This is a genomic window from Bacillus sp. DX3.1, from assembly GCF_030292155.1.
Classification (GTDB): domain Bacteria; phylum Bacillota; class Bacilli; order Bacillales; family Bacillaceae_G; genus Bacillus_A.
Window position 1 is genome coordinate 115,344 of sequence record NZ_CP128159.1, and the last position, 57,671, is coordinate 173,014.

Below are 57,671 nucleotides of genomic sequence, written 5' to 3' on the forward strand. Positions count from 1 at the left end.
TCTGTTAAAAATTTTCACAAGATTATGGATCGAATAGAGTTTATCCAAAATTTAATTCTACCTTTAGATAACGGAAGAGAAGTGCATCAGAATCGATTGCTACAGATGGCACGTGAAGGCTCACGTTATTCTAATCAACATTTATCTAGGTTTCATGAACGCAAACGACATGCGACTCTTATGGCCTTTCTCATTCATATTTATGCTTTTTTAACAGATCAAGGAATAGAGATGCTTGAGAAGCTAATGGGTAGAATGTTTAATCGTGGAGAAAAGATACATAAGGAACATTTTCAAAAGGATGGAAAAGCGATTAACGAAAAAGTTCGTTTGTACGCAAAAATTGGAAAGGCTTTAATTGAAGCAAAAGAATTAGAACAAGACCCTTTTGAATCTTTACAATCTATCATTTCATGGGAACAATTTGTACAATCAGTAGAACAGGCAGAAGAATTAGCTAGACCAGCAGAATTTGATTATTTAGAACTACTAGATAATCACTATGGACATTTTCGGAAGTTTGCACCCAGATTATTAAGAACTTATGTATTTAAAACCTCTAAGGCGAGCAATACTTTATTTCAGGCTCTAGAGATGTTGAAAGAAATCAATCTAACAGGAAAACGAAAAATCCCTGAAACAGCCCCGATGGATTTTCTTAAATCTAAATGGTTCAAGCATGTGATTAAAGAAAATGGTATTGATCGTCATTACTATGAGTTCGGTGTCTTTTCAGAATTATGTAATCATCTTCGCTCTGGGGATATGTGGGTTGTAGGAAGTAGACGGCTCTGGTGCAAACCTCGAATGCTGTCAAAATACACACAAAAATATGAGATTAATTACGAACATTCAATCTTTACAAAGTATAAAAATATGGATTTTTATACTAATTCCCGAACAACTCATTTACATAAAAATATAACATTCATGTTGGATTATCTACGTAATCGTTTTTGCACCAGAACCATATATTCTATACTCAGTATGGTTCTGTTGCAAAGTTCTCTAAACCACGTTACATTTTAGAAAAAATGAGTAGGAGCACGACAAGATGAGATATTTTAAAGGAAAACAGTTTAAGAAAGATATCATTTTAGTAGCCGTTGGCTACTATTGTCGTTTTTCTCTAAGCTATCGTGATGTGTCTGAAATTCTGAAGGAACGTGGTATTTCAGTTCATCCCACAACGATTATGCGCTGGGTACATGAATATGGCAATCTGATGTATCAAATTTGGAAAAAGAAAAACAAAACGGTACAGTTATCTTGGCGTTTGGATGAAACCTATATTAAAGTCAAAGGAAAATGGTGTTATTTATATCGTGCCATTGACAAAGAGGGGCAAACGCTTGATATTCAACTGCGTAAAAAGAGAGATACACAAGCGGCATATGCTTTTATGAAAAGACTGGTTCGAACTTATGGAGAACCAACGGTTCTGACTACAGATAAGGCTCCTTCTTTAATTTGCGCATTTAAAAAATTACAGAGGATAGACTTTTACAAAAATACCTTTCATCGTACAACAAAATATCTCAATAATCTCATTGAGCAAGATCATCGACACGTGAAGCGCCGTTTCGCTCGTTCCTTAGGATTTCAAAGTCTTCGTCATGCCTCACGTACGATAAAAGGGATAGAAACGCTTCATGCCATATACAAACAAAGACGAAGTCTTCAATCAGACTCCGTCTTTTCGGCGTATAACGAATTACAGAATTTATTAACGGTTTCATAAAATTTGACCACAATCTTCCCATATCTCTATGTGTAAAAAAACTTTGCAACAGAACCCTCAGTATAATATCTATAGGAACAATTTTCTTTATTACTTGGTCGCAATTTACTTACACACCAACGAAAGAAGCTTGGTCATTAGTAGAACAAAAAGATAAAGAAAATCTTATTTATGGAAAGAAAGAGGCTAAAATCGGTATTATTTTTTACCAGGGAGCGAAAGTAGAAAAAGAATCATATAGTTATATTGGATATGAACTTGAAAAAGAAGGTTATTTTGTTGTAATTCCAGAACTACCATTAAACTTGGCAATACTTGGGACAAATGACGTTAAAACCATTATTAAAAGATATCCTAAAATTGAAAAATGGTATGTTGCTGGACATTCAATGGGTGGTTCCATGATTTCTAGTTATGCTTTTAACCATGAAAAAAAGGTAGACGGTATCATTTTCTTAGCTTCTTATCCTGCAGATGATTTCTCTACTAAATTGATTCCAATGTTATCAATTTATGGTGAAATAGACGGTTTAGCAACTGTAGAAAAAATAAAAAATCGAGAGAAGTTAATGTCAAAGAATGCAACCATGCACATGATAAAAAGTGGTAATCATGCTAACTTTGGTATGTATGGTAAGCAAAAAGGGGATAATGCTAGTTTAATTACGTCAAAAGCTCAACGTGAGGAAACGGTTAAAGTAATTGAAGAATGGTTACTAAAACAACAATAAATTATATCAATTAATTAAATGTTTTTCCTTATGTATAAATTAAATGATATATATATAAAAGAATCCAAGTGGATTCTTTTAATTAATGTCTTCCCGTACTTATCATTGTATCAATAAAATCCTTAATAAATTCTTTTTGATTGATTTTCAACCCAATCCGCACCCCTGTAGTTTTTGCACCTGGACGAAAATCAGCAACAGTTTGTCCTCTAAAAGATTTTACATCTACTTCTACTTTACGGTACATGTATTGAAAAAATTCGGGATTGGCCAATGCACTCATTGCAACAACATCGTGTAAAGGTGCTCCTTTAATGCTTGGATTTAATTTTTTATAAGCACTGTAATAATAATCATAGATTGGTTTAATTAACGATTTAAATGGGATATTTGTCTGTTCCACAATGTAATTTACTTGGCTTGGAAGCAAAATAGCTGAATTCGTTATATTTAAAGGAATCATTGTTAAATTTTTTGATTGATTAATTACAAATTGAGTTGAGACTGGATCTCCATATGCATTTGCCTCTGCTGCGGGTGTGACATTTCCAGGTTGTAGAAATACCCCAGACATAATATATACTTCTTTTATACTCTGCATCATTTCTTTCCAAAGGTTTAAAGCAATTGCGAGAGAGGTAGATCTACCTACATCAACAATTGTTAGTTCTCCCTTGTACTTTTCAACAATTGATGGGATTAGACTAAAGTCATGAATGGGAATAGATGCTACACTTTCTGGTGGCTGAATAGGCCCAAGCCCTTCCTCACCATGTATTTCTGGATAATAAGCAGTAAACCCATTAAAGAATGGTAAAGTAGCGCCGCTTATAACAGGAATATCTTTTCGTCCAGCTAATTGCAAAAGATAAACAGCATTTCTAGTGGTTTGTTCTTTGGTAACATTTCCATAACTCGTAACAATTCCAACAATTTCAATCTTAGGATTTAACAGACCATATATGATAGCTAAGGAATCATCAATACCTGGATCTCCAAATAATAGTACTTTCTTCAAAATATCTCTCCCTTCTTAGATAACCAAATCTCACAAAAAAACTTATAACATGTATATGCAAGATGTTCTCTTTAAATCTAAAATTTCTTGAAAAAATATTATAATTACATCAATTTTCTATAGTCTAAAACATTTTTAATTGCCCATTGTTGAAAAAAAGAACACCAAAAGAAAGAATTGAATTAAATCTATTGATTTGCAACGAAGTATGTCCCACATGGGTTAAATCAATTAGCTAAAAGCTTTTCCATAATAAAGAAGACATAATTTTAGGCACTAAAGATAAAAATTTAATAATGAATAACTGTACCCAATAGATTTTATAAAAGAAAAGGTGATGGAATGGAACTGTTTAACGAAGGCAAAACTTATCATGCTGGAGATATTGTCTATGTTTTTTACCGAAACCCCCACACCCAGGATGTAGCAAATATACAAGCAGCAGCCGTTGTAAATAACCCTGAAAATCCAAATGAATTAGCTTTATTTCTTTATGAAACTTATTATCCATTATCAAATGAAATGGCTGTTTATTCTACAGAAGAAGAGGCAAATCAAGCTTACAATTACTATTATGGAGATGATTTAGAGGGGATATTAGAATGAATAATCCATTTATACCTAAGCTAGTATACTTTGAACCAAATGCATTAGATTATCCGTTAGGAAGAGAACTTCAAGAAAAATTCAAAAAAATGGATGTAGAAATTCGGTATACCACCTCACATAACCAAGTGAGAGATCTCCCAGGAGAAAATGATTTTCAAAAGTATAGGGTAGCAAAATCTACTCTTGTCGTTGGTGTGAGAAAGACACTAAAATTTGATACCTCAAAGCCTTCAGCTGAGTATGCTATTCCCTTTGCAACAGGGTGTATGGGCCATTGTCATTATTGCTATTTACAAACAACGATGGGAAGTAAACCATATATCCGTACTTATGTAAATGTGGCCGAAATTCTTGAGGCTGCTGACAAATATATCGAGGAACGAGCACCTAAACTGACAAGATTTGAAGCATCCTGTACATCTGATATTGTAGGGATTGATCACTTAACTCATACTCTTAAGCACGCAATAGAGCATTTTGGAGAATCTGAGTATGGAAAATTGAGGTTTGTTACTAAGTTTCATCATGTAGATCATTTACTTGATGCAAAACATAACGGGAAAACAAGATTTCGGTTTAGTGTAAACGCTGACTATGTTATTAAAAATTTTGAGCCCGGCACCTCTCCCCTAGCAAAACGGATTGAGGCCGCTGGAAAAGTAGCAAGAGCCGGATATCCACTTGGGTTCATTGTGGCCCCTATTTATCTGCATGAAGGTTGGCAGGATGGGTACTATCATATGTTTGAACGTCTTGATGCTGAATTACCACTTGATGCACGTGATGATATCACATTTGAATTTATTCAACATCGATTTACAAAGCCTGCCAAACGAGTAATTGAAAAAAATTATCCCATGACAAAATTAGAATTAGATGAAGAGAAAAGAAGATATAAATGGGGGAAATATGGCATTGGAAAATACATTTATCAAAAAGAAGAAGAAGAAGATATAAAAAATTATCTTTATTCTTATATGGAGAAATTCTTTCCCAATGCAAAATTAGAATATTTCACATAGGAGAATACCAATCACTTTACGGCTACGGCAACAATTGATTGTTTTTGAATCCACTCACAAACGTAAAGCAAGAGAGGGGGAATATATATTGTCCTCTTCTCTTATTTCCACCGATCTATACCCTAGGTGCTTACTGTATTTTAAGTGTTAAATAAATTAAGGAAGGGATATCTAGGGTCTGAAGGAGTTATCATGGAAAAATTCGAGATTTCCTTGATACTAAAACATAATATGTCTCTTATCATTTCTTGCCAAAAATATTATTTAATCCACTAAGTAAAAGTGCCAGGCAAGGGAATGAATAAAAGGTAATTTGATGTACACAGACAAATAAACCTATTGCAGATGCAATCATTAAAAATCCAGCCTCTTTAAATGAACTTTTGGCTTTTATGAATCCAAAAAATCCTAAAATAGAAAATAATATTCCCATACATCCAATGGTAAGAGCTTTTTCAGCACCTTCCATCCGTCCCATTTCGTCAGCTAGTCTTCCTAGAAACAAAATGACTAATGAACATAGAAATCCTAGCAATGCACCAATCAGTCCAATTACATCCTCACCTGTTCGTTTCAATATAGCTACCTATCCTATTTTTCAATTTATGTATATTTTATATCTGTAATATAATTGATGTTTATGTATAGCACCTTATCCTGCTTATCAATAACTCTTAACTCATTTCGAGATGTATCATAATAATGAATATTCCCTGTTTCAAAATGAATTTTATTATGTTTAGAGTAGGAGATGGTTACTTCTAGATTTTCAGACATTGCCCCACACACAACATCATTTATTTCTTCTAATTGTTGCTCATCTAAAATAGGCATTGGTATTTCATTTTGTTTATCATATATTTCATTTAATCCTTCAAATTGTTCTTTTATTGCTGAAAATGGTGCCCATCTCATCATACCTCGATCAATCATGACTTGTATTCCTCCTTATGCCTTATGACCACCTATTTTCCCGTTTCTTTCCCTTTGAGTAGCCCCTTTAATGTAGCTAACACCTCTCATAATTGAATTTTTACCGAACTTATGCCGGATACCATCCATTGTTTTTGCTAATTTCCTTTGAGCATCTTTTCTTGAAGTATCATCAAACAATGACATTTGAATTGCATCATCTCTGGTCAAATTCTTTAAAGTTATATGTATTTGTCTCACTGGATGACCACTATGAAATTTCTTTAATAACTCTAAGCAGGCTTCATAAACATCTTCAGTTAAACATGTGGATTGATCCAGCGTAATGGCTCGCTTAAATCCTCCACCAATATATTTGCTATAGCCTATTGCAAGCTCAACCGTTCTACAACATTTATCCATAGAACGTAGACGAAAACAAGTTTCCTCAATCTGTTCTAAAATGAGTAATTTTAATTTATTTAGACTAAAGCAATCTTCTAATAAGATTTGCCCTTTTGTTATGGAGGTACTTTTAGGAATGTATTTATTAGCAATACGGCTTTCATCAATGCCATAGGCAAAACGATATAGCTCTTCACCTTTGACTTTGCCAAAACGCTTTATTAAGTGCTCTTTGGGAGTTTTGGCAACATCCTTTAAGGAAAACAGTCCCATCCCATGTAAAGCTTCCTGAGTGGCTGATCCGATTCCCCATACCTTTTGAAGTGGTTTGATATTCCATAATTTCTTTGAAACATCTTTGTATGTCCACACTGCAATCCTAGAGTTTGAATGTTTACTTTCCACATCTAAAGCAACTTTTGAGAGGAATAGGTTAGGTGCTATTCCGATTGATGCGGTTATGCCAGTTGTATTATATATCTCTTTTTGAATCCTTTTAGCAATTACAATTGGATCACGTCCGAAAAGATGAGCTGTTTGTTGCATGTCTAGAAAGCACTCATCTATTGAGTAAACATGCAGATCCTCTAAAGCTACATACTTCGTATAAATTTCTGTGATTTGATTTGAAATTTCAACAAACCTTTTCATTGTTGCATTTACAATAATGATATTTGGGTCTCTTGGTATTTCGTATAATCTAGTTGCTGTAGAAATCCCTAATTTCTTCAGTTCAGGAGTGGCAGCCAATACAATAGATCCATTTCGATTTACATCTCCAACAACAGCTAATTTCACTTTTAATGGATCTAGTCCTCGCATAACACAAGCACAACTAGCAAAAAATGAACAAAGGTCGATACAGAATATCATTCGATTCATACATTTTGAGTAATCGAACATCACTTTACCCTCCAAAAACAGAACGTTTGTTCTTATTATAAGCCTTTTGCTTCGCATTATACAATCCTTTAGAAAATGTTTTTTTATTATCTTTATGGTACGTGAAATTATATATAATTCTTCAAAATTCGACCACTGAACCATATACTATCTCTTAATTTATTAAACTCGTTTTCATTACTTCAGAAATTAAGAAAAGCTTAAACCCTTTTGTATCAATGGATTCAAGCTTTTTATTTTGTAGGAATACCGTTTGCAACAAGTTGCCATTAGGCTAGTGTATCAGCAACTTGTAGCTATTACTATGAATGCTAGATTCCACAAAATTATTACATATTTTTTTGTCTTTACTTCTTATTCAATACTATGCTCAATTATTAATAAAATTCCTGTTTTCAGTGACTTTTAAAAAATGGGATTATTGGACAGGCTATAAGTAAAAAACATAAGGAAGTGAATTTGATGAATTGGTATTCTAAACCTAGATCAGCTTTAGGGCGTTTTTTAGATAAGCACAAGATTACACAAGAAGAACTATCTTCAAAAAGTGGTGTAACTCGTTCTACTGTCAGTCGATTGTGTAGTTTGGACAGCGTATCACCGACAACTAAGAATTCAAATCGTATTATAAAAGCTTTAAGAAAATTAACCGGAAAAAGCATAGATTCTACTGATTTTTGGGCTTAAATTAACTAAAAACATCTTCCATCACAAATGTTCTCATAAACAAATTTTGCTTTATAGCGTATTGCTCTAACTTTGATTGTCGATAGTCTGATAATGTGAAAAAGATAATTACTGGAACAATAGCATTCTGTCTTTTATAGATATTTGTTATATGGCCATATAACTGTATTTTATGTTCGTTTGCCTTCATATGTTGCATACGATCTATTTCAATAAAATGAGGGACATTATCCTCAAAATACGTTGCGTCAGGAATGATCTGATACCGTTGACCATTGATTGAAAACTCGATAGGTCTTTCTGTTTTCCATTCTGGAAATCCAAGCCACATCCAGCTTTCGTTTCGCATTAATATGTGCTGTAATTGATTACTTTTCTTTACTTCCTTTGTAATGCCTAATAAATCCCGTCCCTTTTTATTTAAATAATATACGTGTTCACGAGCCATTTTTGTAATGTGACAATATGAATGTAGATCCTTTAATACACGATTTGCATTTCGGATACTCCCTAGACAATGGATGGCTTGTAATTGCCTCCTAGTTGCAAAATCTAACTTACTCAAAGTGGATAAAATCTCGATTTGTCTCGCTTTCTGTTTGAGTGTTTGATGCCTCATTTTGCTTCACCACCTTATATTGCTTCAGCAACTCCCACATGTCCATGTCCTTTAAATAAGGTACCTGAATTTCTTCTGTACGATCTGTCTTAAATAATGCTCTTCCTGGAAGGGAAGGCAGATCCTCAAGACCTGGTTCATCCAAAGCAACTTGTGACGCAACCGCTGTTGGTAATCGAAAACCTAGCTTTGCATCAGCATTTTGTTTGATTTGCCTTGGCAATGTATCAGAGGTTGGATATTGCGTACAAAATATGAGCCGAAATCCTAAACCACCCCCGATTCTTGCGATTTCAGATAACATCTCCTGGCACATAAATAATAAATCCCGTTGTTTTTTAGGTAAACCTTGCGTTGGACAAAGATTTGCTCCTTCATCTACTATGATGAAGCAACGTTCTCTAATTGATGTGTCTATGATATTAGTAAAGTAGGAATTTTTCATTACCTCAATTTGTCTAACCATTTTCTCACGTACTTTAGCCAACATTTCTAACGCCTGTTCTGGATTTTCAGCTACTTCTACTACTTGAGACAGATCCTTGTAAGGACTAAATTCTAATCCTTCCTTCAGGTCAATAATAAAAAACTTCACATATTGAGGTTGTTGCAAAGTCAAACTAGTCATCACATTTTTTAAGAATACTGTCTTTCCAAAACGAGTCATTCCACTTACGCACATATGTGGCGTTTTCTCGAAATCATGATATACGTATTTATCTAACGCTTTCCCCATCATAACTCTCCATGTATGCTCTTTTAATAGATCCTTAGACCAATTCCACATTTCAGGTATTTGTTGGTTAAATACTCGAATATGAAGCTCTCTTTGATGAAACGATATTTTAACAGGTTTATATAGGCCTTCTTCTAATACTTCAGCTAACTTTTGGATAAGTTGACTAGGTACACCGAGCGGTAACTTGTAAACATAATTCATACTTATGTCATCTTCTACTTCTTTTATAAAAATGGGGTATTGTAATTCACCTTTATGTTGAACACATATCTTTGCAATTTCAAAAAACGTTGTGATTTTTTTCTTATCACTCATTCCGTTACTGTGATAAAAATAAGCTACAGTTATAAAGGTTGCTGGAATTAATAAAAGTGACAACATTCCCTCCATACCTCCTTAAGGTAGTTGAGCCTGTATGGAAGCTTAGAAAAAAACGTTTAAGATGCGCTATTATAATCACTTTCAACTACCAGATGTAATACTAACGTAGAAACACATCTAGTATATCCATTAGAACGTACCAAACACTCCCAATCAACAAGCATTTGAGACCCGCACGTAGCAACCATCCTGGAAGGTAAAGACCTTTCTTTTTCAGTAATTTAATCCCCAAAACTGAAGCTCCGGTCACACCATAAACAACCCCTAATTCTCCAATGATTGTCATGTTCACCATCCTTTCGGTTTAATAGACAAATTCCCTTTACGATCCCTATAAAGTTGATATTCATCCAGTAACTCATTCCAGGACAAAGCATGTTCATCACCATACAGATCCTCTTCAATTTTTTGACTTAAATAATAGTAACCTCGGTATTGTCGGTCCAGGTATACCTCATGACGTAGCATGTGCTCTTGTATTGCACAAATGTCATCTTCCTTTTTTGTCCCTTTATACATTTGACGGAGCGTGTTTGAAGAATATAGATAAGGGGTGCTATACAGCATTTGATATTGACCCATCCATGTCACCTTCCTTTTTAAATTCCACCTACAATAAATGAATATGGCTTTTATTTTCATTTTCGAATTTGTCCATAAAAAAAGACCAACCAAGTTTTTATTATTTTTTGACAAATCCTTTCATAACGTAAAAATCAACGTTATATTTAAGTATAGGGTCATAGCATCCATACGTTTATAATGAGGGGCGAACAGATAATGGGAAATGTACAAGTAAAAGTGTCTGATAAAGAAGGACTCGTTCAAGAATCTACAGGAGACTTTGTATTAGCTATCAATGTCCAAGAAGAGCAAAGCCAAGCAATCGTGCAAGGGGAGTTTAATGCTGAAAATTACATCAACCTGGTTCAATCCACTGTTAAAGCACTAGTGAACGTGGGGCATTCCAATCATGTCTCAGCAATCATGCTGGACTCAATTATTCAAGAATCTTTTCGCTTAGCGGTAAAAGATATATTGCTTGAAAATGGTTATGATGAATTAGATATAGAAGAAATCGAACAGAGAAGTGAAGGAATACAAGAAGAGGAAGCTGAAGAGATATCTGAAGAACACAAGTGCTTTGATCTAGAATCCTATTTGGAACGATTTGATTTATTAAAAGATGACATTCGTTTAAAAGCATTTCGTAAGCTATGTTTGAGCTGCGACATTTCGATGGGGCGTGTTGAAATTCAAAAACAATTTGAAACAAATAGATTTATTTATTAATCGTATCATTGAGTATGGAGTACAAACGGTTCTGGTGCAAAAACTCTAAAGCTCTTGCAAGTAATCTCCTAAACTTGGACATACTGATAGTATTACTCTAAATAAAGGTGTGTGATCGGTATGGAAAAAGAAAATTTGTTCAAATGGAAGCACTATCAGCCTGAACTAATTTTATTAACAGTAAGGTGGTACCTACGGTACAATTTGAGCTTTCGTAACTTGGTGGAAATGATGGAGGAAAGAGGATTATCCATTGCTCACACAACCATTATGCGCTGGGTTCATCAATATGGACTTCAATTAGAAGAAAAAGTACGACATCATCTTAAATCAACAAATGATTCATGGAGAGTCGATGAAACCTATATTAAAGTGAAAGGGCAATGGGTGTATTTATATCGTGCTGTTGATTCAGAAGGGAATACCATTGATTTTTATCTAAGTAAATCAAGAGATAGACAAGCAGCTAAGCGCTTTTTCAAGAAAGCCTTGGCTTTTTCGTACGTTTCTAAACCTCGCGTGATAACAGTAGATAAGAACCCTGCCTATCCTATAGCAATTCGAGCGTTGAAAGAAGAGAAACATATGCCTGAAGGCATAAAGCTAAGGCAAGTTAGATATCTCAATAATATAGTGGAACAAGATCATCGTTTTATTAAAAAACGTGTGCGTTCTATGTTGGGGTTCAAATCATTTAAAACAGCAAACTCTATATTGAGTGGCGTTGAAGCCATGCATATGATAAAAAAGGGACAGATTGATTTACGGAATCTGGTCTTACCCCCGTCAAGTAGACAGCTGTAAAAAAAGACTATGCAGCCATCGAGATTCGATATTCAATCGGAGCTCGATGGTTAAGCCTTTTTTGGAATCGTTTGTAGTTGTAATGATAGATGTATGTTTCAATAGCTTGAATTAGTTCTTCCTTTGTTTGATAATAATTAAGATAAAACATTTCAGATTTAAAATGAGAGAAGAATGATTCAATGCAAGCATTGTCATGGCAGTTTCCTTTGCGGGAGTGGCTGCCGATGGCGCCTAGCTGTTGAAGCGTATGGTAATAAGCATGAGATGTATATTGGAATCCTTGATCTGAGTGGATGATGGTTCCATACACATCTCTTTTTTGTGCTGCTAAATCTAACGTTTTTAGGACAAGTTGTAAATCATTGCGATGTGAGAGTTTCCAAGCAACGATTTCATTGTTATAAATGTCTTGAACGACCGATAAATAGAGAAATTTATCTTTGAATGGCAAATAAGTGATATCTGTGACAAGTACCTCATTTGGTTTGCGGTTTCGGAATTGTTGTTCTACTACATTCGGAAAAACCTTTGAGGATTTCCCGTTAAAAAAGCGTCGCTTTTTACGGATGATTGATTGAATTTGAAGTTCTCGCATAAGTCTACATACTTTTTTGTGGTTCACTAAAAATCCAGCCTCTAGTAAGGCAATTTTCATGCGAGGATAACCGTATTCCTTGTGTTTTATGTGAATGGCTTGAATCTGTTCACGCAATGTATGATCCTTTGAAAGGCGTAATTGTCTTTGCGTACATGTTGAGCGCCACTTATAGTAGCTAGATCGATTTAACTGCGCAATGACGACCAGCCAGGTTACTTTGTATCGAGAACGTAGTTCTTCAATAATCTCGTACTTAGCCGTTTGAGCAAGAACACCTCCTATAGATTTGGATACTGCTTTTTTAAATAAGCCACCTGCGCCTTGTAGTATTCCAATTCTTCTTCCACACTATCGAATTTCGTACGAGGACGACCTTTCAAGAGGTTTTTTAAGCCGTTATTGCCGCCGTTGTTTCCCCGCAAGTCTGAAATATCGCCTGTTTCTTGATATCTCCAGATCCAATTCATTAACTGTGTTCTACTTTTCAGCTTATATTTCTTAGCTATAGCTGTTTGGCTGCCCTCACCATTTAAATAACTTTTTACAACTTGTATCTTTAATTCATCTGAATAAGTTTGAAATTTATCCCCTTTTTTAACCATAATAAAATCCCCTCCAAGTAAAAGTGTAACATCCATGTTTATTCATGGTCTTTTTACACTGTCTACCTTAAGGGGATAATATCAATCAGTCTGTCCAAAATCAAAAAGAGTTCATCCACCAAGTGTTTGGACTTATAGCATAAAATACGATTCCGCTAGAAATCTACTATTATCCGTGTTCTTCATATATTTGCACCAGAACCGAAAGCTTATCGAAGAAAAAACGAAAGTGCCACGCCCGATATTAACTCAAGACGCAAAGGATATAATCGAGGGGACATTGTTAAGTTCATTACTATCCAAAGAAGAAATACTGATTACATATTATGAAAATGGCCATGTACTCACTAATTATATGATCGTGATTCACATAAATCCTATAAACCAAACAGTGGTATGTACCAATGCATTTTATAATAAGAATGCCTTTAAGTTTATAGACATAATTGACGCAAAATAAATAAGAGGGTCTGCTCAACTATGAGTAGGCCCTCTTTTTCACTTCACATATTGAGTCGCCTTCTTCATAGGAGGGAAGGAGTTGTTACATCTCGTTATTCCAAAAACGAGTTAACAGCAAAAAGCCGATTTTTCCTTAGCATACAGGAAATCGGCTTTTTGTTTTGTTCTCGCGTATTGAGATGGCTATTTCAAAACCTTGACTTGGGGACATGGTTCTGACAAATTCTTACTACACTAATAGTTTAACATTAATTGAATATACAGTAAATTGAGAATATTAATACGGAAAATTCCTAATGTTTAGTATAGATACTTTCCACTATAGCTATAGGGAAATGAGATTTTACTGTTTTGCTAGTAAAGGATGAAGTAGATCATACAAAGTGTTCCACTTTTGAAATCCACTTAGCGATGGGGCTTTTTTTATTTTATACAGATTATGATACGGTGAACGTTTATTTTGTATAATGCTGGTAGGGATGTGTTAAAGGAGGGGTGAAGGAATGAAGTGTTTAAGAATGTTAAGCTTGCTTTTGTGTTTCGCGTGTATCGATGTTAACACTGTTTTTTCTCATTCTGGAAGGACTGACAGTAACGGAGGTCATACGTGCCGGATAAATTGTGCAGAAAACGGTTTTAGCACAGGTCAGTATCACGTACATGATGACCCATATATGAAATCTTTAGATAAGGACATACAACAATCATTAAAAGATATGGAAATACAAAGTGAAAAATTCTATTCTACATACAATTTCCCGACTCCATCGAACAGCACTGAAGTTAAAAAATCTGTACCAGTTATCTCTCAAGATAAAGTGAATCGAGCGAAAACCGCTAACATTGATCTTCAAAAAGTATATAACGATAATATGAATCGTATAAAAGAATTACAAAAACAAAATCGCATTTCACCTGAAGCGTCTCAGTATTATATAGACACCTTTAAAAGAGAAAAAGAAGCGCGAAGAGAAAGATTGTTAGAAATGGAACGTCATGTAACAGAAAGACGTGAGGAACCAGAAGAATTAGCTACTGATTATGAAGAAGAATCATATAATAGCGCTTATGAAGAAACTGGATTTGCTGATGAAAATACAATTGAAGAAAGCGATTCTCAAGAAGAACAATCATTAGCAATTTTGGAAGACAATGAAACTTCAGAAGAAGCCCTCTCGCCTGAGGCTATTGTAAGTATCATTATTTTTAATTTGGCATGGATTATATGTTTAGTTATGTATTTAAATAAAAGACGTATCTCTAAATGATAAAAGGCACTCAAAACGAGTGCCTTCTTAGTTGGTAAATATCTTGTACAACATAGGGAAGCTAACATTTAAATTTTATCATGTAATATTTAAATATTGTATTGAGAAAATAAAGAAAAGACACCCAATGCTTCTAGGAAGTAGTTTTTGTACCAGAACCGATTATCTCATACAGAAAAAATGTAACCTATTTTTAGATATAAAAATAGGTTACATTTTTTCTATTATTACTTGTCTCTCATACCACTTGGACATTTTTTCAACTGCATTAGCCGATAGGCGCTTTGTTTGCTTGTTACAAAATCTAGATAATGTAGGAGCCGAAATTTTAATTTCTTTTGCTAATTCACGTATACTAATGTTGTCAATATTATGCCGTTTTAGTATTTTTTCTCGAACTACTTCTTCATCAAATATGTGAGTCTCTTGACTCCTTTTCACTTGTGGCATATCAATAACACCTTCGTTTTTTTCAACATATTCTAAAGCTGTTTCATCATTGCTTTCTAAAGTTTTTTTCTTTGGCAAATTGTACATAGATTTAATTAATTCTTCTGGTGGAAAAATAGTAATATTCAAATTCATCCAATAATCCTTAAACCAATTCTTCTTATTTAAACGTTTCTCATCTAATTCACTTGTATACTCCCACTTAGAAACTACGTTTTCCCGTTCCAAATCAGTGAGAATATTCTCTAGATGCTCTCGAATTCGACTCGGTTTCCATTTTAGTGGGACTGCCATAACAGCTAATAATCCGTTATCCCCTCCAATAGAATAAGGCCGCTTTAAAGTTGAATATATCTGACGTATTCTCCATTGCCATGTTAAATAGCGAATTAAACGTTTATGGTATTTATGTCGGTAACTGTTATACTCTAGTGCCTTTTTTGATAATAAGGCTGTCGTATTACTTGAGCCATATAAATAACTAGATAAAAAGCTTCCAGGTTTGATACGACAGGATTCGATTCCCATATATTCATTCGTTGTACTGTGTCTCCATAGTACAACAGAATCTAATACAAACAATCTTTTGATTACTTCTCTTCTTACTTTATATTGCTCATCGTGCTCATTTTCATCATTTAAAACCACTACTTCATTTTCATCATTTAAATATATGAAAATACTCGCTAAAGCAGCAATTCGTTGAGCAACCTTAATTTTATCTTCGGGTCTATAGTATTCCCCTTTACTTACTTTCTTTTTTGGGACATTACACATGTCCAATACTTGCTCATAGGAAAATTCGATAAATTCATCTGGTGACTTGGCTTGTGCTAACCATTGTATAGTGATTGAGTCTAATACATCTGCCGTCAAATCATCCATATTACTCATTACATCATTAACTAAAGTATTCCACCGGGATGCTTCATTTGCTTTGGTAAGCTTTAAATCTTCATCTCGATGAGAAGAAAGTTGAGCTACTGCATTACTATCCTTCGTTTCAAGTGGATATGATTTTATCCCCATATTTGAAGTATCTTCAAAATGATTTTTTGAAATTCCATCACGTAATTTGAAATAAACAGCTGAATTATTGACTTCAAAATAATCTTTATCGTCTGTTTCATCTTCATTTTTTTCTAAAATGGATACTGGTTCAACATTTGATTTATCATTAATAATATTTTGAAACTCTTCTTCTAAATATCTTTCAAGTACCGAATGAATTTCGTCCTTATACTGGTTCAACTTAATAGCAACTTGTAGCGAAGTGATTCCTTCATCATTCTTTTTACTAAGCCATGATACTAAAGCTGACAAGGAGGGTGAAACATATTGCGACGTTACAACCTTACTATTATCTTTTTCTACGTCTGCACTAAAAGAAGTCCATTTATCCCAAATTACTTTATTAGTCCCGTACAGTGGCTCAGATATTAATAAAGCATCTGTGAACATTTGTGTTAACTTTTCCATTTGGTCACTCCTTCCTTTCTATACTTTACTTCCCAATACACCACAATTTAATCTACTAAATGTATAGAAATCTCGTTATTTTTCGGGCACATTTATATTTACAAAAGTAATGAAGCACTTTTATCTTTGGTTTTATAAACGAAATAACATTTATTATACATTACTCCCCAATACATCAGCAATTGATCTAAAGAATGAACATATGAAACACTTTTCCCCTATAGTGAACCTATTCAATAAATATGAAACGCTATTTTCCCCTTAACACTTCTTTATATTGTAGACTATACCGCTCTTTACATTAGTAACCCTTGTACCATATACGATTTAAAATGTTTCATATCCATTTGAAACGAATAACTTGAAACATCCTTACCATATCCTTGACCTAAAAAACAAAACATGAAACATTAGCTAATTTTTCTCTTCTCACGTACATACTCGGAAAATTTTTTTAATATGTCCTAAACCTATATATATCAACGGTTTAAAGCAAGTTATACAAATAGAAAAAATAAAGCATTATGAAGCGTTTTTGCCATATCCTTGACCATAAAACACATAAAAAACACCAATATTTCCTTCTGTACCAAGGATTTCATCCTATTTTTTCATTTCTCCGCCACCATGTAAAATATGAAACACTTTTGCCATATCCTTGACCTTTTAAATTTTGAATCACAAAATTTCTTTTGCCATATCCTTGACCTAAATTTCTTACTATATTCTTAGTAACCCTCCATTCATCTATATTTGACGGATTTTATCATAATAAACTACTTATACATAAACATGAAACACTTTTGCCATATCCTTGACCTGAAAATCTCAAAATATCTCATAAACCCCTTATATATCAATGATTTTACTGTTGTTTCACTAATGACTTTATACAATTAATACATGAAACACTTTTTGCCATATCCTTGACACAAAGTTTTTTTGCGAAAATCTTGAAACCCTTGTCATACCTGGTTTTATCGAGTGTTTCATCTTTTAAAAATTCCCCTTAAAGGAGCAACTTTCATCAACTTTCGATTTGATATAATACAAATTGGTATATTTTATAGTATTTTGACATATATTTCTGAATTTATATATAGGAGGTGAAAAAGATGGGAAAGTCATTTATTATTCGTAATCAACGTAGCTTAAATGGACAATCTACCAATGCTGTTTTAGTCACATTAAAATCTTGGCAAAAACTTGTTGAAGCTTTTGAAGGGAAATACTATAGCTATAAAGATACATATCTTGGGGATATTCTCGATCATATGACATATGAGGAACGTATTGTGGATGTAGACGGCTTTGTGACACAAGCGAAACCATCTTTTTCACGCCGAACCATTTCTACTGTTACACAAGTAATGGGGAGAAAACATAAATTGTATGGTATTACAAACGCAGATCTTGAAGTATTCCTATACTTACATAAGAAGTGCTATACAAATGGTGTCATCCCAAATGTAACTGTACATATGCTTTGGGAAGATTATAAGCAATATAAAGAAGAATTAGCATACATACAACATTCTCAATTCTATATAGCTTTAAAGAAATTGAGCCTACATAACATTATCTCTATTGAAGATGAGTTAGATGGTCGATATACGATTAAGTTGACTGATTTTATGAATCCAGAGACAGAAAAGGCAAACTCTTATGTCTACATTAGTCCAGTTGTATTTACAAAGGAATTCTTTGAAATGTCAGTTGCAGCTAAGAAACTATTCCTGGACATTGCGATGCAACAACATTCAGAGACTACACTTAAACGTTCCTTAGATAAACAAGATGAAAGAGGAAACAAAACTCACTTTGGCGGGATGTATCGCTTTTTACATAAGAAATATCCGCATCAAATTCGCACAGTCATGACAGAAATCACAACTGCACTATCATGTACAGGTACTCCCCTTTTCAAAATTTGCAAACTAGAAAAAGGGGTTAAGAACAAAAAAAGATACACAACATTATATGTATCCTTACATAACGACTTCTTATGTGCCAAAGAAGCAGGAGAAGTACAGTATCGTGATCCATTTGTACCAAAAGTTACTTATGCTCGTAAAGCTCGTTTTATCGAGTCGGTCCTACAAGAGATGAACATTGGTGAGTTTGCGCGAGACATGAATAAATTCATTCATATACTGAAATATACATGCCATCGACAAATTCGTAGCGTAGTTCGTGGCTTACGTGACATGGTAGATCGCAATGAAGAATATCCAGCTAAACTTGTTTACACTCTTAAAAAATTATTAAATCAAACATCACAATATCAAATTCTTGATACGGCAGCTAAAGAAGGAATTTATCCTCTTATTACACAACATGTTCCGAAAGAACAAAAAGAACAAGCCGTATTCGATTTTGGATTACACTTCTCGATGTATTCACTTCGAAGTATCAAGAGCTTGTTCAGAAAGACTCACGAACTCCTTAAACAAAAGTTCGCAGTACCAGTTACGGAAGAATCCTATCACCGTAATTATCTAAAGTATCAAGAAGAAACACTATTTAGAAAGTACGCCTATGAACAAAGTACCAATCTACATGCTTATGTTGCTTTAGAAATTGAAATGCGTGAACTTCTCAAAGCAAGAGGTCATAAAGAACGTTCCATTCCTAGTGATGTTCGTGAATGGTTCATTGAAAAGATTGATACATTACCGAAAGAAAAGCTTCGTGTCATTGAAGTACCGGACAGTTTTAATCTGCTTACATTTACGCGCACCTTTGAACGGTTAATACGCTCTGGTATCCAGGTATCCACCGCTGAACAGGTACTAGAAATAATGGAAGCAAATTAACTATATGCAGCTCTCTATTTTTGAAAAAATCAAAAGTAGAGGGCTATTCGTGCTGACGCTATAAATTAAAGACCTTCTAGTGGAATCCACTAATATGACAGTTTACTAGACTCTATTGAAAATAGAGTCTTTTTTTATGCACTATTATACAAATGATTTATTCTAACACTTCTGTTTCCACAGAGCATTCCTTTCCTTCTTCCAAACAGGTGCTCAAAGAGGATCTTTTTTCTACAAAAAATCAGAAAGAAAAATTTATATATAGTGGATATGTATATAGATATGATCCAATGTGAATATAATCATACCAATATTGTTGTAATATAAGGATTCTATGGCCTCATCTACTCAAATTCATCAAGTTTCATGTGAGTAATGTGGAATAACTGAATTATGTGGAGTATATAGCTATTTCTGTGAATACATTGGGGATGAATAATATAAAATTGTGGAAATCTAGTGGATAGATAAGGAATTTAGTCATTGAATAAATATGTTTTAAAACGAATCATTTTGTTTCATTTTTTATGTAGAAATGCGTGTTTTAGTTTCTGATTATTTGTAGGTAATATATCTCCATGATGCCTTATTTTCCATTTCTAAATTCTACTATTTATGATTTTTTACGGTATAGTATCGTAAAAGTTCTTGTTACAGTAGTGCTTTAACCTTATTTTTTGATCCTATATAAGTTTTATCTTTATGTTTTTAATATATATAAGATATATATTTATATTAGATTTTATTAGAGAAATAGTAGTTTAATTCTTGATGATATGGCTGAGTTAGATTTTAAATTTGGAAACATAAATAAAGTAGTTGAAGCTTAGTTTAAAGTATAGATTTTTGGATTCTGGTATAAAGATTGCATTTATTTAAAAAAGGTATATAGATTCCTAATGAAATCTGTTCTTATACAGCCATTCCAAATAGTTGATGAATGAACTTCACTTGATTTTGAACAGACTTGACCCATAAAGAAAAAAGAAGTAGCACAGTTAGAAGAGAAACGAAAAGCAGAAGAAGCAGTAAAAACAAACGGAAATGAAAATAAAGAGGGAGAAAAAACGATACCTCAAGAAAAAGGTACTCAAACAAATCCTTCTTGGAAGCCAATTGGTATAGAGCAAGGGGCAAAACCCGCAATGAAATTTAAGGAAGGAACAGTAGATTGGAATGAGATGAAAAAAGCGATTTCTTATACTGTTGATGTTCCAGAGAGCCAATTGATTTTTGAATTTATTGGGAATAATGGTAATAATAAAGCCTACGGTAATGTACGAAACAAGCAAAGTAATAAAAAATATAAGGTAAACATTGATTGGGTAGAGAATCAGGGCTGGAAACCAGCAGCTGTTCAAGTGGTAAAATAAATAATCGAAATATTACTGTTTCTCATTGTTACGGGGCTAAGAAAAATATGTATCCATATCACATTTGAAATAATCATTTATCTAAAATTTTACTTTTATAAAAGCTAAAAAAGAGTCCTAATTATCCAGGACTCTTTTTGGTATTTTGACAGCACTAATTACCAAATAAACTTGCTGTATCAAGATCTTCATATTCATCGTTTAAAACTTTAGTTTCAGATGTAGAAACTTCTTCTTTTTGTACACCTTCATTATCGGATTGCTCTTCAGAAGTCTCAATTTCCTCATTAGGAGATTTTATCTCATTATGGGTATTTGGGTCTTCTTTTTTGAGAATAAGGTTTGAATCATTCAATATGACCCGTTTAACTTCATTTAAAAAATCTTTATCTTGAAGTAAGATTTCTCTTTGCATTTGCTGTTGAATCTTATAATCTCCGACATCTTGTAAGCCATGTTTATCAATAAAGTAACAGACAAGTTTATATAATGAATCTGCTATGTTTCCTTGAGATTCAAACCATTTAAAGAATTCCTCGTTCTCAATTTTTTTGAGATTCCAAAAGAAAGACTCTCTTTTTTTGTCGGACATATTATCTCACCTTTTTTCGAGTAAGAATTTTCTTGATAACTTGCATCCCTCTAGCATTCATATCTACAGCATATTGTTCTGGAATCCACAGTAAGTACATTCCAACTCGATTACAGTACTCTAGTAACTGATCGTATAGTTCGTCTTTAAAAGTAACACTTCCGCCGCCGTATACGCATAGAATTTCAGCTTCACTTGCTGTATTATTTACATACTTCTCATCAGTATCTTCTAAAATAAGTTCAGCTTGTTCCACTTTTGTAATGTTAAAATACCCAGTGGACTCTTCATGGTATTTATGGTCTACATCTTGAAGGATTTGCGAGAATTGTTGACGTTTAATATTTGTTCCACGTTCCTGATTCAATAGTTTGACAGCTTCTTCTGTAGCATGCCCAACTCCACGTCTTTCTCCACTACAAGCATCAATTACTGGATTTACGCCAACAGTGTATATATACTCAGTTGTTCCATCTCCAATGTCACTATGTAAGATCTTTTTGTTCTTAAAGAACGATCCTTTTATTGTTTCTACCTCAAGTTTGTCTTTATATAGTTTAATAAAATCACTAAACATATCTTCTTCGCCTTCAAGGATTGCATATAAAGGAGGAACACCTTCTTGAGTAATATTTGCACTGTTAAATGTTAAGGTAACTGTTACTTGTTCTTCACCGACATAAACAATTACAACATGATTTGAGCTAGTAAAGCGGTTTTCTAAATGCTTAGCATTTGCAGGTGTCCATTGACTTGCTGGAATTGCTGAAATGAGATCAACTGTAACGTTAATGGATTGAGGTAGTTCTTCAGTTTGCTCCCATTCAAGTTGTACAGATTTATTTGCAAGAAGACCTAGCATATTAATCAGTGGTAAATCATCATTATACTTCTGGCCCACTTTAATATTCATGTTTTTAGGGTTTTTTCCAGTCATCATCGCTCGATTACCAATAAAATACATTCCAGATCTTCTAATTGACTTACTAGCAATATTTACGAACATGCTATCTATTAAATTAATTACATTCTTTTGAGTATTCGTTTCCGTAACATTTGGCATGGAGTAAACACTTTGATATACATTCTTCATTTTTATATATTGTCCATTAATATACCCTTTAAATGAATCGTTACCAATATCTCCTTCAATATTTAAATGAAGATTAGTTGCTTTTAAATCTGTCATTGTAAATCACCTCTATTTTTTATTTTATTTCCTTTTAATATCTATTAGATATATTATAACACAAAAACATGTGGATTTCAATTATAGACATCAAATATATATCTAAAAGATATCTTTTAGATATATATTTGATTGTAAAAAAGAATATGATATTTTAAATATATCTTTTAGATATTCTGAATAAATTAACTTTATATTTAAAATTGATGAGAAGGTATTTTGATTCCTCTTTATATAAAATAAATATCTTTTTGATATTTATTTTATATAGGTATTTCTTCAGAAAATATCCTTATGATAAATAAATTTTCAAATGATGAGTTCAATATTTAAATGTAGTAGCTTATAAAAACTTAATTAACTTTTGTGACTGTACATTATTAAGAGAAGCTTATTAGATATTCCAGATGGGTGTAATAAGCCGTGTGTCAGATTTATCATATGCGCTTCTTGAAATTAATTTTGTAAGCTCTAGAGAACGTTTCCATAGATGGCGGATCAATTCCTGTATTTAGTGTTGCAATTTTAGATTTTAATAAATAATGGTTCACCTTCAATTACTTTTGAGAATCCCAACATAATTTGTTTGTCCAGGCTAAATATACAAAAAAAAGCGGTTGATGGCCGCTTTAAAAGAAATTATAAAGAAAAATATTATATTTAAATTGGAAAGTTATTTAAGGATAAATCAGGATCTCATAAGGTATAAAAGAATCTGATATGCTAATTGTGTACATATTTCTTTTCGTATTTGTACACAAAATTGCAGTATGAACTATATAAAAATAAACTAATTCCGGTTAAATAAACACTGAATGAACGTTTTCTTTTTGTTATCTTGACGGTCTTCAGGTAGTAATTTAATGGTTTTATCTAGTTTGGTTTTGTTACTGAAATGGCGTTTTTCGAACGCTTTGGCAGTGTTATCTCGATGGCTGTTTCTTCGTGAACGCTATCCGTTTATGTAGCGTTTTATCCAGAGTTATCAAGGCTTCCCGTTATTTTTTCTAGTGTCTACTTTGTATTGCTTATATACAAAAAAATTATTTGTGTGGCTTTGTAATTAAGTTTGATAATTTATAACAAAGTTCGATAATTTCTAAAACAAATTGATAATTTATAATAAAGTTTGATAAAAAACAGCGTGCTGATTACACTAAATCTCAAGCTGTTTTTATTTACCATTTTATGTACAATAAAATTAAGAATTTTTATTCAAGTAAAGGGCAGTTGATAATGAAAAGTGATTCATCAGTACATAAAAAATAAAGCGAGATGAAAAATTAAATGATTCAGAATGAGATTGTATTAGTTGTAAGTGTATCTATCGTTAGAGATAACCAAGTTTTGATGATAAAAGAAAATAAACCATCAGCAATTGATAAGTGGAATTTCCCTTCTGGAAGAATTGAAAAGAAGGAAGATATTTTACTTGCAGCTTGTAGAGAAGTAAAAGAAGAGACAGGTTTAGAAGTAAATCTCCAATATACAACAGGGGTATACAATTTTATTAGCGCCTCTAATGATCAAGTTATATTGTTTCATTTTAGAGGTGAAATAATTGGAGGTTCAATTAAACTCGAAGAAGATGAAATTGTAGATTATAAATGGATTCAGCTTTCAGAACTTATAAATATTGAAAATGAAGTACTACGTAACGCTAATGTAAACAAGCAAATAATAAATAATCTACTACATAATAATTTATATTCAATTTCTATTTTTAATAAACAACTTGTGAATTAATTTATTGTTCAATATGGGCTTTTGTGGAAGATGCGACAGTTGAATTAAATGCCATCAAATTATCAAACTTTATTCTAAAAAAATCAAATAACCTTTAATTAAGGACTGTACTTTTATCAAACTTTGTTAAAAATGCAGTCCCTTTTTTATTTATAACATAAGGTTTTGTGCAACACTTTTAATCAAACTTTATTTTAAAGCAACATTAATGCATGAAGAATGCCTACTTTCGATTAAAAAAAAGGGATTCTTCATGCATTTTAATGGACTTAGGTTATTGAGTAAGCAACGGGTTCTTATTCAAGAAAAGCACCCGTTTGTTGAATAAGAAATCCTGTTCTTTGATGCAGATTGTCTTTGAACTACACTATCTCTACTTCACATTATTTTAAAGATGCATGCAAGGTTTACAAAATAACTATAGTCTATTCGTCACAAAAGTTCATTTATTTGTTTCGTAAGCTCTTTAAATTTCTTGTCGGGTTCTGTGTACGCTTCATCATTTGGAATCATAAAGCTAAGCTTTCCTAAAACATCTTGTCTTTCTGTTTCAAGCTTTAAACGTAATTCATCCAGATTATCTTTTTTTGGGGATAATTCATTCAATTGCTTTTGTACGCTATTTCCCGAGCGTTTTGGTAGTGTTATTTCGGTGTCAATTTCTTAGTGAACGCTATCCGTTTCTTGGGCGTTTTTTTCAGTAACATCAATACCTCTCGTTATATCCGATTTTAATTTTCAATTTAATTTAGCCTATATGAATATAAAGTATTATGATTTAAAATCAAATTAATTAATCACTTTTGGAACATATATTTTGGTGAATATCTAACTGCTATATAGGATGATTATATTCTAATGGAGAACAATCTTTATCAGGAACTCGTTAGGTACAAAAGAATGTAATACGCTAAATCTATTAGATTTCTGCGAAAGAATACCCCATTTAAGTTAAGTCATAGGTATCCTAAATATATATTGTGTATAAAATCTTATTGTGAATTATACACAAGTAAATTAATCACGGTTAAATAAACGCTGAATGAACGTTTTTTTGGTGTTATCTTGACGATCTTCATTTAGTAGTCCAATAGCGTTATCTAGTTTGTCTTGTAGTAACTGTATTTGTGCATCTTTCTCTTCTTTCTCTGAACGCTCTTGTAACAATAATTCAATGATATCTTGGTTTTGTTGTACAATTTTTTCTTGTTGCTGAAACATGTGCAAAAATTTATCTTGAATTACTGAAATGTCATTTTCCGAACGTTTTGGTAGTGTTATCTCGGTGTTTATTTCTTCGTGAACGCTATCCGTTTCTTTGGCGTTTTCTTCAGTGATATCAATGCTTCTCGTTGCAGCTTCTTCTAATTTCCAGTTCTGATTTAAGTATTCTTTCATCTGTTTTAAAATATCAATATCTTTTTCATAGTAAATGCGTTGTTTCCGCTCGTTTCGGTCAAATATATAGTCCGTTTTTTCTAGCTCAATTGACCATCTCCGAAGCGTATTTGTGTTAATGTCTAATTGTTTTGCTACTTCTTGTGCAAAATATCCATATTCCAAATTTCACACCTCCGTTATTTGTGTGTTACACTATTTTTCTTTATTAGAATGCTGTTTCCTTTAAAAGTGTTTTTTATATTTTTTGAGAGAAGGTGTTATGTTGTGAACACTATCCGTTTTTATAACGTTTTCCTCAGTATTACCAACGCTTTTGGTTATAGTAGAATAAAAGTCATGCGCGCCATATCTTCGTTATCCATGCGTTATGGATGGTATCCATCTTTTTTGAATTTTTACCTTCTGAGAAGTATGAAATGACTTATATGTACCTATACTATATTTAAAAGCCTATTTCCATATTCAGATTTGCTTTCACTTTTTGGTGTATAAAAATATCTAACTTCTACTGAGATTTTCTCCGGAATTTACTAGTACTTACTAAAACACAATTTGTCTATGAGATATTAGAGGTTTACTTCTAATACAAAAATTCTACTAGATATGTGTAAGAGAATCAAAGGTTTCCTTAGTTGGATTAGTATTTGAAACAAAATTATTAGATCCTGAACAACCTAACGATAATATGTTAAGTAGAATTATTCGTGAACACTATCCGTTTTTCTAGCGTTTTTTATATAAATGTTCACTATTAGCTGAACCGGGATCGTGTATACATCATAAGTACAAAACTACCTTGTAGATATATAGATATAGTTAGGAAGTTTGGAAAATCCGGGAAAAACAATACAGGCCTGAAGAAATTGATTTAACAACTGTCAGTGGAACGAAAGAGAGAACCCTTAGGTGTATAGAAGGGGAATCTATTCATATCTTTAGAAGCTTAGGAACTACATAGAGTCATAAAGAATGTTTTAAGATATGCGGTAAATTATTTTATCGAAGAAGGCAATAATAACATTGACGAAGAAATGACACTGTCTTTCCGTACAAGAAATCTATGAGGGCATGAGAGGAGCTGCAACACGTCTTCATCGGTAACTTATAGAATTAATTCTATAAACACTAGAAAAAAGAACTTGATTGTTTCATCGAAACAAGAAGGGTCCTATTTTATTATAAATAAAAATGGTTCTGGTGCAAAAACTATAAGGCTTATGTAACGAATCTTCGAAACTTGGACATACTAGTACTTTAAAAAAGGACGTGATTAGTATGGAAAAGCAAAACTTATTCAAGTGGAAACACTATCAGCCTGAACTAATCTTATTAACAGTAAGATGGTACCTGCGGTACAATTTAAGCTTTCGTAACCTGGTGGAAATGATGGAAGAACGAGGAGTATCAATCGCTCACACAACCATTATGCGTTGGGTTCATCAATATGGGCCTCAATTAGAAGAGAAAGTACGATATCATCTTAAATCAACAAATGACTCATGGAGAGTTGATGAAACCTATATCAAAGTAAAAGGTCAATGGATGTATTTATATCGTGCTGTAGATTCCGAAGGGAACACCATTGATTTTTATCTTAGTAAATCAAGAGATAAACAAGCAACCAAGTGCTTTTTCAAGAAAGCCTTGGCTTTTTCGTATGTTTCTAAACCTCGTGTGATAACAGTAGATAAGAACCCTGCCTCCCCTGTAGCGATGCAAGAGTTGAAAGAAGAGAGCCATATGCCCGAAGGCATACAACTAAGACAAGTTAGATATCTTAATAATATAGTGGAACAAGATCATCGTTTTATTAAGAAACGTGTGCGTTCTATGTTGGGATTTAAGTCATATAAAACAGCAACTTCTATATTGAGTGGTGTGGAAGCCATGCATATGATAAAAAAGGGACAAATTGATTTACAGAATCAGTCTGTCCAAAATCAGAAAGAGTTCATCCACCGAGTGTTTGGACTTATAGCATAAAATACGATTCCGTTAGGAATCTACTATCATCCATGTTCTTCTTCATATATTTGCACCAGAACCACTTAAATCGTACTTGTTATTTTAATTAACTTATACACTTAAAAATTTCCAAATAAACAAGGAAATATCTTCTTTCAAACGAATTAGACACATAACGGTTAGATGCCGACATGACGGACATCAATGATGATGAATAACGACAAAATGACAACATGACAGACATCGATGATGATGTATAACAACGAAATGACAACATGACAGACATCGATGATGATGTATAACAATGAAATGACAACGTGACGGACATCGATAGCAACGTATGACGATGAGGTGGTGACGATGAAATGGATAGAGAAGAACCTTACAAGAAAACATATTCCCTTGCAGATATAGCTAGGATGCTTGGGCGGCCACGGACAACTCTTCAAGCCTGGCGGGATCAATTTAAACCATATTTACCAACCGTCGCAGGGACGAAGGGGCGAACACTAAGATATGAACAGGAAGCCTTAGAGCTTTTTAAATTAATTGCTGATATGAAAGATGCACAAGAGCCACCAGACGTAATAGAACAGATGTTGAAACAAAATGTAAATTATATTGTAGTAGAAGAGAGTGACGAGGACGACGAAATAACGAAACCAATTATTCAGACAATGTATGAAAGCATGAAAGAGGTTTCTATATATTTTCAAGAGCAAAAGGCTATGAACATAGAACTTTTAAAGCGCATAAACAATTTAGAACAAACTAATCAAATGCTACTGAATAAGATTGATGAACAAAAAAAGGCTCTTGATGGAAAAATAAATAACAGAGATCAACAGTTATTAGAAGTAGTTCGAGAAATACAAGAAACAAAGAAATTAGTTGCATCTACTCAACAAGAAAAATCATGGTTTGCTAAATTATTTAGAAAATAACTTAAATAACAAGTAAATTATTAAAGCATAGGGAATCTTGTATGTTTTTACAAGATTCCCTATTTAATTTATAAATCGGATGAGCCTCCCTAAATGATTACAAAAAATAACAGAAAAAACCCAACAGAATACTATATTTATTAAATCTTGTTTTAAAAAAGTAAAACCACTAAAAACATTAGAATTAAAATTTGACCATTTAAACTTACTCTGACAAGCTTTTCAAGATTTTAGCTTAGTAAATTTCAAAGTTAATTTGCCGGTAAATGAGTGAATTTTCGGAATTATAAAGGTGGAAGTTTCATAGATGAAATGTCTGGACAATGATAAAAAATCATAGAAAATGAGGCGTTTTTTTAAAGCTTCTCATGTCGAGAAGTGATTAATTAATTGAGAATTATAAGAGGACATGACAAATATCCTTGCTGTATATGATTTTTTTGAGCAAGGCTACACACTATTATGATTTTTTTAGATTAATTATTCTCTTCTAAAAAATTATAGAAAACAAATTCACTTTTTGGATTTGTACCATATAATGAGATTTTTTCTTTTGATTCACGACTTCTTCGTTTCCAGTTTTGCTTAGATTTTTGGTTGAACATTTTCATAAAATGTGCAGGATTGCTGTTTTCAGCTTTATTAAACTGGAACCATTGCACACATTCTTCAAAATCCCATCTTGCATATCGATCGATATCAGATGGCATTCTTAAGGCAATTGTGTATGCATCTTTTTCGGTAAGGTGAGTTAGCTCCTGGCTTAATATGTAGTGATAAACTTTTTTCTGATCGTTACTTAGGTAATCATCTAAATCTTGTAATCTGTTATTAAATGCTTTTGAGTCATTTTCAGCATCGGTTTTTAATTGTTCTTCTATATTAAAAATATCCAAAGAATTAGGTGAAACCTGTTTAGTATTTTTCATATCTTCATGATTAACTTCAGCGGTTTTCTTACTAAATTTATTCTTTAATAATTTAGTAAAAGTAGAACATACATCAATTGCTACAGCCCATTTTACCTTGAAGTATTCTATAATTTTTAAATAATTATTATGCATGGTTAAAATGTAAACGGAAGGGGCAATTTTACCGTGTCTTCGTACTTTAATCTGTTGGCATACTCCCAAATCTTGCAACCAATTAAACACGTAGTTAATAATTGGTTTCGAAATACCTGATTTTTTGCTGATATGATCTTGTTTTACTTGGGAATAGCCTTCTTGTACTAGGTATGATAAAACAGTTTCTAAAGCTTCATATTTACGTTTGGTGAGGAAATCCTTTGTAGTAACACCTTCATATTCTAGGACAATATTATCAATATAAGTAGTAACTTTCTTAATTGATTGATTAATAGCCCCAGTATTCTTTGATAAGTGATTGATGTGGGGACTTAGTTCGGCTTTTGCTCGACTGAGCAAAAAGTTTTGCAATAACATAGAAAAATCGGTTCTGTTGCAAAGTTCTCTAAACCACGTTACATTTTAGAAAAAATGAGTAGGAGCACGACAAGATGAGATATTTTAAAGGAAAACAGTTTAAGAAAGATATCATTTTAGTAGCCGTTGGCTACTATTGTCGTTTTTCTCTAAGCTATCGTGATGTGTCTGAAATTCTGAAGGAACGTGGTATTTCAGTTCATCCCACAACGATTATGCGCTGGGTACATGAATATGGCAATCTGATGTATCAAATTTGGAAAAAGAAAAACAAAACGGTACAGTTATCTTGGCGTTTGGATGAAACCTATATTAAAGTCAAAGGAAAATGGTGTTATTTATATCGTGCCATTGACAAAGAGGGGCAAACGCTTGATATTCAACTGCGTAAAAAGAGAGATACACAAGCGGCATATGCTTTTATGAAAAGACTGGTTCGAACTTATGGAGAACCAACGGTTCTGACTACAGATAAGGCTCCTTCTTTAATTTGCGCATTTAAAAAATTACAGAGGATAGACTTTTACAAAAATACCTTTCATCGTACAACAAAATATCTCAATAATCTCATTGAGCAAGATCATCGACACGTGAAGCGCCGTTTCGCTCGTTCCTTAGGATTTCAAAGTCTTCGTCATGCCTCACGTACGATAAAAGGGATAGAAACGCTTCATGCCATATACAAACAAAGACGAAGTCTTCAATCAGACTCCGTCTTTTCGGCGTATAACGAATTACAGAATTTATTAACGGTTTCATAAAATTTGACCACAATCTTCCCATATCTCTATGTGTAAAAAAACTTTGCAACAGAACCTTTCAAAGTCTTCGTCATGCCTCACGTACGATAAACATACTAAGATTAGTAGTGTAGACCAAGGCATTGGTTCGCACTACTATTTTTTATATAGTAGAAGTGAAGAAAAGGCCGTGAGTCCTTTAGGGTTTAGAATCGGTACGATAAACTGGCCTTCTTCTCTTACCTTATTTGAATCAGTTTTTAGTATGTTGGTCCTCGAGATCGTGTATAAGAAATGGGAATCGATAAGTGTAAGTTGAAGACTTCAATTCCACCTAAGGAGGAACTATATGAAACACGTAATTGCATTTGATATCAGTATGGGTAAAAGTTATATGGTAATTTATAATTCACAGAAACAATGTGTATTTGAAAGTGAAATCAAACATTCTAAGCCTGAATTTGAAAAGCTACATGAAAAGATACATGAGCTTACAGATGAAACTGGTGAATCACCTGAAATTGTGTTCGAAGCAACAGGTATCTATTCCAGGCAGCTAGAGCGATTCATGCAAGATAACCAGTATACATATTGTTTATTGAACCCATTAGAAGCCAAACTGCAATGTGATTCCTTGCGGATTCATAAGACAGACCGAAGCGATGCACACCGATTGGCTCTCACTCATTTCACGGTTACCCGAAGGGTATCTACTGGAACTGATAACTTATTCTATCAGTTAAAATCTCTTTCTAGATTGTATAGCGAATTGGATGGTGAATTATCGATGATTCGTGGCCGTATGCATAAAGTGATCCAATTAACATTTCCTGAATTGGAAAAAATGTTTACCAGTAAATCTGATTTATTTTTAAATTTTGTTCAACTATTTCCTCATCCAGATTGTGTTTTAGGTCTTTCTAAAACCATTATAAAAAATCGTATTCGTGCCAACACCAATAAAAAAATATCAACTATCACGGCGGAGAAAAAAGCAATTCAGGTACTTGAAATAGCGAAAACTTCCTATCCAGCCGTTTCTCAGAACGATGTTCTGTGTGATCAACTCAAATTATACGCAAGACGTTATCAAGAGCTTCTTCACCAAAAAGAATGCTGTATTAACAAGATGGTGCATATAGCCGGACAACGTGCAGAATACAATATCATTCTTAGTCTTCCTGGAGTTGGACCGAATACTGCCATACGCTTAATGGCTGAAATAGGAGATATTACTCGTTTCACCAGTAATAAGCAACTCAATGCATTTGCTGGTATTGATATACGTCGTTTTCAATCAGGTAAAACCTTTTTTAAAGATAAAATCAATAAACGTGGAAGTAAACATTTGCGGAAGCTCCTGTTCCTCATCATCCAGAACATGATTAAACAACGACGTTACGGAAAAAATCATATTGTTGAGTATTACGATAAACTAAAAACGCAACCTTATAACAAATGTCATAAAGTTGCGTCCATTGCATGTGTAAATAAGTTATTGAAGCTCCTCTTCTATCTCATTACACATAATATATACTATGATTATCGGTTAACCGCCTGAAATCATAGTTTCATTCATCATATCATATTCTCCCCCCTAGTAAAAAAATGAACACATATTAGGGGTATTTGGTTTGCAATATAATTGACATAAAATCTCTGACATTTAATGAATTAGAACTCTGAAAAACAGTTGACTAATCGTAAGAAAAGGAATCGAAACGGTTCATGCCCTATATAAACAAAGACGAAGTCTTCAATCAGACTCCGTCTTTTCGACGTATAACGAATTACAACAATTACTAACGATTTTATAAAATTCGTCTGTAATCTGTTCCACTGTTAATGTGTTAAGAAACTTTGCAACAGAACCAATTAATTGATGGTGATGCGTTAATTAATATGATGAACACATAAAGCTAACTCTTTGGAGAAGTTAGCTTTTATATTTTTTAGAGAAGTATTATTTCTTACAAAATTAATTCCGCAAGTAATAATTTATGTAAAATTCTTCGTTTCCTTCTGCTATACTAAATATTGTAATATGTACATAATTTTTAAGGGGGAAGCAAGTAATGCCAAGTAAATTTTGGACTATTTTCTTTTTAATTATCTTCTTTCCAATTGGTCTGTTTTTAATGTGGAAGCATGAACATTTTACAAAAGCTGTACGTGTTATCATTTCATTATTTTTCTTGATTATCATTCTATTTACAGCATGTAATAGTGATACAAGTAGTGCTCAGAAAGCTGAATTGAAAAAGAAAGAGCAACAATTAATCAATAAAGAAAAAGATTTAGAGAAACTGGAGAAAAAATTGCTAGAAAAAGAAAAAGAACTAGATAATAAATTAAGAGAATGTCAAAAAGTTGATGAAGACAAGAAAAAACAAGAAGAGCAAAAGAAGCTTGAAGAAGAGCAACATAAACAAGAAGAAACACGCAAGCAAGAAGAGCAAAAGAGACTTGAAGAAGAGAAACGTAAACAAGAAGAAGTAAAAAAACAACAAGAAGAACAAAAGAAACAACAACAAACTCAAAATGAGCAACAAGCTTCAACCACAACTTCAGATTCTCAACCTAAACCAGAAGCGAAACCTGTACAAAGCAACTCTTGTAATATAAAAGGGAATAGAAACAGTAAGGGAGAAAAAATTTATCATATGCCCGGACAACAATTCTATGATAAAACAAATCCCGAAGAAATGTTTTGCTCAGAAGCAGACGCAAAAGCCGCAGGATATAGGGCATCAAAAAGGTAGTAAAAGGTCCGACTCCACAACAGAGTCGGATCTTTATTTCAATTTCACTTCACATATACATAGGCTTCACTTGCTGTTACATAGTATGTTTTTCCCTTACCTTTAGATAAATGTTAATATTCTTGGTTCTGTTGCAAAGTTTTCTAAAGTAAGCTAAACTCTGTAAAAAACAAACAAGGAGCGTAACAAATGGGATATTTTAAAGGAAAACAGTTCGAGAAAGATATTATCTTGGTAGCCGTTGGCTACTATTGTCGTTTTTCTTTAAGCTATCGCGATGTGTCTGAAATTCTCAAAGAACGTGGTATTTCTATTCATCCAACAACTATCATGCGCTGGGTTCATGAATATGGAAATCTTATCTATCAAATTTGGAAGAAGAAAAACAAAAACACATTGTTATCTTGGCGTTTGGATGAAACCTATATCAAAATTAAAGGAAAGTGGTGTTATTTATATCGAGCAATTGATAAAGAGGGACAAACACTTGATATTCAACTTCGTCAAAAACGAGACAAACAAGCAGCATATGCTTTTATGAAAAGACTCGCTCGAACTTTTGGAGAACCAACGGTTCTGACGACAGATAAGGCTCCTTCTTTAGCTTCCGCATTCAAAAAATTAAAGGAGATAGGTCTTTACAAAAATACCTTTCATCGTACAATAAAGTACCTCAATAATATCATCGAGCAAGATCATCGACATGTGAAACGTCGATTTTCCCGTTCCTTAGGCTTTCAAAGTCTTCGCCATGCCTCACGTACTATTAAAGGTATAGAAACTGTTCATGCCATATACAAACAAAAGCGAAGTCTTCAACCAAACTTCGTTTTTTCGACGTATAACGCATTACATGAATTATTAATAGTTTCATAAAACTGGTCCGCAATATTCCCCATCTCTTTATGTCTTCGGAAACTTTGCAACAGAACTAGAAAGAGGAATGTGACATTTTTTAAGATTTATTTTTCCTTCAAAAACAAAAAAGATCCTTTATCACATATTAAAGGATCTTTTTTGTTTACATAATATAATTACCACCGACTTATATGAGAGGTAGTCTTCAGTGGGACTGGATTCCAACTTTGTGGTATGGTTTGCCATGATTTGATCGTTCCATCTTTACTTTTAATAAATGCTTTAAATTCTATATTTCTTTCAGCTGGCAACACAACATTTCCTCTCCAATCATTACTATGAGAATCATAATATAATTGAATTGGATACTGTTTCGTGTCCCAACTTCCTAATTCCGCACGATTCCCAGTAATATAAACAGTATCTCCTATTGTTGTAGGAGCATTTTTTACTACAATCGTTTGCATAACAGGAGTCACACCTAATAAATCCTTAAATTTCTCCATTAATGAATTGTTATACATTACATCTTGATAACGAAGTAACGTAAATCCAGCAAAATTATAATTAAAAGCCATTTCTGCAACTCTGTTATACTCTGCCTCATTTCCTAAACTTAAAGCATTTTCACCATTTAATACAATTCCCTTTTGATTAGCTAATGTTGCAATTTCTTGTACTAATGTTCTAGGCATTGAATATTCTGGATAACTACCTTTGTCTGTCATTTCTAGACAAGTAAATGTTACATCTAACTTTGCGCTTTTGAAAGCATCAAGTAAATGGCTATAATTATTATACCCTGCTGGCTTTTCTGCCCCGTGAGGTATAACCGGATTATTATATTGCCAATGTACTCCTGCAATCTTTGCGCCGATTGGTACTTGAAAACTTGGATCAAAGGCATCGTGTGCCAATTCACCAATTAATTTTGTATGACTTTCTAAAACACCTTGATACCATTCTAAATAATCTTTTCCATATGAAGAGTTATATCCATTCTTTAGAAACAGTTCCCCATCACTTGGTGGTAAAATTTCTGAAACAGAAGTAAGTTTTGTACTCCACTCTTTGTTCACTTCATTTAAGGAATCATATTTATTTAATACCCAGGAACGGAATTTTGATTTTGCAAATTCTGTATAGGCTTGAAACTTTCCACGTGATGGATAACTGCTTCCATCAGCAGATGTGTAGGAAGGATATCTCAGTTCTCCAGCTGGTCCCCCAGATAAGTATATCTTTGCGATTACATCTTTATACGGTTTCATAGCTACTGCGAATGCCGTATATAGTTCACCATATTCCTTTTGAATTACATCTGAAGCAAGTGGATTCAATGTTTCTTTATTAACGGTTCCGGTTTCAGATTTAAAGTAAAGACTATCATCATTTTTTTGATTCCAAACCCATGAAGGAATTGGTGTATTACAATCATCGCCAACATTTCCACCACACTGATGTGTAGAAATAATAGGTATCATTTTCATACCTGCATTTCTTACTGATTGAGCAAAACGCTGTGCGTATGAAAAATCAAATTGCTGATCCCCGTTCTTTTCCATATCTCCCCACCAAAAATCAACAGTAATAGCATAAAAACCATTTTGTTTTGCCCACCTTAAATCATTTTCAAATGTCTCCCAATTTGTTACTTCCGGAATCTTTTTTAATGGTGCCATTAAGTAAGCTTTGTAATCCGGATTCATTCCTTTTCCATTTACGGCTGCAAAACTTGCTTGTGGAATTAATAGAGATACAAATAACATCAAGACAGATAAAATGACAATACCATAATATTGAAACTGTTTTTTCATCTCTTTTCTCCCTTTCCCTTTTTTAAATTTATAAAGCACTTATGTATCCGTTTTCATTATATACGAAAAACGCAATCGTTTGCATGAAAAATATTGCATAATACTAAAATAAACAAGCTAGATTAATTAACTTGTTTATTTTAAAATTCGACTACAGATTATTCACTTTTACATAAAAATATCATTTCTCATTTTACGGTTCTGGTGCAAGAACTCTAAAGCTCTTGCAAGTAATCTCCTAAACTTTTCCATACCGATAGTGCGGTTCTGGTGCAAAAATTATAAGGCTCATGTAACGAATCTTCGAAACTAACAGTAAGATGGTACCTGCGGTACAATTTGAGCTTTCGTAACCTGGTGGAAATGATGGAGGAAAGAGGATTATCAATTGCTCACACAACGATTATGCGTTGGGTTCATCAATATGGACCTCAATTAGAAGAGAAAGTACGACATCATCTTAAATCAACAAATGACTTGTGGAGAGTCGATGAAACTTATATTAAAGTAAAAGGGCAATGGATGTATTTATATCGTGCAGTCGATTCAGAAGGTAATACAATTGATTTTTATCTAAGTAAATCAAGGGATAAACAAGCAGCCAAGCGCTTTTTCAAGAAAGCCTTGGCTTTTTTATACGTTTCTAAACCTCGCGTGATAACAGTAGATAAGAACCCCGCTTATCCTGTAGTAATTCGAGCGTTGAAAGAAGAAAAGCATATGCCTGAAGGCATAGAGCTAAGGCAAGTTAGATATCTCAATAACTGGATGGGAGTCCATATACATATTGTTAAAAGTAGAGTGGTTCAAGTCGGAGAAAGGCACCTGAGGGTGTCTTTTCTTTATGAGGTTCCGCCACATGCTCATCAAGCTACGGTTCTTAAGTACCCCTATATACAAAAACAGAGGGCAGATATGCATCCCCCTCTTGTGTCCAACCATTATTATTCTTGCTCGTCCATAATTTTCTCAAACGCAGCAGATACTTTTTCAAATTCCTCGTCACTCTCAATGTATGAGAATTCACTATCTTCTTCTACTTTTAAAAAGAAAATATCAATGTCTTCCTCTGTTTCCGTTTGAATGTCTTCTACAAAGCCAACAGCAATGTATTCTGCTCCTTCAATATTCATCGTTCCGAGCACTTCAACTTCCTGCTCCTCATTACTCTCATCGTTAAGGGTGAAAATTTCGCCTACTTCAATTTCCGACATATTCATTCTCCTCCTGTTATGCTCTAAAAAGTAGAACGTTCAAATCGCATACTTACTTATATCTTTCCTTAAAAAATCAAATTAATGCGCAAAGAACAAAAATTTTTTGCTGCTTCAGCGTAAGAATCCAACTAAAAGGATATCATATATGAATATGAATGAATACATTTTGGATTCTCGTCACATGCCTATCAAGCTAAGCTTATATAAGTTTAATTTCATGTGAAATTTTTTCTTTTTTCTAAAGATCTAATGTAAGTTCTTTAAAGATTTGCATATCAAATAGACCCTATAGGGTTTCAATTTTTTGGATTACGCTACATGATTGTGAGACATAGAAAAGTTATATACGACGCCTAAGATATCAAAGACTGTTTTCTTCTCATACCTATAAGATTCTCGTCCGTTTTTCTGTAAGAGGCCTCACCATATCAAAAAAAGAAAATCGTACATTATCAAGACTTAAATTCTGAGAACCTTTGATTTAGAGGTTATCATTCAAAAATGAGTCCATTATTTAAAAGAGCCAATTTTGAAGGGAAGCACTGATTGTTTACTTCTTATTCACTTGATAGTATAGTTCGAGAAGTTCTGCTACAGGAATGTTATTTATTTTCATACCTGTTATATCACTCTGCTGTATTTCCACGTTCCTAAGGTTACTATTATTTATTTTACTACCTTTAAGGTCACATCTTTCAAATGTGATTGGATTACCTTCATTTCCAAGACTTGTATCAACGAAACGAACCCCATCTAAAGCCATTTCACTATTAGAAAAGTTTAGATCCGTAAACAATGTATTTCTAAAATTGGTTCTGTTGCAAAGTTTTCTAAAGTAAGCTAAACTCTGTAAAAAACAAACAAGGAGCGTAACAAATGGGATATTTTAAAGGAAAACAGTTCGAGAAAGATATTATCTTGGTAGCCGTTGGCTACTATTGTCGTTTTTCTTTAAGCTATCGCGATGTGTCTGAAATTCTCAAAGAACGTGGTATTTCTATTCATCCAACAACTATCATGCGCTGGGTTCATGAATATGGAAATCTTATCTATCAAATTTGGAAGAAGAAAAACAAAAACACATTGTTATCTTGGCGTTTGGATGAAACCTATATCAAAATTAAAGGAAAGTGGTGTTATTTATATCGAGCAATTGATAAAGAGGGACAAACACTTGATATTCAACTTCGTCAAAAACGAGACAAACAAGCAGCATATACTTTTATGAAAAGACTCGCTCGAACTTTTGGAGAACCAACGGTTCTGACGACAGATAAGGCTCCTTCTTTAGCTTCCGCATTCAAAAAATTAAAGGAGATAGGTTTTTACAAAAATACCTTTCATCGTACAATAAAGTACCTCAATAATATCATCGAGCAAGATCATCGACATGTGAAACGCCGATTTTCCCGTTCCTTAGGCTTTCAAAGCCTTCGCCATGTCTCACGTACTATTAAAGGTATGGAAACTGTTCATGCCATATACAAACAAAAGCGAAGTCTTCAACCAAACTTCGTTTTTTCAACGTATAACGCATTACATGAATTATTAATAGTTTCATAAAACTGGTCAGCAATATTCCCCATCTCTTTATGTCCTCGGAAACTTTGCAACAGAACCCTAAAATTTATATTGTGGAACTTTGAATGGCTAAGATTACAATTATTAATGTGGGGCTACCCATCAAGTTACTATTGCTAAAAGAGCTACCCTCTAAAGTGGAGTGAACCCTGAGAATGAGACGATAAAAAACACCTCTCTAAATCGTAAGTAAGTTATGATTTTAATGGAGGTGTTTTTCGCATGGGGAAAAAGACGCATTATCCCGCCGAAATAAAGTGGAAAGTAGTTGAAATGAAACACCAAGGATTCAAAAATAAAGAAATTATGGATGCCTTAGGAATTAAGCATGTGGCTCAAATTAAAACTTGGATGAAATGGTATCGTGAAGGTGAAACCTATCGGTTTGAACAATCTATTGGAAGACAATCTGCACATGGAAAAGGCTTAAAAAAGTTAACAGAACTTGAACAAAAAGAATTAGAAATACGTTATTTAAAGGCAAAGATTATATTGCTGGAAAAGTGCCAAGAAACCTTAAGGAGGTGGGAGGAAAAGAAGAAATAATGAAAATGATAAAGGAATGGCAATCAATTTTTACAATTGCAGAACTGTGTTCCATATTTAATATTTCGCGCGCTACTTATTATCGTTGGAAAAAGCACGAGAAAACAGTAACTAATCATGAAGAAAAAACCGTAATAGAAATATGTCAACATCATAAATATCGGTATGGATATCGTCGGGTTACAGCTTGTCTACGTAATCAATTTAACATTGTAATGAATCATAAAAAAGTATTACGTATCATGAGAAAATACAACGTATTATCTCGGGTTAGAAAAAAGAAGAAGATATTTGTGCTCGGTCATGAACCAGTGGTAGCTAAAAATAGAATACAACGGAGATTTAAAGCTACCAAGCCTAATGAAAAATGGTTCACTGATATCACGTATTTGATGTTCGGCAATAAGACTCTTTATTTTTCATCTATTATAGATGGGTTTAACAATGAAATTGTAAGTTATAAAATAGGTGAGACACAGGATGTTTCTCTTGTATTAGATACTCTAAAAGAGGCTTTAAGAAAGCGAAATGTGATTGATACGATTTTACATTCGGATCAAGGAAAAGTATATACATCAAAACAATTTCAAACATATGCCAAAGAAAAAGGCATTATCACAAGCATGTCTCGTACAGGAAACTGCCATGATAATGCCCTCATAGAATCCTTTCATTCTCATTTGAAATCCGAAGGATTCTATGCGCAAAATATAAAACAATCGAATAATGCTAGTATAATACAAACTGTGGATGAATACATCCACTACTATAATAATGAACGGATTCAGAGAAAATTAGATAACATGTCACCTATAGATTATAGGAAACATGTGGTCTAGGTGTTTTTTCTTTGTCTCACTAAATGGGGTCAGACCAAAAGCTACTTGATAACACTCCGTTTTAGCCATATTACAGTTTTCATATTGAGTACCTGAAATGTCCTCATTTTCAACTAATTTTTCTATCCCTAATAAGTTTTCTATTATCTTTATATAACAATATCCATCTTCAGTTTTAAAGGTTGCTTGATATCCCGTTTTTCCATAAAAGCAGTGATTGTTTAGCTGTCTACTAGATGTTTCAAGATCCCAGACTCGTACATTCGGAAACTCTTTTTCTATCAAATCTATGACCTTTGAGCCTATGCCTTTACTTTGAGAGTCAGGGTCTACAAAAATACGGTCTATTCTTCCGAAAGATTTACCGGAAATCGTGACAATAATTCCACCTACAATCGTATTGTTGTATATAACCTTGAAGTAATTTAACTCCTTAATCATATAATTAGTCATTTCAATTGAGGAATACCCTGGTGGCTGAATATTATAGTCAATTATATTCTCTTGATCTGGAAGCCATTTTTTTGCTTCTTTATCAAAGGTTCTTTTTTAAATTTCTGTTAACTTTTCAGTATTCGTAATAGATGCTTTATCGTTCCTTATTGTTGACATTTAGACGTCCCTTTTAAACTTAGCATTGAGTGCCTTTAACCCTTATATTACCATATCTGAATTGGTCTAATTTTTTAACTGGGCTATTTCAACAGCTTAAGAAGCTATACTAAACTAGTCCCTAAGAGTAAGTTATATATGCTTATAAATATCTGTGTAAGCAATCTTTAATTGCTCACGTAATTGCTTGTTCTCACCATCCAACTTTTTGAGACGGCGTTGTAGCTACATAATAAACGAACTAGACTAAATATGTAAGTTACTGTTTATATTTCTAATATCTATAAAAAGAAAGGATATTCGTTTTTATATTGAACGAACAATCCTCTCTTCATAATACTCTAATTAATGTACATTTAGACATAATTTAGGCATATTTAATTGGATTTTCTGTACGTTAAGGTAGAACAATTGAGATATGACAACTGGTTATTCAAAAAGCAGAGGTTTACAATATGGAGATTGTGTGCGACATTATATAATTTGTTACTCTTGACTGGGTACGAGATTGTGAGTCCTTAATTCAGTGATGTTAGCTTTTTTGGATTTTGTGAGAAATACTAGAAGGAGGATAGATTTAATTTCTGTATATTAAAATCCTCCTCTATTATTTGTCTCCTAAACAAGACGATTATTATTTCTATTTTGGTTCTGTTGCAAAGTTCTCTAAACCACGTTACATTTTAGAAAAAATGAGTAGGAGCACGACAAGATGAGATATTTTAAAGGAAAACAGTTTAAGAAAGATATCATTTTAGTAGCCGTTGGCTACTATTGTCGTTTTTCTCTAAGCTATCGTGATGTGTCTGAAATTCTGAAGGAACGTGGTATTTCAGTTCATCCCACAACGATTATGCGCTGGGTACATGAATATGGCAATCTGATGTATCAAATTTGGAAAAAGAAAAACAAAACGGTACAGTTATCTTGGCGTTTGGATGAAACCTATATTAAAGTCAAAGGAAAATGGTGTTATTTATATCGTGCCATTGACAAAGAGGGGCAAACGCTTGATATTCAACTGCGTAAAAAGAGAGATACACAAGCGGCATATGCTTTTATGAAAAGACTGGTTCGAACTTATGGAGAACCAACGGTTCTGACTACAGATAAGGCTCCTTCTTTAATTTGCGCATTTAAAAAATTACAGAGGATAGACTTTTACAAAAATACCTTTCATCGTACAACAAAATATCTCAATAATCTCATTGAGCAAGATCATCGACACGTGAAGCGCCGTTTCGCTCGTTCCTTAGGATTTCAAAGTCTTCGTCATGCCTCACGTACGATAAAAGGGATAGAAACGCTTCATGCCATATACAAACAAAGACGAAGTCTTCAATCAGACTCCGTCTTTTCGGCGTATAACGAATTACAGAATTTATTAACGGTTTCATAAAATTTGACCACAATCTTCCCATATCTCTATGTGTAAAAAAACTTTGCAACAGAACCTTTCAGAGCAAATTGAGATATCTGAATCGACTCTTTATCCCATCTTGAAAAGGCTTGAGAATAACGGGCACCTTGAAACGTATTCTAAAGAACATAATAGTAGACTGCGCAAATATTATCATCTTACAGAAAGTGGAGATTCTCAAATTAAAAATTTTCTCCAAGAATGGCATCAAGTAATGGAAGTATATAATTTTATTAAGGGAAGTGAAACAAATGAATAAAGCTTATTTTTTAGACTCTTTAGAACAAAATTTAGGAAGTCTTTTGAGAGAGGAACGATTTAAGTTTATTTCTTATTATGATGAAATTATTGAAGATTACATAGAAGATGGATACAGTGAAAAAGATGCAGTGAAAAAAGTAGGAGACCCGCTGGTAGTTGCGCAGAATATTTTGAAAGAACCGAGGGAAAAGAAGGTAAAAGTCCTTTCAAAAAGTGGCAAAATTTTTATTGGCTTTTTGATTATTTTAGGGTTTCCACTTTGGGGTTCTCTTTTATTAACAGGGATACTACTCATTTTATCAGGATATATAATAATTTGGTGTCTGCCATTTACAACAGGTGCGTTTGCGGTAGTAGGATTAGGTGCTTCTTTAACTAGTATTATAGGAACACCCTTCCTCTTTAAAGAAGGAGCATATCTTGTTGTTACCCAATTCGGTATTGGAATTCTAGTATTAGGATTGAGTATTTTAAGTGGGATAATTACCATTGCTATAGTAAAGCAATTTTTCAAGATTACTATTCGATTTACTCAAAAGATTATAAGCCTATTTAAACGGACGGTGGTATATTTATGACAATAAAAGAGCTGAAAAAGAAAAGCTTTAAATTATCTATTATATTAATAATAAGTGGAATATTTATATCTTTAATTGGTTTTGGAATGTCTGGATGGAATACTAATAAATATAAAACTACCGATCCCAAACTTTGGTATCGTACATTTGAAACAAATTAATTAAATATATTTGTTTCAAATGTAAAAATATCTGATCAATCCTTCATGAAAATGAAGGATTTTTTGTATAATCCAAAAATAGAAAACCTGGAAAAGTCTGCTTATCTATCTTATGTGAGTGTAGGGGTATAACCTATCTGGATTTGGAATCTCTTCTCTAAATGTAGCTTTAAAATAAAGTTTGATTAAAAGGATATGACTATTCTTAATAGGGGTTCAGCCCATCGTCATCAAGTTGAAAAATTTATTATTCCCCAAAACAAAAAAATGAGCTGAATTCTCATAGAGAACTATGGAAGAATAAATTTTTCGTTTTGGGGGCGTTTACTTTTCTTAAGCTGATGGGCATGTATAGTGACCCCTACTTGTTTAAATGCTTTAATAATGATATATAAGTTTCTTCGTTCCCCTCAAGTCGAACCTTTTTTTATCGGATTGTAAAGAGATATGAGGAAAAGAGAGTGAAGTAAATAATCGTATATAGGCACTCTCTTACAATAGTTATGTAAGGTTCATGAAAATATAAAAAGGGAGAAGAATAATAAACATTCTTCTCCCTTTCTACCTACTTGGAGTTTCATTATCATTAGATAGCCGTTGTAATGAATTGAAGGATGTACAATTCACCTTTGTTATTATAACAAAAGAGAGTATAATCGATTGGAAAAACAAAAGAAAGCAGCATAATTTTTGAAACTATACCTACCAAGGTTTATTTGGCATGCTCATTTTTAAGGACAAAAAGTATTTTAAGAGTTTTTTAGTTCATTTGAACGAAAGTTTATTTTGTTTCCATCCTTAAGTTGATGGGCATGCGGTGAGACCCCTGGAAGGGAAGGCAAAGTTTAAAGAAGAGGGTTGTCGGGATCTTTATGCGAATTGTGAAATTTAACACAAACATATTGTGACACTTATTTTCAAGGAGTATACTTATCTTCATCTTCTAAGAAAAGAGGCTTAACATGAAAGTGAAATTTATATGGATAAGTTTACTGACATCTTTCCTACTTATCACAGGATGTAATAACATATCTTCAACTGACAAAAAAGAAAAGGAAGAAAAGACAACTGCAACACATGAAGTGAATTACAATGATCAAAAAAATTGGGAGTTTGAATCAGGCGATTCACAATCACCAATCGACATTGACACAACTAAGACCCAGGAAATGAAAGACAGTGGAGCAATCGAATTTAACTTTAATAATGCTGTACTTGATGAAGTGGACAATGGACACAGTATCCAAGTAGACGTTACTGGAACAGCAAAAATCAATGGTCGTAACTTTGATTTAACACAATTCCATTTTCATGCACCTAGTGAGCATAAACTTGATGGTAAGCATTATCCCATTGAAGTTCATTTTGTAAATAAAGCACAAGACGGTCGTCTAGCTGTTATTGGTGTGTTCTTCAAAGAAGGTGCAGAAAACCAAGGATTCAAAAAAATGATTGATAGCATTAAAAAAGGTGATAAAAACACTTCTGTTGGTGAAATCAATATTGCTGCTATGCTTCCTACCAATAAAAGTTATTATCATTACCTTGGTTCATTGACTACTCCCCCACTTTCAGAAAATGTGGAATGGTATGTCATGAAAAACTCAGTAGAAGTTTCAAAAGCACAAATAGAAGCTTTCCAAAGCTATTACAATAGTAATAATCGTGACATTCAACCATTAAACGAACGTCTAATATTAAAACACGAAGAATAAATAAAATTAAAACATCCCCTCACGATGTACTTTTTGAGAGAGGATGTTTTAATTTACGCTGATAATACGGGTTGGCGGTGGGCTATTTTGGTTCTGGTGCAAAAACTATAAGGCTCATGTAACGAATCTCCGAAACTTGGACATACTGATACTAGTACTTTAAAAAAGGACGTGATTAGTATGGAAAAGCAAAACTTATTCAGGTGGAAACACTATCAGCCTGAACTAATCTTATTAACAGTAAGATGGTACCTGCGGTACAATTTAAGCTTTCGTAACCTGGTGGAAATGATGGAAGAACGAGGAGTATCAATCGCTCACACAACCATTATGCGTTGGGTTCATCAATATGGGCCTCAATTAGAAGAGAAAGTACGATATCATCTTAAATCAACAAATGACTCATGGAGAGTTGATGAAACCTATATCAAAGTAAAAGGTCAATGGATGTATTTATATCGTGCTGTAGATTCCGAAGGGAACACCATTGATTTTTATCTTAGTAAATCAAGAGATAAACAAGCAGCCAAGCGCTTTTTCAAGAAAGCCTTGGCTTTTTCGTATGTTTCTAAACCTCGCGTGATAACAGTAGATAAGAACCCCGCTTATCCTGTAGCAATTCGAGCGTTGAAAGAAGAAAAGCATATGCCTGAAGGCATAGAGCTAAGGCAAGTTAGATATCTCAATAACATAGTGGAACAAGATCATCGTTTTATTAAGAAACGTGTTCATTCTATGTTAGGGTTCAAGTCTTTTGGCACAGCTACATCCATTCTTGCAGGAGTGGAAGCTATGCATATGATTAAAAAAGAACAGATTGATTTACGGGATCAGTCTGTCCAAAACCAGAAAGAATTCATCCATGGATTGTTTGGGCTTACAGCATAAAATAGAATTTCGCTAGAAATATATGAGCTATAGTCTCTTTTATTTTATCTTTGCACCAGAACCCTTTTTCTTCTATGGCTTCAATTATACCTGCTCCGTGCATTGGATAAACAATGTTATCGCCAATTTGAAACATATAATCAACCTAATAAACTTTCATCTGGAAACTTAGAACCGCAATCAATAATCACAATATCGTCTGAATATTGTATTGCATACATGTTTTTTCCTATTTCATTAACCCCACCTAAAGCAAAAATGGATAGTGTATTTTGCACTGTACTCAAAATGAATACCCTCCTTTTTGAAAACATCCAAGCTTATTTGAATCCATATAGAGATTTTCTAATTTAGATTTATGACCAACCATTTATAAAGGGTTGGTCATAATAATCTCAAAGCTCCATATCTTTTAATCCCGGACTATGCTCATTTGACATTTCAGGAAGTTCTGGTATAGGAAAACCTTTTGGTGGCTCCGTTACACTTAACATTCCTTTGTTTCTACTTGGTGATTCACCTTGGAAGATCTCTCCGATTCTTGTTTCATCTAACCTGAAATTAAATTGAGTATTATGAAACCCCATTTCTACATACTTTCTACATTCAGGATACTTATTGATATCGTAGTTTGGTAATGGGAAAAGTTTTCCCCATTCAACGCCTAAAGTTTCTAACGCTTTTGCAAATGCATTTTGATGTGCATTATCACGCACAATTAAAAAGGCAAGTGTTTCACGAAAAGTTTGATTTGAACTCATTTCATAAATCCTTGTCTTTTGAAGTACACCAGTTGATTCAAGAACTAGGTTATCCATTAAATCACTAATTAGATTTCCATGACTATATACCCACGATCCGTTCCATGGATTACCGGCTGCATCTACTGGTAATGAGCTTTGAGCACCAACAATAAAATGGTGAGGATTTGCATGTTTAACCGCCTCATCAAGCGGTGCTTTATCCATACCGGCATTACCTGGTGTAGGCTCACCAGATCCATTTAATAATTGATTAATTGTATTCTGAACGAGCTCTACATGACTAATCTCCTCAAGAAAAACCCCTCGAAGCAAATCACGATATTCCTTCGCTTTTCCTCTAAAATTTGAACTTTGAAAGAAATATTGCATCATCGTACGCATTTCACCAAAATGGCCACCAAGTATTTCTTGTAAGACCTTCGCAGCGGCGGGATCTGGTTGGTCTGGCTTAATAATATTAATCAATTCTTCTTTGTAATAATACATAGAAAATACCTCTCTTTTTTAAGATAAGCAACAATTATAAAATCCCCTAAATTAAGGTAATTTATTCCTGTATATTTTTTTATATTCTATATGCTGTATTTAAAAAAGATAATTAATAAAGAACATACCCTGCTTTTTGTAAAAAGCAGGGTATGTTCTTATGTATCAGATAGAATTCGTATATTTTTTTAGTTCTTAAAGAGGATGTTGTTGATTTTGTGCTACGTTTAGAGCTGTTTGTGTAGTCATTAAATCTACTTGTAACTGTTCTTGTACATTATTCGGATGATAATATCCTTTATCAATCATATATTGACTTACTTGCTTATGTGTATCAATTGCATCCTGTAAATGTTGACGTAATACTTCACGAGTTTGATCAGAAGTAACTTCCGTAATCGCATAAGCATAGTTCCTTACAGCTGTTTTGGATCCAAGTAATAAATCCGTTGCGATAACCTGATCTGTCATAGGTCCCATACCTGTGACATTTTGTATAAATTCATTCATCTATTTCACCTTCTTTTTATTAAGATAGTAAGTTCTTCAAGTCTTGGCAATGTTTCATAGACATGTTTACATCTTGTTGTAATAAACTTTGTAGAGCTGGATCTTGTGCTACGCCAGCCATAACAGCTGATTTAGTCATACATACATTTTTAAATGTTAACATTTCATGTAACTCATTTACTTCATGAACACCTTTTGGATTAGATTCCATTTACTCATCACTCCTTTTCCATATGAATTGAAGCAAGAGAAAAGAAGAGGAGAAGGAGGAATAACACGATCATTTCAAACAAACCTTGTTATGAAAAGCTATTAGAACAGTTCCTCTTCTTGCTCTTTCAACCATATTTTAAGGAGAAAGGGAAAACATATACTTAAATTCCGAAATAAAAAAATACCATAAAAAGGAATAAGTGTTTTTCCATGTTTCGTAGCATATTAAAAACATAGGAGGTGATACAATATGGCAAACAATAAGAGTGGAAATCGTAATGAATTATTGGTTCAAGGTGCTGAAAGTGCACTTGATCAAATGAAATATGAAATCGCACAAGAATTTGGTGTGCAACTTGGCGCAGACGCAACAGCTCGTTCAAATGGATCTGTTGGTGGTGAAATCACAAAACGTCTAGTAGCAATGGCTGAACAACAACTTGGCGGTGGGGTTACTCATTAATTTTATATGTTAAATGGATATAGAGGAGAGACATACTGTCCCTCTTTTCTCATACACTTCTTTTTAAATATATAGTTAATCTTTTTAAGCACATTAAATAAGTTCCGTAGTCTTAGTTTTATTTAGTAAGATTTAAAACAATAAAATGTCAGGATTTCAAAATCTAAAAATGAATTTATATATTTAATCCTTTGAGCTCTCAAGGCCCTAAATACATAATTAAATATAGAAAAATACGAGGATAAAAGGTTAGAGATTCAAATTATAAGCAGGTAGTATATTTGTATACGTAAATAAAAAAGGAGCAGAGTAAATGAAATATGAAGAGGTATTTACGGTTGAAATTTCGGTAGGCAGTGCAAGAGTAGCAAGACATGAGTTAAAGGCTCATGACGTTATTGACGTCGTTGAAAAACTTTCTCAAAAATATTTAAGTAATCATGAGGGGCATTCTCATAATAAATAAAGGAGCATAATGATATGACCTGTCATGATATTAAGAATCAAACGAAAGAAAAAAAAGATTTAAAATGGTGGCAACTCTCACTCATAGGGATAGGCTGTACGATAGGTACTGGTTTTTTTTTAGGATCCAGCATAGGAATTAAAATAGGTGGCTCTTCAATTATTCTTATTCTTATTCTAACTGGATTTACTACATATATTGTATTTGAAGCATTGGCAAAAATGACTGTAAAAGATCCACAAAAAGGGTCTTTTCGCATTTATTCAAGAAAAGCATTTGGAAATTGGGCTGGCTTTAGTCACGGGTGGACATACTGGTGTTCGGAGCTACTTATTATGGGCAGCCAGTTAAGTGCGTTAGGTATCTTTTCACGCTACTGGTTTCCTAAAATACCACTTTGGATATTTGCTGCTATATATGGAATAGCAGCTATATTAATTATTTTTATAGGGATTAAGATATTTGAACGTTTAGAAAAATGGATGGCTATTATAAAAATTACAGCCATAATAGGATTGGTTCTGGTGCAAAAACTATATGGCTCATGTAACGAATCTTCGAAACTTGGACATACTGATACTAGTACTTTAAAAAAGGACGTGATTAGTATGGAAAAGCAAAACTTATTCAAGTGGAAACACTATCAGCCTGAACTAATCTTATTAACAGTAAGATGGTACCTGCGGTACAATTTAAGCTTTCGTAACCTGGTGGAAATGATGGAAGAACGAGGAGTATCAATCGCTCACACAACCATTATGCGTTGGGTTCATCAATATGGGCCTCAATTAGAAGAGAAAGTACGATATCATCTTAAATCAACAAATGACTCATGGAGAGTTGATGAAACCTATATCAAAGTAAAAGGTCAATGGATGTATTTATATCGTGCTGTAGATTCCGAAGGGAACACCATTGATTTTTATCTTAGTAAATCAAGAGATAAACAAGCAGCCAAGCGCTTTTTCAAGAAAGCCTTGGCTTTTTCGTATGTTTCTAAACCTCGCGTGATAACAGTAGATAAGAACCCCGCTTATCCTGTAGCAATTCGAGCGTTGAAAGAAGAAAAGCATATGCCTGAAGGCATAGAGCTAAGGCAAGTTAGATATCTCAATAACATAGTGGAACAAGATCATCGTTTTATTAAGAAACGTGTTCGTTCTATGTTAGGGTTCAAGTCTTTTGGCACAGCTACATCCATTCTTGCAGGAGTGGAAGCTATGCATATGATTAAAAAAGAACAGATTGATTTACGGGATCAGTCTGTCCAAAACCAGAAAGAATTCATCCATCGATTGTTTGGGCTTACAGCATAAAATAGAATTCCGCTAGAAATATATGAGCTATAGTCTCTTTTATTTTATCTTTGCACCAGAACCGTATTATGTATATCTAGAAAAAATAAAAGACAACTCTAATTAAGAGTTGTCTTTTTGTGTAATAAAATTTACAAAATCTGAAGATATACAAACGACTAGAATACGTTATGGTTATTATTATAACAAAAATTAAGATCGTTATGAATAAAAAGAATATCATAATGAGTTTTTGAGCTTTTTGTTAACAAAGTTTCAAAAATAAACTTTTTATAAAGGTTTCTTTTGAATATGATTATTTATTTTGAACATATAATCATGATTATTGTATTTCGAGGGTTTCCTTATAAACCTTAGCTATATATTTTACAAAATCAATGACGGGATAGTGTATTAGTGAACGGTGCTGCGTAAAACGAATCCCTTCTTTTTCCATTTTAAAAATGAGTTGTTCAATTTCCAACTCTTTATGTTGTATCCTATTATAATTTTGGTATACAATGTTTTTCCATTGATAGGAGGAACCGTGAAAATAACTTTCTCCTTTTACCCTGTGACTAAATATTATTTCTATTTTTTCTCTACGTTGTTTTTCTTTCATATGCGCTTCCGTTGACTGCATGTTTATCGCCTCTTCCCTTTGTGCTGTATACTGTTTCCAAAAATACGGTCTAACCCGTGTAAATAACCCCATCATTGCCAATGTACAATGATCTTGTTGGGAATTATCATTTAAGGCTATCTCATCAACTGTATATATTTTTCAAGCGCTTAATCTAACATCTTGGATCTTACATCTAAATAAGTTGTTGGTCTGTATAAAATACCATTAATCTTTTAAGTTTTTGCTACCAATAACAAAATTGGAAAGTAGCGAAAACGCATGAAAGATTAATTGTTTATCAATCTTTATTATAAAACGATTCTTTATGGGCATGCACCTTTTTATACTCACCAAGATTTACAACATGACGAGTATCTTCATCCATGAATGTTATTCTCTATTTACTGAGGATAGTTTTTTTATTTAGGCTAAGCAACATATCGTATGCCTCAGAACCCTTTTTATAAAAAAGGACAATATATGTAACGGTTCCCCTTTTGATATGAAAAAATCATATAGAAATAAAGCGTTCTTAAAGAGTTTTGTTAAAAATTTGTTATGTTTGACTTAAAAAAAGGAAAGTAATATTTATTTGTAGAAAATTTTTAAGGATAAAAATGAATGTAAAAATAGAATGACTATCTATGATAAGAAAAGGGGGCACTTATATATGCTAACAAATGATTTAGATTTCCGATTAGAACCACGTTTAAAAGAACTGTATGAACAACATAAAATAAGAGCGCAGAAGATAGACTGGGGTTATCATGAGTTTTTACCATGGGATAAGGGAATGGACTTTAAAAGAATTCCTTGGGATGAAAGTCAAGTTACGCTTCCTTCTGGTGTAATTACGGCCATTGAAACAGCTTTATTAACAGAAGTGAATTTACCATGGTTTACAACTTATTTATCTGCGACTTTTAAAGGATCCCTTTCTGTTATTACAGACTTTATTCATACTTGGACTTCAGAAGAGGATCAACATTCGAATTTATTGGAGACCTATTTACTACTCACTCGAAGTGTGAACCCTAAACGATTACATGAATTAAGAAAGTCAGTCGTTGAGGGTGGATTTGAGCCTGATTTTCATACACCAATCGAAGCGATGACTTATACGACGCTACAAGAACTTGCAACGATGGTGTTTTACAATAATGTAGCTAAGGTTGCAAGTAAGCATGATCCAGATCTTGCTACATTATTACGCCGTCTTGCAAAAGATGAAACTCTTCATTATGCGTTTTATCGAGACGTCATTCGAACACATTTGGAATTGGAACCTAATTATTGCTATCATATTGCCAATGTGATTATGAATTTTAAAATGCCAGGTGCTGTCATGCCTGATTTTGAAAATAGAATGGCTGTGATTGCAAAAGAAGCTAACTATGGGCCACTGCAATATTTTGATCAAGTACTTGATGTAGTGGTTGATTATTGGGGGTTAAAAGACTTACGACCAATTGCACCTCTAGCTGAAAAAGCAAGAATTGAGATTTTGGGGTACCACACAAGATTGAAAAAAATACGGGATCGATTTGGTCGTTTTCAAGGAAAAACTGATCTACGTTAATTAGTAGAGGTTTCAGAATATACGCGGGGAAATTCCCCTTCCCTTTATTGGAAATCTGACACGCTCCCTATTATTTTGGTGTTGTTTTTACTTAATTTGATTTTTAAAGAAAAAGTGGTTGACGATAAAAATAAATTTATGATATTATGAAATATTTGATAAAAAATCACATATATGTTAAGGTTAAGAAGGTTACCATATATGGAGGTGGATTATATGTTTCAAATTGGCGATAACATTGTTTATCCAATGCACGGAGCAGGTATAATTGAAGCCATAGAAGAAAAAGAATTCTCAGGGAAAAAACAACAGTATTATGTCATAAAAATGTCAATCAGTAATATGCAAGTCATGATTCCTACGGGTAAAATATTGAGTTCGAGTATACGCCCAGTTACTGATATACTTGCATTAAAACACATTATACACATTTTTCAGCATGGAGAATCAGATAGATTACTGCCGTGGAAACAAAGGTATAAAGTGAACACGGACAAAATAAAAACGGGTGAAATACAAGAAGGTGCTGAAGTTGTACGTGATTTAATGCGTATGAAGAAAGAAAAAGCACTTAATACAAGCGAAAAAAAAATGTTGGATAACGCACATGAATTTTTGATTTGTGAACTAGGATTAATTAAAGGGATCACTGAAAATCAAATAAAAAGTTTCTGTTAAGGTTCATTATAGATAATGTATTACATCCCCCGAAAATATCCTGAATTTTTCGGGAATATGATTATTATTAAAAGTAAATCATTTCAAAGACATTCAACTTCTTCAACTCACTTTTAGAGTATGAACCTCTTTTGTTATTACTTCAATCTAATCCATTTTTATTTTTAAATTTCTTTTACGAACGTTCGAAGTTTCATCAAATAACTCGATCAAATAGTCACTTGATTTTTGCAATCCTGATTCACACTGGCACGGACAAGGAGCCGTAAGGATGAAAGAGAGGTAGGGCTTTCATTGTTTTAGGTATATATATCTAAGTCATTATTTTTAGAAGAAAAAACAATTAATCTCACCGCTATCTTTAAGAATTTCTTACATCTACTAAGACAGTGAATAGTAATTGTTTATCTTCTTTACGTAAAATTGATAAACGAATTGGTAACACCATATGGTCAACTACAAAAATGGTTTCCAGACCAGGAAACCATTTTTAATTTCATTTACATAACAATAGTAAATTAAGCAGTAAGAAGGAGTGCACACATGAAAAAAATGTTAACAAAAGAATTAAGTAATGAATTAAAGAAGCGGGAAGGGGTCATTTCTATTACAGTTGAGTCTTATGAAAAAATCGAAGTTGGTGGAATTCGTGTAGATGGACCAGCTGTTATTCTAATTAATCAAGAATAGCTAAAAATAGTTGAATGCACGAAGAAAAGGATCAGCCTTTAAGAGAAGGGAGGATCCTTTTTGTTTGCTGCTGATAATAATAGGATATACATAAATTTCATCTGATGTGATGGGATTAAGAGGAAGGAGAGGGTCGGGATTATTGTGGTCGTAAGTTTAATATTGGTAGTATTTCTTTTTATATTATATAAATTAGTTGATAAAAAAACAAACTAATTACTTGAAACGATATATTGTTTTCTTTTTAAGGGCGAGTTTTATTTTATAGTGAAATGGATAATTTAAAGGAGGAATTTAGATGGATGCAAGGAAAGAACGCATAAAATACGAGAAGATGTCAAAGAACTATGACCGTATTTATTTAGTTTCGTTTCTCCTATTAATTGTACTTGTTTTTAGTAGTGTGATTATCATAGGAGCTACAGGGGGAAAATATGGAGTGTTTTTATTGTTAGCAATTTTACTTAACGTACGTATTACTAAAGAATCTCAAAAAAAGTATAAGCAGTATTCTAATAAAGGGCGTATATAAAATGATAAATATCTTGAAAGGAACAACCTAGATGTACATTCAAAATATCCCTATATCATTACCTATTAACTAGTAAAAATAATCTTATATAAATAATTTTTTAGTAATTTAGGAATAGAAAACGTACCTTATTAAAATGTTATTTTCGTTCCTATAATGAATTATCCTTCTAGCATATTTATAAGATTTATATCATATATTAGGAGAAAGAATGCAAGTTAGAAAGGAGTCTTATAGAATGAGTTATTTGGAGGGAAATGACTTTAGTGAACAAAACATGGTAAGTGTACCTAATCCCTACGTATATCAGACATTACAATCAGTAATTGGTAAACATGTGGTTATTGAAACTGTAAGAGGTAATGTAAGAGGAAAGTTAAAGGATGTGAAACCAGATCATTTGCTCATTGAAGATACGGTACCATATATTGTACGCATTCAACAAATTGTATGGATTATGCCAAAACAATAATCAAATTACATCTAATTTGATTTATAACAGATTAGCGTCATAGACGACCAAGTAAAAACACAGGGTTTTATCTCTGTCTTTCTTCAAATTTTCGTTTTTGAATATATGCTTGAGCATGAATAATTTCTTCCTGAAGCTCTTTTAATTCTTTCATAGATTCTGATTCAATAGCCATGTAAGTAGTAACTAAACTGATCATCATATCCATCTTCTCTACTATATTTTGAATGACCTGTTCAGATTGCTCTTTTTTAGGGTGTTGTATTGCTGTTAATACATCTTCCATATAATTGTTCTTTCTTTGCTGGATATCATAAATAAACTGTTTTGTGTTTGAGTTCATTTGTTTTTCCTCCGTTTTGGATATATTTCCATTCTATCATATTTGAATAGAAAATATTGGATTCCCCTAAATTTACACCTGTCTCGTACATCTCCTCAAATATACAAACTAATTCCTTAACGTACAGGGAACTAATCGAAATGTGTCAATTTTATGTCTAAACGTACAATTTTCTTTTTTGGGTATGGTGACCCCCTGCCCATCAACTTAAGGATGGAAACAAAATAAACTTTCGTTCAAATGAACTAAAAAACTCTTAAAATACTTTTTGTCCTTAAAAATGAGCATGCCAAATAAACCTTGGTAGGTATAGTTTCAAAAATTATGCTGCTTTCTTTTGTTTTTCCAATCGATTATACTCATAGACAACACCCAGAATATCAAAGACTGTTTTCTTCTCATATCGATGAGATTTCCGCCCGTTTTTCTGTAGTAGGGTAAACAGGCGAACTAGGATCTTTGTTATTCTTTGGGTGTTTTCTCGTATAGCTTGATACAAAATGTATAAATGATCTTGGATCATTCCAATCGCTTTATATTCACTCAATTCTTTTTGTTTTTTTTGTAGAATTAGTTGCCGCATTTTAAACATTGTAGAGGAACAAAGAAAAATGGCAATCAATTTTCCATAAACATGGCATTCTAATCGTTCTTGTTTGATATCGTGCCAATGGTGGATTTGAAATAATAATTTCCAAGTTTTAAAGATAATCTCAATTTGCCAACGGAGCGTATAATAATCATGTACTTGTTCCATCGGAACAATTTCCCAAGGTGTATTGGGGGTACCGCCAGCATTTCGGAAAAAAACCACGCTAAGAGTAAACCGGCTCATTAATATTTAAAGGAAGTAATGTTTGTAAATTGGTTGAATACAATTCTTCAAACTTATATTTTCCTAAGAAATTGATATGTTCCCAACCTAAATGCCATATATACGGCATTAAATCTTCTTGGAATTCACCCTTTTTCTTCAGTTCTTCTACTGCTTTTTCCATGTAAACTGTATTCCATACGTTTATATTATGTTAAGTGCACTGGCTCGTTGTAATTGATCTTGAAGGGCCCGTTCTCTAAATTCGCCATTTTTACCGAAAAATATAGCTCTAGCTAATGCATTTGTGGCCTCAGCCTTATCCAATTGTTGGTTAATAGACACACGTGGTTTAAATTGTCCTTTTTCTTGACATAGACCAGTCATGTGCCACATTCCTTTTTAAATATTTTTTTTAAAAGAAGGTTTCCATTCTGACAAATCCTGATAAACAAACGTTATATTGTCACATATTTTATCTACAACTTCATACATATGTTCTATATCATTAGCCGTAAATAATATACTTCCTTTGCGTTGAGTACTGTCTACAATAGTTGGTATGGTGTCGCCCTCTTTTACTAATAGATCAATTAATACGACCTCGGATATGTTAGCTAACCCTTTATACTTGATTTCTTTTAAGCAACCTGGTTTTGGAATCAAGCTTAAAGACATAGCTTGACATTTTGAAGGTACACTTCTAAATTCATCTATAGTCTTAGTAGCTAACGCATCATAATAGTATCCAAATTGAGATATGCCGGTTGTTAGGTCCACCATTTTCCAAATATTACCACCACCTATCCTAACTTGAGACTCTATGATTATTGGCTTATTTTGTTTGTCTATCTTTACTTCTGTATGAGTAATGCCGTCTTCCAGTTGCATGTCATCCAAAAATAGCATTACTTTCTCAATAATTAATTTTTTTTGAGATTCATCTATAGGTGCCGGCATAATAGTATAGTTTATTATAAACGTATCTTCTTTAAATATTTCAGCTGATATAGCTAGTATAGAATGTTTTTTGTTATAAGAAACGGTTTCGACCGTATAAACTACGTCACCTTCAACGTACTCTTCCACTAAAACAGGTAGTTGAATACCATTATCTTTAATAAATACCTCTACGTCATCTCCCGTGTCTAGCTTAGACACTCCTTTACCACCTGCGCCAATCGGGGGCTTTATTATAATACTATCTTTTTTGTTCAAAAATTCATCAATGTCTTTTATATTATTGCAAACTATCGAATCTATCGAAAAGTCTTTGCCTGCTAGAATTTCACGCATCATGTCTTTATTGCGGGTTATCATATTAGCATTGTAAGAAGGTCCTTTAACATTAAAAATCTTTGCAATTATGCAAGCCGTATCTAAGGCTGCTTCGTTGAAAGATACAACCACATCAAATGGTTTCTCTTTGTACAATTCTTCAGCATAGTATACACACAAGGGTATGTTTGTTGTGTCTATTTCTTTTTTATAGAAACACTTTTCTAAGATAGTTCCATCAAAATATATGTGTTTAGTGTAAGACCCTATA

The 57,671-nt window shown here is 33.1% G+C and carries 56 protein-coding genes and 13 pseudogenes (2 of these 69 cut by a window edge); 38 read left to right on the plus strand and 31 right to left on the minus strand.

Annotated features, from left to right (window positions below; genetic code table 11):
- The 3 genes and pseudogenes from QRE67_RS26645 to QRE67_RS26655 all read left to right on the plus strand — a co-directional run.
- Window positions 1-790: pseudogene (locus QRE67_RS26645) on the plus strand (DUF4158 domain-containing protein) (its annotated part extends 663 nt beyond the left edge of the window); the annotation flags it as partial.
- 264 nt (window positions 791-1,054) lie between these two features.
- Window positions 1,055-1,741 (plus strand): IS6 family transposase, encoded by a 687-nt coding sequence (locus tag QRE67_RS26650; protein ID WP_286123491.1) that lies wholly within the window; start codon window positions 1,055-1,057, stop codon window positions 1,739-1,741.
- Between the two features lie 20 nt (window positions 1,742-1,761).
- A complete protein-coding gene (locus tag QRE67_RS26655; RefSeq protein ID WP_286125572.1) occupies window positions 1,762-2,472 on the plus strand; it encodes an alpha/beta hydrolase in 711 nt (236 codons plus the stop codon).
- Window positions 2,473-2,554: 82 nt separating this feature from the next.
- On the opposite strand, the gene QRE67_RS26660 is transcribed toward QRE67_RS26655, so the two are convergent.
- Entirely contained in the window at window positions 2,555-3,490 is a 936-nt protein-coding gene (locus QRE67_RS26660; protein ID WP_286125433.1) for a nucleoside hydrolase, read from the minus strand.
- 342 nt (window positions 3,491-3,832) lie between these two features.
- Between QRE67_RS26660 and QRE67_RS26665 the strand changes: the two genes are divergently transcribed.
- Window positions 3,833-4,096, plus strand: coding sequence for a transcriptional regulator SplA domain-containing protein (locus QRE67_RS26665; RefSeq protein WP_286125434.1), 264 nt, complete (start codon window positions 3,833-3,835; stop codon window positions 4,094-4,096).
- The gene (gene splB / locus QRE67_RS26670; RefSeq protein ID WP_286125435.1) at window positions 4,093-5,121 is read left to right on the plus strand and encodes a spore photoproduct lyase; all 1,029 of its coding nucleotides are present in this window, start codon (window positions 4,093-4,095) and stop codon (window positions 5,119-5,121) included. Before QRE67_RS26665 ends, splB begins: the two co-directional genes overlap by 4 nt.
- 241 nt (window positions 5,122-5,362) lie before the next feature.
- On the opposite strand, the gene QRE67_RS26675 is transcribed toward splB, so the two are convergent.
- From QRE67_RS26675 to QRE67_RS26685, 3 genes are read right to left on the minus strand one after another with little or no spacing between them, the layout of a single operon-like run.
- Window positions 5,363-5,698: a hypothetical protein gene (locus QRE67_RS26675; RefSeq protein ID WP_286125436.1), complete on the minus strand. Its 336-nt coding sequence runs from the start codon at window positions 5,696-5,698 to the stop codon at window positions 5,363-5,365.
- A gap of 26 nt (window positions 5,699-5,724) precedes the next feature.
- Entirely contained in the window at window positions 5,725-6,054 is a 330-nt protein-coding gene (locus QRE67_RS26680; RefSeq protein WP_286125437.1) for a YolD-like family protein, read from the minus strand.
- 15 nt (window positions 6,055-6,069) lie between these two features.
- Window positions 6,070-7,341, minus strand: a complete 1,272-nt coding sequence (locus QRE67_RS26685) for a Y-family DNA polymerase (protein WP_286125438.1) — start codon at window positions 7,339-7,341, stop codon at window positions 6,070-6,072.
- 462 nt (window positions 7,342-7,803) lie between these two features.
- Here QRE67_RS26685 and QRE67_RS26690 point away from each other — a divergent pair, with 462 nt between their 5' ends.
- A complete protein-coding gene (locus QRE67_RS26690; RefSeq protein ID WP_025151367.1) occupies window positions 7,804-8,028 on the plus strand; it encodes a helix-turn-helix domain-containing protein in 225 nt (74 codons plus the stop codon).
- A gap of 1 nt (window position 8,029) precedes the next feature.
- On the opposite strand, the gene QRE67_RS26695 is transcribed toward QRE67_RS26690, so the two are convergent.
- From QRE67_RS26695 to QRE67_RS26710, 4 genes are all read right to left on the minus strand, one after another.
- Window positions 8,030-8,647, minus strand: a complete 618-nt coding sequence (locus tag QRE67_RS26695) for a replication-relaxation family protein (RefSeq protein WP_286125439.1) — start codon at window positions 8,645-8,647, stop codon at window positions 8,030-8,032.
- Window positions 8,586-9,767, minus strand: coding sequence for an FtsK/SpoIIIE domain-containing protein (locus QRE67_RS26700; RefSeq protein WP_286125440.1), 1,182 nt, complete (start codon window positions 9,765-9,767; stop codon window positions 8,586-8,588). The genes QRE67_RS26695 and QRE67_RS26700 overlap by 62 nt, the downstream gene beginning before the upstream one ends.
- A 100-nt stretch (window positions 9,768-9,867) precedes the next feature.
- On the minus strand, window positions 9,868-10,053 hold the full coding sequence (locus QRE67_RS26705) for a hypothetical protein (protein WP_042891009.1): 186 nt from the start codon (window positions 10,051-10,053) through the stop codon (window positions 9,868-9,870).
- Window positions 10,054-10,055: 2 nt separating this feature from the next.
- Window positions 10,056-10,349, minus strand: a complete 294-nt coding sequence (locus QRE67_RS26710; protein ID WP_286125441.1) for a hypothetical protein — start codon at window positions 10,347-10,349, stop codon at window positions 10,056-10,058.
- A gap of 198 nt (window positions 10,350-10,547) precedes the next feature.
- Here QRE67_RS26710 and QRE67_RS26715 point away from each other — a divergent pair, with 198 nt between their 5' ends.
- Both QRE67_RS26715 and QRE67_RS26720 read left to right on the plus strand, forming a co-directional pair.
- Entirely contained in the window at window positions 10,548-11,060 is a 513-nt protein-coding gene (locus QRE67_RS26715; protein WP_286125442.1) for a hypothetical protein, read from the plus strand.
- 120 nt (window positions 11,061-11,180) lie between these two features.
- Window positions 11,181-11,864 carry an IS6 family transposase gene (locus QRE67_RS26720; protein ID WP_286125443.1) on the plus strand — a complete coding sequence of 228 codons (684 nt, stop codon included), beginning with the start codon at window positions 11,181-11,183 and terminating at the stop codon, window positions 11,862-11,864.
- Between the two features lie 7 nt (window positions 11,865-11,871).
- On the opposite strand, the gene QRE67_RS26725 is transcribed toward QRE67_RS26720, so the two are convergent.
- Window positions 11,872-12,801: an IS3 family transposase gene (locus QRE67_RS26725; RefSeq protein WP_353507092.1), complete on the minus strand. Its 930-nt coding sequence runs from the start codon at window positions 12,799-12,801 to the stop codon at window positions 11,872-11,874.
- Window positions 12,744-13,067, minus strand: coding sequence for a helix-turn-helix domain-containing protein (locus tag QRE67_RS26730; RefSeq protein WP_286125444.1), 324 nt, complete (start codon window positions 13,065-13,067; stop codon window positions 12,744-12,746). Before QRE67_RS26730 ends, QRE67_RS26725 begins: the two co-directional genes overlap by 58 nt.
- 175 nt (window positions 13,068-13,242) lie before the next feature.
- Here QRE67_RS26730 and QRE67_RS26735 point away from each other — a divergent pair, with 175 nt between their 5' ends.
- Window positions 13,243-13,527: a YolD-like family protein gene (locus QRE67_RS26735; RefSeq protein WP_286125445.1), complete on the plus strand. Its 285-nt coding sequence runs from the start codon at window positions 13,243-13,245 to the stop codon at window positions 13,525-13,527.
- 505 nt (window positions 13,528-14,032) lie between these two features.
- Window positions 14,033-14,797 carry a YHYH domain-containing protein gene (locus QRE67_RS26740; protein ID WP_286125446.1) on the plus strand — a complete coding sequence of 255 codons (765 nt, stop codon included), beginning with the start codon at window positions 14,033-14,035 and terminating at the stop codon, window positions 14,795-14,797.
- A gap of 210 nt (window positions 14,798-15,007) precedes the next feature.
- Here QRE67_RS26740 and QRE67_RS26745 read toward each other — a convergent pair whose 3' ends face one another.
- Window positions 15,008-16,726 carry a helix-turn-helix domain-containing protein gene (locus QRE67_RS26745; RefSeq protein WP_286125447.1) on the minus strand — a complete coding sequence of 573 codons (1,719 nt, stop codon included), beginning with the start codon at window positions 16,724-16,726 and terminating at the stop codon, window positions 15,008-15,010.
- 1,115 nt (window positions 16,727-17,841) lie between these two features.
- Between QRE67_RS26745 and QRE67_RS26750 the strand changes: the two genes are divergently transcribed.
- A complete protein-coding gene (locus QRE67_RS26750; RefSeq protein ID WP_286125448.1) occupies window positions 17,842-19,542 on the plus strand; it encodes a hypothetical protein in 1,701 nt (566 codons plus the stop codon).
- A gap of 983 nt (window positions 19,543-20,525) precedes the next feature.
- Window positions 20,526-20,915 (plus strand): annotated as a pseudogene (locus QRE67_RS26755) (YrrS family protein); the annotation flags it as partial.
- A 154-nt stretch (window positions 20,916-21,069) separates the two neighbouring features.
- Here the strand turns inward: QRE67_RS26755 and QRE67_RS26760 are convergent.
- The 3 genes and pseudogenes from QRE67_RS26760 to QRE67_RS28975 form a co-directional block, all read right to left on the minus strand.
- Complete coding sequence (locus QRE67_RS26760) at window positions 21,070-21,507, minus strand: hypothetical protein (protein WP_286125449.1); 438 nt, start codon at window positions 21,505-21,507, stop codon at window positions 21,070-21,072.
- 1 nt (window position 21,508) lies between these two features.
- Entirely contained in the window at window positions 21,509-22,696 is a 1,188-nt protein-coding gene (locus tag QRE67_RS26765) for a ParM/StbA family protein (RefSeq protein ID WP_286125450.1), read from the minus strand.
- 790 nt (window positions 22,697-23,486) lie between these two features.
- Window positions 23,487-23,576: pseudogene (locus QRE67_RS28975) on the minus strand (MerR family transcriptional regulator); the annotation flags it as partial.
- 407 nt (window positions 23,577-23,983) lie between these two features.
- On the opposite strand from QRE67_RS28975, the gene QRE67_RS26775 reads away from it, so the two are divergent.
- Window positions 23,984-24,442, plus strand: a complete 459-nt coding sequence (locus QRE67_RS26775; RefSeq protein WP_286125451.1) for an NUDIX hydrolase — start codon at window positions 23,984-23,986, stop codon at window positions 24,440-24,442.
- 432 nt (window positions 24,443-24,874) lie between these two features.
- On the opposite strand, the pseudogene QRE67_RS26780 reads toward QRE67_RS26775, so the two are convergent.
- Both QRE67_RS26780 and QRE67_RS26785 read right to left on the minus strand, forming a co-directional pair.
- Window positions 24,875-25,072 (minus strand): annotated as a pseudogene (locus QRE67_RS26780) (ABC transporter ATP-binding protein); the annotation flags it as partial.
- A 387-nt stretch (window positions 25,073-25,459) separates the two neighbouring features.
- Window positions 25,460-26,005 (minus strand): MerR family transcriptional regulator, encoded by a 546-nt coding sequence (locus QRE67_RS26785; protein WP_286125452.1) that lies wholly within the window; start codon window positions 26,003-26,005, stop codon window positions 25,460-25,462.
- 1,113 nt (window positions 26,006-27,118) lie between these two features.
- Here QRE67_RS26785 and QRE67_RS26790 point away from each other — a divergent pair.
- Window positions 27,119-27,826, plus strand: coding sequence for an IS6 family transposase (locus QRE67_RS26790; RefSeq protein WP_286125453.1), 708 nt, complete (start codon window positions 27,119-27,121; stop codon window positions 27,824-27,826).
- Window positions 27,827-28,173: 347 nt separating this feature from the next.
- Window positions 28,174-28,752 carry a DUF3967 domain-containing protein gene (locus tag QRE67_RS26795; RefSeq protein ID WP_286125454.1) on the plus strand — a complete coding sequence of 193 codons (579 nt, stop codon included), beginning with the start codon at window positions 28,174-28,176 and terminating at the stop codon, window positions 28,750-28,752.
- 476 nt (window positions 28,753-29,228) lie between these two features.
- Here the strand turns inward: QRE67_RS26795 and QRE67_RS26800 are convergent, their stop codons facing one another.
- Window positions 29,229-30,197: a Replicase RepFR55 gene (locus QRE67_RS26800; RefSeq protein ID WP_286125455.1), complete on the minus strand. Its 969-nt coding sequence runs from the start codon at window positions 30,195-30,197 to the stop codon at window positions 29,229-29,231.
- 74 nt (window positions 30,198-30,271) lie between these two features.
- On the opposite strand from QRE67_RS26800, the gene QRE67_RS26805 reads away from it, so the two are divergent.
- The 5 genes and pseudogenes from QRE67_RS26805 (at window position 30,272) to QRE67_RS26825 (ending at window position 34,575) form a co-directional block, all read left to right on the plus strand.
- A complete protein-coding gene (locus tag QRE67_RS26805) occupies window positions 30,272-30,958 on the plus strand; it encodes an IS6 family transposase (protein WP_286123491.1) in 687 nt (228 codons plus the stop codon).
- 328 nt (window positions 30,959-31,286) lie between these two features.
- Complete coding sequence (locus QRE67_RS26810; protein ID WP_286125456.1) at window positions 31,287-32,498, plus strand: IS110 family RNA-guided transposase; 1,212 nt, start codon at window positions 31,287-31,289, stop codon at window positions 32,496-32,498.
- 148 nt (window positions 32,499-32,646) lie between these two features.
- Window positions 32,647-32,754 (plus strand): annotated as a pseudogene (locus QRE67_RS26815) (IS6 family transposase); the annotation flags it as partial.
- Between the two features lie 258 nt (window positions 32,755-33,012).
- The gene (locus QRE67_RS26820; protein WP_286125457.1) at window positions 33,013-33,699 is read left to right on the plus strand and encodes a sunset domain-containing protein; all 687 of its coding nucleotides are present in this window, start codon (window positions 33,013-33,015) and stop codon (window positions 33,697-33,699) included.
- 189 nt (window positions 33,700-33,888) lie between these two features.
- A complete protein-coding gene (locus tag QRE67_RS26825; RefSeq protein ID WP_098929416.1) occupies window positions 33,889-34,575 on the plus strand; it encodes an IS6 family transposase in 687 nt (228 codons plus the stop codon).
- Window positions 34,576-34,733: 158 nt separating this feature from the next.
- Here the strand turns inward: QRE67_RS26825 and QRE67_RS26830 are convergent, their stop codons facing one another.
- Entirely contained in the window at window positions 34,734-36,374 is a 1,641-nt protein-coding gene (locus QRE67_RS26830; RefSeq protein WP_286125458.1) for a family 14 glycosylhydrolase, read from the minus strand.
- A 309-nt stretch (window positions 36,375-36,683) separates the two neighbouring features.
- Between QRE67_RS26830 and QRE67_RS26835 the strand changes: the two are divergent.
- Window positions 36,684-37,178, plus strand: a pseudogene (locus tag QRE67_RS26835) (IS6 family transposase); the annotation flags it as partial.
- A 140-nt stretch (window positions 37,179-37,318) separates the two neighbouring features.
- Here QRE67_RS26835 and QRE67_RS26840 read toward each other — a convergent pair.
- Both QRE67_RS26840 and QRE67_RS26845 read right to left on the minus strand, forming a co-directional pair.
- Window positions 37,319-37,588 (minus strand): DUF1292 domain-containing protein, encoded by a 270-nt coding sequence (locus tag QRE67_RS26840; RefSeq protein WP_286125459.1) that lies wholly within the window; start codon window positions 37,586-37,588, stop codon window positions 37,319-37,321.
- Window positions 37,589-38,141: 553 nt separating this feature from the next.
- A pseudogene (locus QRE67_RS26845) lies at window positions 38,142-38,402 on the minus strand (pentapeptide repeat-containing protein); the annotation flags it as partial.
- Between the two features lie 65 nt (window positions 38,403-38,467).
- Here QRE67_RS26845 and QRE67_RS26850 point away from each other — a divergent pair.
- A complete protein-coding gene (locus tag QRE67_RS26850; RefSeq protein ID WP_286125461.1) occupies window positions 38,468-39,154 on the plus strand; it encodes an IS6 family transposase in 687 nt (228 codons plus the stop codon).
- 240 nt (window positions 39,155-39,394) lie between these two features.
- Window positions 39,395-40,557 (plus strand): IS3 family transposase gene (locus QRE67_RS26855; RefSeq protein ID WP_286125462.1). Its coding sequence is split into 2 segments (ribosomal slippage): window positions 39,395-39,662 and window positions 39,662-40,557, totalling 1,164 coding nucleotides; the frame shifts between segments, so codons are not numbered across the junction.
- A gap of 42 nt (window positions 40,558-40,599) precedes the next feature.
- On the opposite strand, the pseudogene QRE67_RS26860 reads toward QRE67_RS26855, so the two are convergent.
- Window positions 40,600-41,169 (minus strand): annotated as a pseudogene (locus QRE67_RS26860) (GNAT family N-acetyltransferase); the annotation flags it as partial.
- A 712-nt stretch (window positions 41,170-41,881) separates the two neighbouring features.
- On the opposite strand from QRE67_RS26860, the gene QRE67_RS26865 reads away from it, so the two are divergent.
- The 6 genes from QRE67_RS26865 to QRE67_RS26890 all read left to right on the plus strand — a co-directional run bounded on the left by QRE67_RS26865 (window position 41,882) and on the right by QRE67_RS26890 (window position 46,192).
- Window positions 41,882-42,568 (plus strand): IS6 family transposase, encoded by a 687-nt coding sequence (locus QRE67_RS26865; protein WP_286123491.1) that lies wholly within the window; start codon window positions 41,882-41,884, stop codon window positions 42,566-42,568.
- 28 nt (window positions 42,569-42,596) lie between these two features.
- Window positions 42,597-42,848 (plus strand): PadR family transcriptional regulator, encoded by a 252-nt coding sequence (locus QRE67_RS26870; RefSeq protein ID WP_289396018.1) that lies wholly within the window; start codon window positions 42,597-42,599, stop codon window positions 42,846-42,848.
- Window positions 42,841-43,428, plus strand: coding sequence for a DUF1700 domain-containing protein (locus QRE67_RS26875; protein ID WP_286125463.1), 588 nt, complete (start codon window positions 42,841-42,843; stop codon window positions 43,426-43,428). Before QRE67_RS26870 ends, QRE67_RS26875 begins: the two co-directional genes overlap by 8 nt.
- Window positions 43,425-43,589, plus strand: a complete 165-nt coding sequence (locus QRE67_RS26880) for a hypothetical protein (protein ID WP_286125464.1) — start codon at window positions 43,425-43,427, stop codon at window positions 43,587-43,589. The genes QRE67_RS26875 and QRE67_RS26880 overlap by 4 nt, the downstream gene beginning before the upstream one ends.
- A 962-nt stretch (window positions 43,590-44,551) precedes the next feature.
- The gene (locus QRE67_RS26885; RefSeq protein ID WP_286125465.1) at window positions 44,552-45,304 is read left to right on the plus strand and encodes a carbonic anhydrase; all 753 of its coding nucleotides are present in this window, start codon (window positions 44,552-44,554) and stop codon (window positions 45,302-45,304) included.
- A gap of 180 nt (window positions 45,305-45,484) precedes the next feature.
- Window positions 45,485-46,192, plus strand: coding sequence for an IS6 family transposase (locus QRE67_RS26890; RefSeq protein ID WP_286125466.1), 708 nt, complete (start codon window positions 45,485-45,487; stop codon window positions 46,190-46,192).
- Between the two features lie 58 nt (window positions 46,193-46,250).
- On the opposite strand, the pseudogene QRE67_RS26895 reads toward QRE67_RS26890, so the two are convergent.
- From QRE67_RS26895 to QRE67_RS26915, 5 genes and pseudogenes are all read right to left on the minus strand, one after another.
- Window positions 46,251-46,328, minus strand: a pseudogene (locus QRE67_RS26895) (CarD family transcriptional regulator); the annotation flags it as partial.
- A 7-nt stretch (window positions 46,329-46,335) separates the two neighbouring features.
- Window positions 46,336-46,479, minus strand: a pseudogene (locus QRE67_RS26900) (hypothetical protein); the annotation flags it as partial.
- Window positions 46,480-46,587: 108 nt separating this feature from the next.
- Window positions 46,588-47,442, minus strand: a complete 855-nt coding sequence (locus QRE67_RS26905; RefSeq protein WP_286125467.1) for a manganese catalase family protein — start codon at window positions 47,440-47,442, stop codon at window positions 46,588-46,590.
- A gap of 195 nt (window positions 47,443-47,637) precedes the next feature.
- Complete coding sequence (locus QRE67_RS26910) at window positions 47,638-47,952, minus strand: spore coat protein (protein ID WP_286125468.1); 315 nt, start codon at window positions 47,950-47,952, stop codon at window positions 47,638-47,640.
- Between the two features lie 19 nt (window positions 47,953-47,971).
- The gene (locus tag QRE67_RS26915; RefSeq protein ID WP_286125469.1) at window positions 47,972-48,163 is read right to left on the minus strand and encodes a spore coat protein; all 192 of its coding nucleotides are present in this window, start codon (window positions 48,161-48,163) and stop codon (window positions 47,972-47,974) included.
- 252 nt (window positions 48,164-48,415) lie between these two features.
- On the opposite strand from QRE67_RS26915, the gene QRE67_RS26920 reads away from it, so the two are divergent.
- The 4 genes and pseudogenes from QRE67_RS26920 to QRE67_RS26935 all read left to right on the plus strand — a co-directional run bounded on the left by QRE67_RS26920 (window position 48,416) and on the right by QRE67_RS26935 (window position 50,410).
- Window positions 48,416-48,628, plus strand: a complete 213-nt coding sequence (locus QRE67_RS26920; protein WP_199669027.1) for an alpha/beta-type small acid-soluble spore protein — start codon at window positions 48,416-48,418, stop codon at window positions 48,626-48,628.
- Window positions 48,629-48,941: 313 nt separating this feature from the next.
- Window positions 48,942-49,094: a hypothetical protein gene (locus QRE67_RS26925; protein ID WP_286125470.1), complete on the plus strand. Its 153-nt coding sequence runs from the start codon at window positions 48,942-48,944 to the stop codon at window positions 49,092-49,094.
- 14 nt (window positions 49,095-49,108) lie between these two features.
- Window positions 49,109-49,672: pseudogene (locus tag QRE67_RS26930) on the plus strand (amino acid permease); the annotation flags it as partial.
- A 30-nt stretch (window positions 49,673-49,702) separates the two neighbouring features.
- Window positions 49,703-50,410, plus strand: coding sequence for an IS6 family transposase (locus QRE67_RS26935; RefSeq protein WP_286125523.1), 708 nt, complete (start codon window positions 49,703-49,705; stop codon window positions 50,408-50,410).
- A gap of 322 nt (window positions 50,411-50,732) precedes the next feature.
- Here the strand turns inward: QRE67_RS26935 and QRE67_RS26940 are convergent, their stop codons facing one another.
- The gene (locus QRE67_RS26940) at window positions 50,733-51,032 is read right to left on the minus strand and encodes a hypothetical protein (RefSeq protein WP_286125471.1); all 300 of its coding nucleotides are present in this window, start codon (window positions 51,030-51,032) and stop codon (window positions 50,733-50,735) included.
- A 652-nt stretch (window positions 51,033-51,684) separates the two neighbouring features.
- Here QRE67_RS26940 and QRE67_RS26945 point away from each other — a divergent pair.
- The 5 genes from QRE67_RS26945 (at window position 51,685) to QRE67_RS26965 (ending at window position 54,965) form a co-directional block, all read left to right on the plus strand.
- On the plus strand, window positions 51,685-52,593 hold the full coding sequence (locus tag QRE67_RS26945) for an acyl-ACP desaturase (protein WP_286125472.1): 909 nt from the start codon (window positions 51,685-51,687) through the stop codon (window positions 52,591-52,593).
- 216 nt (window positions 52,594-52,809) lie between these two features.
- Window positions 52,810-53,271 (plus strand): CarD family transcriptional regulator, encoded by a 462-nt coding sequence (locus tag QRE67_RS26950; protein WP_286125473.1) that lies wholly within the window; start codon window positions 52,810-52,812, stop codon window positions 53,269-53,271.
- 543 nt (window positions 53,272-53,814) lie between these two features.
- Window positions 53,815-53,961 carry a BC1881 family protein gene (locus tag QRE67_RS26955; RefSeq protein WP_000738551.1) on the plus strand — a complete coding sequence of 49 codons (147 nt, stop codon included), beginning with the start codon at window positions 53,815-53,817 and terminating at the stop codon, window positions 53,959-53,961.
- Between the two features lie 298 nt (window positions 53,962-54,259).
- Window positions 54,260-54,493, plus strand: a complete 234-nt coding sequence (locus QRE67_RS26960; protein WP_286125474.1) for a hypothetical protein — start codon at window positions 54,260-54,262, stop codon at window positions 54,491-54,493.
- A 238-nt stretch (window positions 54,494-54,731) separates the two neighbouring features.
- Complete coding sequence (locus QRE67_RS26965) at window positions 54,732-54,965, plus strand: YuzF family protein (RefSeq protein WP_002068860.1); 234 nt, start codon at window positions 54,732-54,734, stop codon at window positions 54,963-54,965.
- Window positions 54,966-55,032: 67 nt separating this feature from the next.
- Here QRE67_RS26965 and QRE67_RS26970 read toward each other — a convergent pair whose 3' ends face one another.
- From QRE67_RS26970 to QRE67_RS26985, 4 genes and pseudogenes are all read right to left on the minus strand, one after another.
- The gene (locus tag QRE67_RS26970; protein WP_286125475.1) at window positions 55,033-55,308 is read right to left on the minus strand and encodes a hypothetical protein; all 276 of its coding nucleotides are present in this window, start codon (window positions 55,306-55,308) and stop codon (window positions 55,033-55,035) included.
- A gap of 322 nt (window positions 55,309-55,630) precedes the next feature.
- Window positions 55,631-56,089, minus strand: a pseudogene (locus tag QRE67_RS26975) (transposase); the annotation flags it as partial.
- Between the two features lie 34 nt (window positions 56,090-56,123).
- A pseudogene (locus QRE67_RS26980) lies at window positions 56,124-56,449 on the minus strand (Tn3 family transposase); the annotation flags it as partial.
- Window positions 56,450-56,524: 75 nt separating this feature from the next.
- Window positions 56,525-57,671, minus strand: partial view of an ATP-grasp domain-containing protein gene (locus QRE67_RS26985; protein ID WP_286125575.1) — the 3' portion only. Its footprint extends 113 nt past the window's final position; the window shows 1,147 of its 1,260 coding nt (coding positions 114-1,260); the start codon falls outside the window, past its right edge; its stop codon occupies window positions 56,525-56,527.

Coding starts and splice junctions, on each gene's coding strand:
- QRE67_RS26760 (WP_286125449.1), bottom strand. CDS start 21,507: ATGTCCGACAAAAAAAGAGAGTCTTTCTTTTGGAATCTCAAAAAAATT.
- QRE67_RS26890 (WP_286125466.1), top strand. CDS start 45,485: ATGGAAAAGCAAAACTTATTCAGGTGGAAACACTATCAGCCTGAACTA.
- QRE67_RS26950 (WP_286125473.1), top strand. CDS start 52,810: ATGTTTCAAATTGGCGATAACATTGTTTATCCAATGCACGGAGCAGGT.
- QRE67_RS26750 (WP_286125448.1), top strand. CDS start 17,842: ATGGGAAAGTCATTTATTATTCGTAATCAACGTAGCTTAAATGGACAA.
- QRE67_RS26765 (WP_286125450.1), bottom strand. CDS start 22,696: ATGACAGATTTAAAAGCAACTAATCTTCATTTAAATATTGAAGGAGAT.
- QRE67_RS26935 (WP_286125523.1), top strand. CDS start 49,703: ATGGAAAAGCAAAACTTATTCAAGTGGAAACACTATCAGCCTGAACTA.
- QRE67_RS26880 (WP_286125464.1), top strand. CDS start 43,425: ATGACAATAAAAGAGCTGAAAAAGAAAAGCTTTAAATTATCTATTATA.
- QRE67_RS26830 (WP_286125458.1), bottom strand. CDS start 36,374: ATGAAAAAACAGTTTCAATATTATGGTATTGTCATTTTATCTGTCTTG.
- QRE67_RS26795 (WP_286125454.1), top strand. CDS start 28,174: ATGGATAGAGAAGAACCTTACAAGAAAACATATTCCCTTGCAGATATA.
- QRE67_RS26740 (WP_286125446.1), top strand. CDS start 14,033: ATGAAGTGTTTAAGAATGTTAAGCTTGCTTTTGTGTTTCGCGTGTATC.
- QRE67_RS26680 (WP_286125437.1), bottom strand. CDS start 6,054: ATGATTGATCGAGGTATGATGAGATGGGCACCATTTTCAGCAATAAAA.
- QRE67_RS26850 (WP_286125461.1), top strand. CDS start 38,468: ATGGGATATTTTAAAGGAAAACAGTTCGAGAAAGATATTATCTTGGTA.
- QRE67_RS26965 (WP_002068860.1), top strand. CDS start 54,732: ATGAGTTATTTGGAGGGAAATGACTTTAGTGAACAAAACATGGTAAGT.
- QRE67_RS26730 (WP_286125444.1), bottom strand. CDS start 13,067: ATGGTTAAAAAAGGGGATAAATTTCAAACTTATTCAGATGAATTAAAG.
- QRE67_RS26915 (WP_286125469.1), bottom strand. CDS start 48,163: ATGGAATCTAATCCAAAAGGTGTTCATGAAGTAAATGAGTTACATGAA.
- QRE67_RS26905 (WP_286125467.1), bottom strand. CDS start 47,442: ATGTATTATTACAAAGAAGAATTGATTAATATTATTAAGCCAGACCAA.
- QRE67_RS26925 (WP_286125470.1), top strand. CDS start 48,942: ATGAAATATGAAGAGGTATTTACGGTTGAAATTTCGGTAGGCAGTGCA.
- QRE67_RS26715 (WP_286125442.1), top strand. CDS start 10,548: ATGGGAAATGTACAAGTAAAAGTGTCTGATAAAGAAGGACTCGTTCAA.
- QRE67_RS26945 (WP_286125472.1), top strand. CDS start 51,685: ATGCTAACAAATGATTTAGATTTCCGATTAGAACCACGTTTAAAAGAA.
- QRE67_RS26940 (WP_286125471.1), bottom strand. CDS start 51,032: ATGCAGTCAACGGAAGCGCATATGAAAGAAAAACAACGTAGAGAAAAA.
- QRE67_RS26970 (WP_286125475.1), bottom strand. CDS start 55,308: ATGAACTCAAACACAAAACAGTTTATTTATGATATCCAGCAAAGAAAG.
- QRE67_RS26650 (WP_286123491.1), top strand. CDS start 1,055: ATGAGATATTTTAAAGGAAAACAGTTTAAGAAAGATATCATTTTAGTA.
- QRE67_RS26790 (WP_286125453.1), top strand. CDS start 27,119: ATGGAAAAGCAAAACTTATTCAAGTGGAAACACTATCAGCCTGAACTA.
- QRE67_RS26685 (WP_286125438.1), bottom strand. CDS start 7,341: ATGTTCGATTACTCAAAATGTATGAATCGAATGATATTCTGTATCGAC.
- QRE67_RS26840 (WP_286125459.1), bottom strand. CDS start 37,588: ATGTCGGAAATTGAAGTAGGCGAAATTTTCACCCTTAACGATGAGAGT.
- QRE67_RS26705 (WP_042891009.1), bottom strand. CDS start 10,053: ATGACAATCATTGGAGAATTAGGGGTTGTTTATGGTGTGACCGGAGCT.
- QRE67_RS26690 (WP_025151367.1), top strand. CDS start 7,804: ATGAATTGGTATTCTAAACCTAGATCAGCTTTAGGGCGTTTTTTAGAT.
- QRE67_RS26665 (WP_286125434.1), top strand. CDS start 3,833: ATGGAACTGTTTAACGAAGGCAAAACTTATCATGCTGGAGATATTGTC.
- QRE67_RS26775 (WP_286125451.1), top strand. CDS start 23,984: ATGATTCAGAATGAGATTGTATTAGTTGTAAGTGTATCTATCGTTAGA.
- QRE67_RS26875 (WP_286125463.1), top strand. CDS start 42,841: ATGAATAAAGCTTATTTTTTAGACTCTTTAGAACAAAATTTAGGAAGT.
- QRE67_RS26870 (WP_289396018.1), top strand. CDS start 42,597: ATGTGTAAAAAAACTTTGCAACAGAACCTTTCAGAGCAAATTGAGATA.
- QRE67_RS26805 (WP_286123491.1), top strand. CDS start 30,272: ATGAGATATTTTAAAGGAAAACAGTTTAAGAAAGATATCATTTTAGTA.
- QRE67_RS26720 (WP_286125443.1), top strand. CDS start 11,181: ATGGAAAAAGAAAATTTGTTCAAATGGAAGCACTATCAGCCTGAACTA.
- QRE67_RS26865 (WP_286123491.1), top strand. CDS start 41,882: ATGAGATATTTTAAAGGAAAACAGTTTAAGAAAGATATCATTTTAGTA.
- QRE67_RS26955 (WP_000738551.1), top strand. CDS start 53,815: ATGAAAAAAATGTTAACAAAAGAATTAAGTAATGAATTAAAGAAGCGG.
- QRE67_RS26910 (WP_286125468.1), bottom strand. CDS start 47,952: ATGAATGAATTTATACAAAATGTCACAGGTATGGGACCTATGACAGAT.
- QRE67_RS26800 (WP_286125455.1), bottom strand. CDS start 30,197: ATGTTATTGCAAAACTTTTTGCTCAGTCGAGCAAAAGCCGAACTAAGT.
- QRE67_RS26710 (WP_286125441.1), bottom strand. CDS start 10,349: ATGGGTCAATATCAAATGCTGTATAGCACCCCTTATCTATATTCTTCA.
- splB (WP_286125435.1), top strand. CDS start 4,093: ATGAATAATCCATTTATACCTAAGCTAGTATACTTTGAACCAAATGCA.
- QRE67_RS26745 (WP_286125447.1), bottom strand. CDS start 16,726: ATGGAAAAGTTAACACAAATGTTCACAGATGCTTTATTAATATCTGAG.
- QRE67_RS26810 (WP_286125456.1), top strand. CDS start 31,287: ATGAAACACGTAATTGCATTTGATATCAGTATGGGTAAAAGTTATATG.
- QRE67_RS26920 (WP_199669027.1), top strand. CDS start 48,416: ATGGCAAACAATAAGAGTGGAAATCGTAATGAATTATTGGTTCAAGGT.
- QRE67_RS26885 (WP_286125465.1), top strand. CDS start 44,552: ATGAAAGTGAAATTTATATGGATAAGTTTACTGACATCTTTCCTACTT.
- QRE67_RS26820 (WP_286125457.1), top strand. CDS start 33,013: ATGCCAAGTAAATTTTGGACTATTTTCTTTTTAATTATCTTCTTTCCA.
- QRE67_RS26825 (WP_098929416.1), top strand. CDS start 33,889: ATGGGATATTTTAAAGGAAAACAGTTCGAGAAAGATATTATCTTGGTA.
- QRE67_RS26700 (WP_286125440.1), bottom strand. CDS start 9,767: ATGTTGTCACTTTTATTAATTCCAGCAACCTTTATAACTGTAGCTTAT.
- QRE67_RS26695 (WP_286125439.1), bottom strand. CDS start 8,647: ATGAGGCATCAAACACTCAAACAGAAAGCGAGACAAATCGAGATTTTA.
- QRE67_RS26960 (WP_286125474.1), top strand. CDS start 54,260: ATGGATGCAAGGAAAGAACGCATAAAATACGAGAAGATGTCAAAGAAC.